Source organism: Limnovirga soli, from assembly GCF_013106755.1.
In the GTDB taxonomy this organism is placed as follows: Bacteria; Bacteroidota; Bacteroidia; order Chitinophagales; family Chitinophagaceae; genus Limnovirga; species Limnovirga soli.
In genome coordinates this window covers 115,344-173,014 of sequence record NZ_WHPF01000005.1, presented here as the reverse complement: position 1 = coordinate 173,014, position 57,671 = coordinate 115,344, and the positions used below count along the sequence as shown (strand labels likewise).

Annotated in this window: 55 protein-coding genes and 1 tRNA gene (2 of these 56 cut by a window edge); 24 read left to right on the top strand and 32 right to left on the bottom strand. The window is 38.5% G+C overall.

Translation table 11 applies throughout. From position 1 onward, the window contains the following. The 3 genes from GD597_RS08025 to GD597_RS08015 all read left to right on the top strand — a co-directional run. A protein-coding gene (locus GD597_RS08025; RefSeq protein WP_171607318.1) for a hypothetical protein crosses the window boundary here: on the top strand, positions 1-367 show its 3' portion. Its footprint begins 353 nt before the window's first position; 367 of the gene's 720 nt are visible here — the last part of the coding sequence; its start codon lies off the left edge, out of view; its stop codon occupies positions 365-367. A 6-nt stretch (positions 368-373) separates the two neighbouring features. After that, positions 374-1,492, top strand: a complete 1,119-nt coding sequence (locus GD597_RS08020) for a hypothetical protein (protein WP_171607317.1) — start codon at positions 374-376, stop codon at positions 1,490-1,492. 82 nt (positions 1,493-1,574) lie between these two features. Then, positions 1,575-2,228 carry a hypothetical protein gene (locus GD597_RS08015; RefSeq protein ID WP_171607316.1) on the top strand — a complete coding sequence of 218 codons (654 nt, stop codon included), beginning with the start codon at positions 1,575-1,577 and terminating at the stop codon, positions 2,226-2,228. 97 nt (positions 2,229-2,325) lie between these two features. On the opposite strand, the gene GD597_RS08010 is transcribed toward GD597_RS08015, so the two are convergent. Both GD597_RS08010 and GD597_RS08005 read right to left on the bottom strand, forming a co-directional pair. Beyond that, entirely contained in the window at positions 2,326-4,047 is a 1,722-nt protein-coding gene (locus tag GD597_RS08010; protein ID WP_235954221.1) for an ArnT family glycosyltransferase, read from the bottom strand. Beyond that, entirely contained in the window at positions 3,995-4,606 is a 612-nt protein-coding gene (locus GD597_RS08005; RefSeq protein ID WP_171607314.1) for a phosphatase PAP2 family protein, read from the bottom strand. The genes GD597_RS08010 and GD597_RS08005 overlap by 53 nt, the downstream gene beginning before the upstream one ends. Positions 4,607-4,869: 263 nt before the next feature. On the opposite strand from GD597_RS08005, the gene GD597_RS08000 reads away from it, so the two are divergent. Then, a complete protein-coding gene (locus tag GD597_RS08000; RefSeq protein ID WP_171607312.1) occupies positions 4,870-5,169 on the top strand; it encodes a hypothetical protein in 300 nt (99 codons plus the stop codon). A gap of 149 nt (positions 5,170-5,318) precedes the next feature. Here the strand turns inward: GD597_RS08000 and GD597_RS07995 are convergent, their stop codons facing one another. Next, complete coding sequence (locus tag GD597_RS07995) at positions 5,319-7,691, bottom strand: TonB-dependent siderophore receptor (protein ID WP_171607310.1); 2,373 nt, start codon at positions 7,689-7,691, stop codon at positions 5,319-5,321. Positions 7,692-7,989: 298 nt separating this feature from the next. Beyond that, positions 7,990-9,123, bottom strand: a complete 1,134-nt coding sequence (locus GD597_RS07990) for a glycoside hydrolase family 18 protein (protein WP_171607308.1) — start codon at positions 9,121-9,123, stop codon at positions 7,990-7,992. 100 nt (positions 9,124-9,223) lie between these two features. On the opposite strand from GD597_RS07990, the gene GD597_RS07985 reads away from it, so the two are divergent. Further along, positions 9,224-10,417 (top strand): DUF5009 domain-containing protein, encoded by a 1,194-nt coding sequence (locus GD597_RS07985; protein ID WP_171607306.1) that lies wholly within the window; start codon positions 9,224-9,226, stop codon positions 10,415-10,417. Between the two features lie 230 nt (positions 10,418-10,647). Here the strand turns inward: GD597_RS07985 and GD597_RS07980 are convergent, their stop codons facing one another. The 7 genes from GD597_RS07980 to GD597_RS07950 all read right to left on the bottom strand — a co-directional run bounded on the left by GD597_RS07980 (position 10,648) and on the right by GD597_RS07950 (position 21,441). Then, positions 10,648-11,160: a 2'-5' RNA ligase family protein gene (locus GD597_RS07980; protein WP_171607304.1), complete on the bottom strand. Its 513-nt coding sequence runs from the start codon at positions 11,158-11,160 to the stop codon at positions 10,648-10,650. Positions 11,161-11,267: 107 nt separating this feature from the next. Further along, the gene (locus GD597_RS07975; protein WP_171607303.1) at positions 11,268-12,518 is read right to left on the bottom strand and encodes an amidohydrolase family protein; all 1,251 of its coding nucleotides are present in this window, start codon (positions 12,516-12,518) and stop codon (positions 11,268-11,270) included. Between the two features lie 445 nt (positions 12,519-12,963). Then, positions 12,964-13,473: a GNAT family N-acetyltransferase gene (locus tag GD597_RS07970; protein WP_171607302.1), complete on the bottom strand. Its 510-nt coding sequence runs from the start codon at positions 13,471-13,473 to the stop codon at positions 12,964-12,966. A 318-nt stretch (positions 13,474-13,791) separates the two neighbouring features. After that, the gene (locus GD597_RS07965) at positions 13,792-15,057 is read right to left on the bottom strand and encodes an amidohydrolase family protein (RefSeq protein ID WP_171607301.1); all 1,266 of its coding nucleotides are present in this window, start codon (positions 15,055-15,057) and stop codon (positions 13,792-13,794) included. A gap of 18 nt (positions 15,058-15,075) precedes the next feature. Then, complete coding sequence (locus GD597_RS07960) at positions 15,076-18,069, bottom strand: amidohydrolase family protein (protein ID WP_171607300.1); 2,994 nt, start codon at positions 18,067-18,069, stop codon at positions 15,076-15,078. Positions 18,070-18,387: 318 nt separating this feature from the next. Continuing rightward, positions 18,388-19,137, bottom strand: a complete 750-nt coding sequence (locus tag GD597_RS07955; RefSeq protein WP_171607299.1) for a LytR/AlgR family response regulator transcription factor — start codon at positions 19,135-19,137, stop codon at positions 18,388-18,390. 537 nt (positions 19,138-19,674) lie between these two features. Continuing rightward, positions 19,675-21,441, bottom strand: coding sequence for a tetratricopeptide repeat-containing sensor histidine kinase (locus GD597_RS07950; RefSeq protein WP_171607298.1), 1,767 nt, complete (start codon positions 21,439-21,441; stop codon positions 19,675-19,677). A 316-nt stretch (positions 21,442-21,757) separates the two neighbouring features. On the opposite strand from GD597_RS07950, the gene GD597_RS07945 reads away from it, so the two are divergent. The 8 genes from GD597_RS07945 to GD597_RS07910 all read left to right on the top strand — a co-directional run bounded on the left by GD597_RS07945 (position 21,758) and on the right by GD597_RS07910 (position 29,697). Beyond that, positions 21,758-22,300, top strand: a complete 543-nt coding sequence (locus GD597_RS07945; protein WP_171607297.1) for a hypothetical protein — start codon at positions 21,758-21,760, stop codon at positions 22,298-22,300. A 39-nt stretch (positions 22,301-22,339) separates the two neighbouring features. After that, positions 22,340-23,134 carry a hypothetical protein gene (locus GD597_RS07940; protein ID WP_171607296.1) on the top strand — a complete coding sequence of 265 codons (795 nt, stop codon included), beginning with the start codon at positions 22,340-22,342 and terminating at the stop codon, positions 23,132-23,134. A gap of 201 nt (positions 23,135-23,335) precedes the next feature. Further along, positions 23,336-23,836 carry a hypothetical protein gene (locus GD597_RS07935; protein ID WP_171607295.1) on the top strand — a complete coding sequence of 167 codons (501 nt, stop codon included), beginning with the start codon at positions 23,336-23,338 and terminating at the stop codon, positions 23,834-23,836. A 365-nt stretch (positions 23,837-24,201) separates the two neighbouring features. Further along, entirely contained in the window at positions 24,202-24,846 is a 645-nt protein-coding gene (locus GD597_RS07930; RefSeq protein ID WP_171607294.1) for a porin family protein, read from the top strand. Positions 24,847-25,119: 273 nt separating this feature from the next. Continuing rightward, positions 25,120-25,623, top strand: coding sequence for a hypothetical protein (locus GD597_RS07925; protein WP_171607293.1), 504 nt, complete (start codon positions 25,120-25,122; stop codon positions 25,621-25,623). A gap of 512 nt (positions 25,624-26,135) precedes the next feature. Continuing rightward, complete coding sequence (locus GD597_RS07920; protein ID WP_171607292.1) at positions 26,136-27,803, top strand: hypothetical protein; 1,668 nt, start codon at positions 26,136-26,138, stop codon at positions 27,801-27,803. Between the two features lie 114 nt (positions 27,804-27,917). Next, complete coding sequence (locus GD597_RS07915; RefSeq protein WP_171607291.1) at positions 27,918-29,141, top strand: radical SAM/SPASM domain-containing protein; 1,224 nt, start codon at positions 27,918-27,920, stop codon at positions 29,139-29,141. A gap of 16 nt (positions 29,142-29,157) precedes the next feature. Further along, on the top strand, positions 29,158-29,697 hold the full coding sequence (locus GD597_RS07910; protein WP_171607290.1) for a hypothetical protein: 540 nt from the start codon (positions 29,158-29,160) through the stop codon (positions 29,695-29,697). A gap of 390 nt (positions 29,698-30,087) precedes the next feature. Here GD597_RS07910 and GD597_RS07905 read toward each other — a convergent pair whose 3' ends face one another. Further along, positions 30,088-31,089, bottom strand: coding sequence for a helix-turn-helix domain-containing protein (locus GD597_RS07905; RefSeq protein ID WP_171607289.1), 1,002 nt, complete (start codon positions 31,087-31,089; stop codon positions 30,088-30,090). Positions 31,090-31,533: 444 nt separating this feature from the next. Here GD597_RS07905 and GD597_RS07900 point away from each other — a divergent pair, with 444 nt between their 5' ends. The 4 genes from GD597_RS07900 (at position 31,534) to GD597_RS07885 (ending at position 35,642) form a co-directional block, all read left to right on the top strand. After that, positions 31,534-32,304, top strand: a complete 771-nt coding sequence (locus GD597_RS07900) for a hypothetical protein (protein ID WP_171607288.1) — start codon at positions 31,534-31,536, stop codon at positions 32,302-32,304. 62 nt (positions 32,305-32,366) lie between these two features. After that, the gene (locus GD597_RS07895; protein ID WP_171607287.1) at positions 32,367-33,203 is read left to right on the top strand and encodes a DUF6268 family outer membrane beta-barrel protein; all 837 of its coding nucleotides are present in this window, start codon (positions 32,367-32,369) and stop codon (positions 33,201-33,203) included. 270 nt (positions 33,204-33,473) lie between these two features. Then, complete coding sequence (locus GD597_RS07890) at positions 33,474-34,628, top strand: hypothetical protein (RefSeq protein ID WP_171607286.1); 1,155 nt, start codon at positions 33,474-33,476, stop codon at positions 34,626-34,628. Between the two features lie 129 nt (positions 34,629-34,757). Further along, positions 34,758-35,642, top strand: coding sequence for a cupin-like domain-containing protein (locus GD597_RS07885; protein WP_171607285.1), 885 nt, complete (start codon positions 34,758-34,760; stop codon positions 35,640-35,642). A gap of 236 nt (positions 35,643-35,878) precedes the next feature. On the opposite strand, the gene GD597_RS07880 is transcribed toward GD597_RS07885, so the two are convergent. Further along, positions 35,879-37,927 (bottom strand): DUF3857 domain-containing transglutaminase family protein, encoded by a 2,049-nt coding sequence (locus tag GD597_RS07880; protein ID WP_171607284.1) that lies wholly within the window; start codon positions 37,925-37,927, stop codon positions 35,879-35,881. 157 nt (positions 37,928-38,084) lie between these two features. Between GD597_RS07880 and GD597_RS07875 the strand changes: the two genes are divergently transcribed. Further along, complete coding sequence (locus GD597_RS07875; protein ID WP_171607283.1) at positions 38,085-38,768, top strand: 3-keto-disaccharide hydrolase; 684 nt, start codon at positions 38,085-38,087, stop codon at positions 38,766-38,768. A 129-nt stretch (positions 38,769-38,897) separates the two neighbouring features. Here GD597_RS07875 and GD597_RS07870 read toward each other — a convergent pair whose 3' ends face one another. From GD597_RS07870 to prfA, 6 genes are all read right to left on the bottom strand, one after another. After that, complete coding sequence (locus GD597_RS07870) at positions 38,898-39,284, bottom strand: DUF4406 domain-containing protein (RefSeq protein WP_171607282.1); 387 nt, start codon at positions 39,282-39,284, stop codon at positions 38,898-38,900. 270 nt (positions 39,285-39,554) lie between these two features. Further along, entirely contained in the window at positions 39,555-40,091 is a 537-nt protein-coding gene (locus GD597_RS07865; RefSeq protein WP_171607281.1) for a CvpA family protein, read from the bottom strand. Then, positions 40,091-40,543, bottom strand: a complete 453-nt coding sequence (locus tag GD597_RS07860; protein ID WP_171607280.1) for a GatB/YqeY domain-containing protein — start codon at positions 40,541-40,543, stop codon at positions 40,091-40,093. The genes GD597_RS07865 and GD597_RS07860 overlap by 1 nt, the downstream gene beginning before the upstream one ends. A 28-nt stretch (positions 40,544-40,571) precedes the next feature. Then, positions 40,572-40,916 (bottom strand): gliding motility protein GldC, encoded by a 345-nt coding sequence (gene gldC, locus GD597_RS07855; protein ID WP_171607279.1) that lies wholly within the window; start codon positions 40,914-40,916, stop codon positions 40,572-40,574. Between the two features lie 50 nt (positions 40,917-40,966). Continuing rightward, positions 40,967-42,061, bottom strand: a complete 1,095-nt coding sequence (locus tag GD597_RS07850; RefSeq protein ID WP_171607278.1) for a glycosyltransferase family protein — start codon at positions 42,059-42,061, stop codon at positions 40,967-40,969. 149 nt (positions 42,062-42,210) lie between these two features. Continuing rightward, positions 42,211-43,275, bottom strand: coding sequence for a peptide chain release factor 1 (gene prfA / locus GD597_RS07845; protein WP_171607277.1), 1,065 nt, complete (start codon positions 43,273-43,275; stop codon positions 42,211-42,213). A gap of 281 nt (positions 43,276-43,556) precedes the next feature. Between prfA and GD597_RS07840 the strand changes: the two genes are divergently transcribed. Both GD597_RS07840 and GD597_RS07835 read left to right on the top strand, forming a co-directional pair. After that, the gene (locus tag GD597_RS07840; RefSeq protein WP_171607276.1) at positions 43,557-44,744 is read left to right on the top strand and encodes an amidohydrolase family protein; all 1,188 of its coding nucleotides are present in this window, start codon (positions 43,557-43,559) and stop codon (positions 44,742-44,744) included. Between the two features lie 10 nt (positions 44,745-44,754). Then, on the top strand, positions 44,755-45,186 hold the full coding sequence (locus GD597_RS07835) for a YybH family protein (protein WP_171607275.1): 432 nt from the start codon (positions 44,755-44,757) through the stop codon (positions 45,184-45,186). Here GD597_RS07835 and GD597_RS07830 read toward each other — a convergent pair. From GD597_RS07830 to GD597_RS07815, 4 genes are all read right to left on the bottom strand, one after another. Continuing rightward, complete coding sequence (locus GD597_RS07830; protein ID WP_171607274.1) at positions 45,183-45,581, bottom strand: hypothetical protein; 399 nt, start codon at positions 45,579-45,581, stop codon at positions 45,183-45,185. The genes GD597_RS07835 and GD597_RS07830 overlap by 4 nt on opposite strands. Positions 45,582-45,669: 88 nt before the next feature. After that, on the bottom strand, positions 45,670-45,897 hold the full coding sequence (locus GD597_RS07825; protein ID WP_171607273.1) for a hypothetical protein: 228 nt from the start codon (positions 45,895-45,897) through the stop codon (positions 45,670-45,672). A gap of 196 nt (positions 45,898-46,093) precedes the next feature. Further along, positions 46,094-46,651 carry a DUF2911 domain-containing protein gene (locus tag GD597_RS07820; protein WP_171607272.1) on the bottom strand — a complete coding sequence of 186 codons (558 nt, stop codon included), beginning with the start codon at positions 46,649-46,651 and terminating at the stop codon, positions 46,094-46,096. 88 nt (positions 46,652-46,739) lie between these two features. Next, positions 46,740-47,336: an acyl carrier protein phosphodiesterase gene (locus tag GD597_RS07815; protein WP_171607271.1), complete on the bottom strand. Its 597-nt coding sequence runs from the start codon at positions 47,334-47,336 to the stop codon at positions 46,740-46,742. 335 nt (positions 47,337-47,671) lie between these two features. Here GD597_RS07815 and GD597_RS07810 point away from each other — a divergent pair, with 335 nt between their 5' ends. Continuing rightward, a complete protein-coding gene (locus tag GD597_RS07810) occupies positions 47,672-48,148 on the top strand; it encodes a hypothetical protein (RefSeq protein ID WP_171607270.1) in 477 nt (158 codons plus the stop codon). 73 nt (positions 48,149-48,221) lie between these two features. On the opposite strand, the gene GD597_RS07805 is transcribed toward GD597_RS07810, so the two are convergent. From GD597_RS07805 to apaG, 4 genes are all read right to left on the bottom strand, one after another. Further along, complete coding sequence (locus tag GD597_RS07805; RefSeq protein WP_235954219.1) at positions 48,222-49,007, bottom strand: DUF4290 domain-containing protein; 786 nt, start codon at positions 49,005-49,007, stop codon at positions 48,222-48,224. A gap of 148 nt (positions 49,008-49,155) precedes the next feature. Further along, the gene (locus tag GD597_RS07800; protein ID WP_171607269.1) at positions 49,156-49,689 is read right to left on the bottom strand and encodes a thioredoxin family protein; all 534 of its coding nucleotides are present in this window, start codon (positions 49,687-49,689) and stop codon (positions 49,156-49,158) included. Then, on the bottom strand, positions 49,689-50,273 hold the full coding sequence (locus GD597_RS21880) for a MerR family transcriptional regulator (protein WP_216368539.1): 585 nt from the start codon (positions 50,271-50,273) through the stop codon (positions 49,689-49,691). The genes GD597_RS07800 and GD597_RS21880 overlap by 1 nt, the downstream gene beginning before the upstream one ends. Before the next feature lie 279 nt (positions 50,274-50,552). Beyond that, complete coding sequence (apaG, locus tag GD597_RS07790) at positions 50,553-50,939, bottom strand: Co2+/Mg2+ efflux protein ApaG (RefSeq protein ID WP_171607268.1); 387 nt, start codon at positions 50,937-50,939, stop codon at positions 50,553-50,555. Between the two features lie 192 nt (positions 50,940-51,131). Between apaG and GD597_RS07785 the strand changes: the two genes are divergently transcribed. Continuing rightward, positions 51,132-51,854, top strand: coding sequence for a 2-phosphosulfolactate phosphatase (locus tag GD597_RS07785; RefSeq protein WP_171607267.1), 723 nt, complete (start codon positions 51,132-51,134; stop codon positions 51,852-51,854). A gap of 42 nt (positions 51,855-51,896) precedes the next feature. On the opposite strand, the gene GD597_RS07780 is transcribed toward GD597_RS07785, so the two are convergent. After that, a tRNA-Arg gene (locus tag GD597_RS07780) sits at positions 51,897-51,968 on the bottom strand. 259 nt (positions 51,969-52,227) lie between these two features. Between GD597_RS07780 and GD597_RS07775 the strand changes: the two genes are divergently transcribed. Next, positions 52,228-52,881, top strand: a complete 654-nt coding sequence (locus tag GD597_RS07775) for a tetratricopeptide repeat protein (protein ID WP_171607266.1) — start codon at positions 52,228-52,230, stop codon at positions 52,879-52,881. 262 nt (positions 52,882-53,143) lie between these two features. Next, positions 53,144-53,485 (top strand): Dabb family protein, encoded by a 342-nt coding sequence (locus GD597_RS07770; protein ID WP_171607265.1) that lies wholly within the window; start codon positions 53,144-53,146, stop codon positions 53,483-53,485. Between the two features lie 153 nt (positions 53,486-53,638). On the opposite strand, the gene GD597_RS07765 is transcribed toward GD597_RS07770, so the two are convergent. The 4 genes from GD597_RS07765 to GD597_RS07750 all read right to left on the bottom strand — a co-directional run. After that, complete coding sequence (locus tag GD597_RS07765) at positions 53,639-55,114, bottom strand: glycoside hydrolase family 30 protein (RefSeq protein ID WP_171607264.1); 1,476 nt, start codon at positions 55,112-55,114, stop codon at positions 53,639-53,641. 210 nt (positions 55,115-55,324) lie between these two features. After that, positions 55,325-56,296: an MBL fold metallo-hydrolase gene (locus GD597_RS07760; RefSeq protein ID WP_216368538.1), complete on the bottom strand. Its 972-nt coding sequence runs from the start codon at positions 56,294-56,296 to the stop codon at positions 55,325-55,327. A gap of 142 nt (positions 56,297-56,438) precedes the next feature. Then, entirely contained in the window at positions 56,439-57,512 is a 1,074-nt protein-coding gene (locus GD597_RS07755) for an SO2930 family diheme c-type cytochrome (protein ID WP_216368537.1), read from the bottom strand. Continuing rightward, positions 57,509-57,671 carry the end of a parallel beta-helix domain-containing protein gene (locus GD597_RS07750; protein WP_171607263.1) on the bottom strand. Its footprint extends 1,022 nt past the window's final position, so 163 of the gene's 1,185 nt are visible here — the last part of the coding sequence; the start codon falls outside the window, past its right edge; its stop codon occupies positions 57,509-57,511. The genes GD597_RS07755 and GD597_RS07750 overlap by 4 nt, the downstream gene beginning before the upstream one ends.

The window sequence follows — 57,671 nt, the reverse complement described above, 5'->3', positions numbered from 1 at the left end:
GCAACAGGTTCATTTACAGGCACAAAAAATGGTAACAAATGTAGAAAATGAACCAATTAGTAAAGCGGAGGCCAATAACACCACAGCTGAAAATATTGTTACAGTGCCACCCGTTTTACAGCTATTGCCAGTTGCCGATACCCCCACCAATATACTTGCGATGGCACCAGTAAAGAAAAAATTAAAAGTGGTACATATTAATGAATTGGGCGATCCACTGCCCCAGCAACCAGCTATGGCAAAGGCTGCCGACTATCATACATTTCAATTAAAAATTATGAGCCAGGAAATGTATGGCAGCCAAATAATAACTTCTGATAACTCGACCTTAAATATTTTCAAAAGCAAGAACACTCCCACAAACTAAAATAACATGAAAAAATTATTCGCATTATTAATGCTTGTAACAAGCATTACAGTAAATCTTTGTGCACAAAGCAACAGCAAAGCAGATAATACTTTTGAAGTGCCGGCCAATATTATTATTAACCGCCGCTTTATGGTAGCGCTTGATAATGGCAACAAAGTAAAAATAGAAATAACAGATATTACAGATCTGGAAAGGCTAAGTAATATAGACTCCTTATTACAGGTGTTTATGAAGGATATGGCTGAATTAAAAGATTCACTTGCCAACCCTTTAACCAGCAAACGTATAGATTATATTACAGATGCAAATGGCCGTAAAAAAATACGCTTTCAGCAATTTCAACCAACGGGGGCCAGCTTTCTTATAAAGGATGGCGAATTAGCTTCGTTAAGAACTGAGCAGGATACTATCCATATTATTGGTATATTGGCAAACCCGCCTGCTCCACAGCAAAAAATAAGTTTACATAATCCGCGCTATTATCACCTTACTTTTTACCTGAACGATGCTGCAGAATTGTCCAACTATATGCATGGCACCTTACAACAAAAAATAGCCACCCTGCAGCAAAACATAAATGGTAAATGGCCGCTAATACTTGGTGGCAGCGACCATTCACTTAAAGCCGATAGCACCATTTCTGCAGGCGCATCAAAAGGATTTACACCCAATGGCATTGGCGATTATATAAATGGATATATCACTGTAAATATGCAGAATTATAAAAATTATTTTGTGCCATCATTTAGCCTTGGATTAAAATTAGTTTTAACCAACCGAGACAGAACTTATAAATGGGAACCAGGCATACTATGGGAGCCGCATTATTTGTTTGCTAAAGACAATACGGGCAAACTTAAAACGTATAGAAATGATTTTCTTACACTTACTTATGGGCAGGGTGGTACCAAGGATTTTAACCCCAGAAAAGATTATTCATTTAATACCGTATTTTCACTCGGCTATCTTATACGGCAGCAGGGCGATTTTATGGAGAAAAATACGTTTCGCCTTGGTGCTGGTAAACTACAATTATATAAAACCACCATTGAACCTTCTATCTATTTCGATAAGTTTTTTCATGGTGTAACACCTGGCATTAGAATAAGCCAATATTTTTAAACAACATTTTTTTATCCGGGCTAAAAACAATTGGCAGCTTTACTTGCGTCGCACTCTTGTACATCATAACCATAAGCAGCAAATGAAAAAAATACTATTATTTCTTATCGTTAGTATGGTGTTTACACAGTTACAGGCACAACTGCAAAATACCATTTGGAGATCTACATTGATGATAGGCGGCCCCGTTAATGTATTGTTTAGTTTTAAAAACGATACAGCCAGTATGTATACTATTAGCGATAGTAGTTTAATAGAATTAATGACTTGTCAAATAAAAGATAGCAGCATAACCCTGCAAAAAATTGACGGACAAAGCGATTGTAATTCCAGTACGGCAGCTATTTACCATTATACTATCCAGGATAAAGTATTGCATATAAATGCTATTACTGATAATTGTTTCGATAGGTCTTCAGTTTTAGATGCAACGGAATGGCAGCCCTGGCAAATACCGGTTGCTGTATTGCTTGGTGCTGATGCATTGCAACCATATGCAGGTATATATCAGATGGATGCAGCACACCCAATTACAGTTGAAATAAAGAATGGCATTTTATACGCAACGGGCCCCAATAATGCCTTACCTACATCGCCATTAATGCCAATGGGGAATAATAAATTCTTTTTACGCATAGCCGGTGTGGAATGGGAATTTATTCAAGATGCTGCAGGTAAAGTAATTAGACTTATTTCTCATGAGCAGAAGGATTATACGCTTTTGAAAGTAAAATAGCCCTGCAATTCCTTCTTGTTAAAAGCTGCACCCTGATCCGAACGTACAAGTGTGCGACGCAAATAGGCTGCTATTGAATAATCTGCCGGGTACCCAATTATTGCTTTACACAGTTTGCAAGTACATAAGTTTCCAGCGCAGTATTTCTGGTATTTTGGTTTAAAAACTGCATGTTTAACTGTGTTATGTGAAAGTAACTAAACCTTTGTAGGATTTGAATTTTATAACCTGCATTTTTAAGCGGCGCTATTTCTTTAATTGGAGTAAATAGAGTGATGGTTTTATTCTTATGCAGCGCATTTAAACTTTCTAAGCTAGTTGCCCTGTCAACCAAACTATTGTTATAAAATTCAAAAGAGTATGAATTGCACTTGTACATAATTGGCTTAACTACCGTCATTGATTTGTTAAGCCAATTACCTGCCTGCATACCTGCCTGATATTGCAATAATGATGGATAGAATTGTGTGTTTAAAAAAAGAAAAAGCATTATTGCTGTACAGCTACTTTTTGCTGCAAGATGAGTGATAAAATTTCCCTTAAAAACAAATAAAGATGTCAGTGTTCCTGCCATTATAAAAAATAGTGAAATATACCAGCTACTTACGCCATACATAAACACCAGAAATAGCATGGAAAAAGCAACTACTACATGCAAGCCCCACTGCAATATATTTAGTCTTTGTAATGTTTTTGTAGTGCGTATGGATAAAAGATAATCTGCTGTTATTATTGCAAAATGTGGTAGCAGGATCACAATATAATGGGGTAATTGAAATTTGGATAAGGAGAATAATACAAAGCCTGTAATTAGGCTGCCTGCTACAATTAACCAGGTTTTGTTATTGTCTTTTTTCCATTTTACAGGTAGCCTGCTAATTGCTATACAGGTTATAAATGACCACGGTAAAAATGCCCACAAAAAAGTATGCAGAAAAAAGAAAATATCTCCATTACCTTGTATTGGCCCGTTATTAAAGAACCTTCCAAACTGGCTATCCCAAAAAAAGAACGATAAGCCAGATACATTATTTCTACCAAATACTATTTTTTCTGGGTGCAGATCAAACTGCATATACAAACAATATAGTTCTGGTAACATGCCAATTACAATAAGCAATAATAGCAACCACCATTTAGGTTGCAAAAACTGTTTGTATTGTTTTGTAAAAAGCCAATAAATAATAAAACCTGCTGCAATGGGTACCAGCACAAAGATGCCTTTTGTCATAATAGCCAATGCGCAATAAAAAGCAGCATATAATAAATGCCAACTCCATTTATAAAAAGTGGCTTGGTAAATATGAAAAATGGCTGCCAGTATAAAGGCGGTCAAATAGGCTTCGGCACGTATGTCATTGTTGGAAAGTAACACATGCAAGGCCGTTATATAAATAATTACACCAAGCCTTGCAGTATTAGTACTAAATATTGTAGCCGTTAGTTTGTATAAATAAAATACACCCAGCAACCAACATAAAAAGGCAGGTAATTTATATGCAAAAGGGCTAATTCCAAAACATTTAAAACTGATAGCGCTTAGCCAAAAGGGTAAATGTGGTTTGTCAAGCCAGTCGTGGCCATCACCTATTAGGTTCACCCAGTCGTTTGTAATAGCTATATGTTTGGCAATAGCGGCATACAAAGCACTATCAGGTTCAATAATATCTACAAATAAACCGGTAGCATTTAGCAAAATGCCTGCCAACAGTAGGTAAGGAAACCAGTTTTTTAGCGATACTTTCATGCAACAGACAGTAAAGAGGTTAACTATACTGCCTTGGTGAAAATAGCCTAAATTTCTTTTTCCTGTTTTCATGCCAAAATTCAAATACTTTGGCCATACAGGTACCAGTAATAATCCCCAGTAAAGCACCTGCAAGAATATCAAAAGGAAAATGCTTACCAGTATATATTTGAGCATAGCAAATAATGCCGGCCCATAACCAAACCCAGTTCCATCTTTTGCCTTTCAAATACCAGATGATCCAAAACCAAAGCATCGCCAGCCCAAAGTGATTGGATGCATGAGAAGAGGGCATAGAGTATTGTCCGCCACAATCTTCCAGATTATACATATGGCCCGCCAATGAAGCATCGTGGCAGGGTCTTAATCTTTCAAAAAATGGTTTTAAAATGGAGGCGCTTGTATAATCGGTAATAGCAAATGTTGCAATGCTGATGATAAGGAATGGGATTACCATGCTTTTGTCCTGCCGGTACATCCAGTAAATTAAAAAAATATACAAAGGTGCCCAGGTAGGCGGGTTGCGCATTAGCAACATAAAACCATCCAGCCAACCCATATGTAAAGTATAATTGATAAAAACAAAAATTGCTTTATCAATACCATCCAGCCATTGTAATATATCTGCCAAAGCCAAGTGATTTAAGTTGCAAATTAAACTGCCAGTATTGCCAAAATATTACCCGAATATTAATTTTTTGTGTAATTATTATTTGTTTGTTTGGTGCCCTGCTTTTTAATATAATATAGCTTATTTGCGTCGCACACTTGTACGTCCATTACTTGTTTCGGCAAAAAAGGTACTTACCATTTCATAATAATTTTATAACAAAGGAGCATAATAACACACGGCAACAAATTTTAGATTTACTACTCACTACCAATCTCCATTATATGCAAATCCAAAACGAGGCCTACGCAACAGTTACCAATATTGTATGGGATTTTATGTTTGTACAAATTATAAGTGATGTATTACAAAATAAAACACTCGAGTATAAAATATTTTCTCTGGATGATAAGCTTATCAGAAAAGGCCATTTTGAAGGGCCAATTATTCAACTAAGATTAAGCCATATACAGGAAGGCAATTATATTTTTCAATTGTATTTAAACAATATACAACTGCAGCAGGTGCCATTTGAAAAGCGTGCCGGTTTTACCAATCAAGTGCATTATTTGAATGAGGAGTAAATTAAAAGCTGCACCCTAATCCGAACGTACAAGTGTGCGACGCAAGTGGGCCGATAGCATTGCTTTTGCCCGGCTACAAATTGAAGTTTAAACTAATTGCAGTACTTACATGAAAACATTAAATAATATTATAAGAACGATTATGGTTTTTAAAAATGGTATCCTACCCGCAACATAAAATTGCGCGGAGCTCCGGGCCATTTACTTATATTGTTATAAGCTGCAGTAAAATAGGTGGTATTGGCAATATTATTTAAGTTGCAAGCCACAATAAAACGGCTGAAACTATATTGTACTCCGGCATTTAAAATGCAATAGCCGGGCAATTGCAAATTGGCATCGAATGTATTGCGCCTGCCAACCTGTGTATGTCCGGCAGAAATACCAAACCCTTTTAAAATGCCCTTGGTAAAATTGTATTTAAAACGACTGCTGCTCATATGCAATGGAGCATTTTCTTTTATAATACCAATTTCTTCGGGTTTTACACTTTCAATAATTTTTGCGTTGTTATAAGCATAAGATAGCGACATGGCAAGGTTGGGTAAGATATTGCCATTGGCCTCGGCTTCAAAGCCCTTGGCTCGTTCCCTGCCACGCTGTGTATATAAATCTGGGTTAGAAGGATCGTTTGCATTTACTACCACATTATCTAAAGTAACCTGATACACTGCAAATGTGGCGGAGAGTTTTTTATTAAATAAATCGGCCTTTACCCCGGTTTCAAACATTTCACTTAATACGGGTTTAAAGGGCTCGTTAAACACCTGCAACCTTGCCGAAGGTTCAAAGGGATCGAACCCACGATTATAAGTACTATACACATTTACATTGGGCGCCAAGGCATAAACGATTCCCACCCTTGGCATTAGTACATTATCGGCAATCTTATCATCACCGGTGGAGCGGAAAATTTCCTGTCTTAAAGAAGCCAGTATTTTCCATTTATCAATACTTAATTGTTCCTGTATATAAATGCCATGTGTATAGTACTGCTCTGCTTCAAAGCCACCTTCCTCTTCATCTTCTTCTTCCTCCTCGCGTTCATATTCATCAACGGGTCTTTTAAAATATACCGGATTTTTTAAGCTAAATGTGCCCACAATGCCAGTTTCTTCACCAAAGTCTTCGTCCTCTCCGTTCCATTGTGTAAAATCAACCTTGTTTTTTATGTAATCGTATCCCGCCAGCAACTGATGATTTATTTTACCTGTATTAAATGTAAAATTGAAATATTTGGTAAATGTATTGGTGGTGGTATTTGCCGTTCTGTTGGTATAATACAGGTATACAGAATCATCGGTTATAAAATCTTCAATACCATGTTCAGATAATTGCTGCCGGGTAATATAATTAAGATAAGCACTATTAAAACTAATGTGCTTATTTAGTTTATACGAAAAGGAAAGAATAGAAGCCACATTGGTTTCTTTTAAATAATCGCCGGGTTGGGTAACCATTAACTGTATGGGTGTGGAAAGCAGGTTATTGTCGTCTTCAAAACCCGGCTGGCCTCTGTCTGCAACAGTATTGGTATGCGTTACCGAAATGTCCAGATTTAGCTGAATCCTGTCGTTGGGTACAAAAGAAAAAGAAGGCGCCACCTGAAAAGATTTGGCAAAATATTGGTTGCGGAATGATTCCTTGTTTTCATAACCTGCATTTAAGCGGTAAAGAAGGTTTTTAGAGGTATTGAGTGCCCCGGTAACATCGCCCTGTGCACGAAAATTATTCCAGCTGCCGGTTAATATGTCAATAGCATGTTCATGTTGTTGTAGAGGTTTTTTGGTAACCAGGTTTACAGTGCCACCGGGGTCGGTATTACCATATAAAACTGATGTGGGGCCTTTTAATATTTCTATACGTTCCAGGTTTACCAGCATGGGGTTGGTAAGCTGCGAATTATAGGCCCTTAACCCATTAATCAGCGGCGGATTTTCGGCATGCAACCCACGCAGCGAATACTCGTTAAAGCCCGAATAACGGCAAACACCCGGCACATCATCCAGCACTTCTACCAAATGCATGGCCATTTTATCTTTCATTAATTCTTTGGTTACGGTAGATACCGACTGCGGCATATCTTTTACCGCAGATTGGGTTTTTGTAAGCGCAAAACTATAATCGCTTTTGTACGACTGTGCAATGCGCCCCGTAATTTCCACATCCTGTAGCTGGGCTGTGTAGTATTGCAGTTGTATCACTCCCAGGTTTATAGCGGTACCTGCAGCTATTTGCAAGCCTTGTTTATAGGGGATAAAGCCAATACCTGAAATGTATAAAGTATCTTCTATTGCAGTAATCTGTTCTAATACAAAGCTGCCGTTTTTATCTGCTACTGTTTTTATTCCCAGTTTTTGTAAACCAATGGTTACAAAGGGTGCCGGCCTGCCATCAGCTGTAACAACAACGCCTTTAATGCTACTGGTGTTGGTTTGTGCAATAACGGGCACATACATAAACAACAATAAGAAGCTAAATAATAACGCAGCGGTTTTTGTGGCGGAAGAAAAAATTATCATAAGATAGCTTTGGTAGTAAAGAGTAAACAAATATATAAGAAAACACTTTGCAGCCCGTTTCTAAACCTCATTTGCAGGTAATGAAATTATTAAATGTGTTAGCCCGGCAATTAATATAATTATATAGCATCCGTTGCGTCGCACTCTTGTACTACAGTAATCTGTGGCAGCAGGGCTGTTGGTTACTTTTAATTGCTATAATGGTTTTTGGCTGTATTGCTGCCACAAAGGGCGAACCCTGAACCGAGCGTGGCAAGTAAAGCCAAATTATTGTACAAAAGCCGGCTAACAAAAATGGCTATTTAGTATAGCCAAAACTGCGGGCAATGGTTTGCAGCAGATAGGCTTTTTTGTCCTCCCCATATTCCCAAAACATGGCGCCTGCCAACTGGTGCTGCAATACATAATTGCATTTTTTCTCAACAGATGCTTCATCATCGTAAGAAATAAATATGCGCTGTGCTGCATTAAAAAGATAAGGTGCATTGGCAACCGTATCCCAATAACGCGTATACCCATTTTTATTAATAAGGCTATCTTTTAAATAAGTAAAACCACCACCACGGGCAGGCTGTTGCGCCCTTTGGTATAAGCCATTGTTGGCAGTTGTTTGCATTTGCCAACCCTTGCCATAAAAAGCAATGCCAATTACAATTTTGGCAGCAGGCACTCCGGCCGCCATAAAGGCACGAATGCTTTTATCGGCCGAGTATTGACTAGTATCAGCAGATGAATTAAATAAATTGGTATGATGGCCGGATAAGCTATCGGTGCCATCAGCATAATCATAACTCATGATGTTGATATAGTCGGTGTATTGTTGCACCTTATCCATTTCGGTATGGTTTATATACTCCTTTGAGCCGCCAACAGCTGTGGTAAGCAGGTATTGTTTTTGTGTGATGCTCTGCAGGCTATCCAGGCCTTGACGCAGGTATTTAAACAATAGGGTATAATGCTCCTTATCTTCGGGGCGGTATACATTGCTATCGCCTTGCATGCCAGGGTATTCCCAGTCAATATCTACGCCATCTATATTAAATTTGCTCACCATATTTACTGCACTTTGCGCAAAATTTCTGGTAGCGGTATCGGTTAAAGTAGCATCAGAGAAATGCTTGCTCCACGACCATCCGCCTACAGAGATCAATATTTTTAAAGCCGGGTTTTGTTGCTTTAAGTCGTTAAGCTTTCTAAGGTTTATGGTATCGGTAGCTTCGTTATGTAACCAGGCGCGGTTATCTTTTATATCAACAAACGCATAGTTAATGTGCGACAGGTTTTTGGCTTCAATGGTTTCTGTTTCTGCTATTCCGCGGTATCCGCCCACATAGGCAATAATTACAGGATTATTTCTGGAGGGTGTGCAGGTTGAAAATATCAGGGCCAAACCTGCAACAAAGCAAAAAAGGTAAGTAGCATTAAATCTCATAACGCGGGTGGTTAATTATAGTATTTGAATCAATACATCAATGTACGGAAACAATCAGTTACTTTAGAATCCTCATTCCTTTTATCAGAAAATTACCAGCATGCGGTATAATACACTAAGTACAAACCGGATTTTATCTATCGATGCATTACGTGGCATTACCATTCTTGTTATGATTTTTGTAAATGAACTGGCCGGCATACGGGATATTCCCATTTGGATGAAACATATGCCTGCAGATGCCGATGCCATGAGTTTTGTAGATATGGTATTTCCTTCTTTTCTTTTTATTGTGGGCATGTCTATTCCCTTTGCCATTAACAGCAGGCTGGCAAAAGGGGATAGTTTTATTCAATTGCAGCAACATATTATTTTCCGCACACTGGGTTTACTGATACTGGGATTTTTTATAGTAAATGCCGAGGATGGCTATAACGAAGATGCAATGGGCATGTCGATAAACTTATGGGCTTTATTATTTTTTGCAGCCGTAATTGCCATATGGAAAGTATATTATACCAGTAGTAAAATGGTTGTAAATAGTATACGTGCAATAAGCTTTCTATTGTTGGTTGTATTGGCCTTTGTGTATAAGGATAATAATGGCCATGCTATTACCCCGCAGTGGTGGGGCATTTTGGGTTTAATTGGTTGGGCCTATTTGTTTGCCTGTATTTTTTACCAGTTATGCAAGGGCAATGTTTACCTGTTAATAGTGGCAATTGTTCTTTGTACAGGTTGGTATATTGTTGGCAGTATAACACATACACAGGATGCATCCATCTGGCATTTTATCAGTAGCCAGAAAGGCAATGCGGCACATACTTCCATTGTACTGTGTGGTATGGTGGTTTCCTTGCTTTTTTTTGAGGAAAATAAATGGGCAACTAACCAACGGCGTTACATACATGCCCTGTTATTTATGGTGCTGTTATTGGTGGCGGGTTATTTGTTAAGTCCCTATTTTGGCATTTCTAAAATATATGCCACCCCTACATGGTGTTTGTACAGTGCTGCTGCGTGCACGGCTATATATGCTTTTTTATACTGGTTAATTGACAGGCAACAAATACAGGGTTGGACAAGTTTTTTTAAACCTGCTGCTGCCAATCCATTACTCACTTATATTATTCCTGACATCATTTATTATCTTACCGCCTTGCTGGGCATTTCATTATTTCCTGATAGTTTACGGTATGGTTTGCCCGGCCTGTTATGGAGTGCATTTTATGCTGTTGCCGTTATGGGAATTGTAATGCTGCTAAACAAGTATAAAATTAAATTGCAATTATAATTATAATGAGGAATAATCAGCCACTAGTTTAACCTGATTTTAGATATCCAAAGGTGTTGGGCTTTATATTAGGCTCTCAAAATCATCCTTACACAGGAATTCACTAATAAAAAATTTCCTTACTAACCACGCAATTGTAAAAAATTATAATGAGGTTTATTGTAAATAGCAAGGCCAATTTTGGTATTGCTAAAAATGCCAGCCAATAGTAATATTTTTTTACCGATGGTCTATTCCATTTCTTTTAACTCAAAATTGTTCAAGGTTTTCCATCTTCCCGCTTGGTGTTGTTCAATTAGGCTGATGCGGTTAAATTTTAATTTTGCAGGAAAGTTCAACTGCGATATCTGTTCAAATAGCTCATTGGTACAAGTGGAGTTTCTGGGGTGCATTAGTGTAATATGTGGTTCCTGTTTTCCCGGGTTAATGGCCATCCCCGATAATACCTTACTGCGTAATGTTTCAAACACTGTATTGTTAGGTAAAGCAGGTAAAAAAAGTCCTTTCCCATTGTCAAATCTGGCAGGTTTCCCAAATTCAATCTCAATAGCCGGGTGAAGTAAATTAACTAAGTTTAATAACACCTGCTCAAGATCCTGCATCTCCTCATCCCGGCATAAAGTAACATGCGATTTTATCAGTTCAAATTGTATAGGGTTATAGGTTTGTCTTACCTGCTCAATTATTGCAGCATCTTTTTCCGCTACAAATAAAGTTAGTTGTCTGCGTAAGGTAAATGTCACTTTTTGTAATTTGTTTATAGCAACAATTATCTGATTTAATTTTTGGCAACTAAGTTCATTGCCAAATAATGTGATTAATTACCATTCAAATATTTGCCAGGTTATTTTCAATCCTTCCTTATCACTTTACCTTCTTTCATCACAAAATCAACTGTTTTTATGGCTTCAATATCTTCCAGCGGATTATTCTTTAGTGCAATAATATCTGCATAAAACAAAGGTGCTAAAAGCCCCCTGCTTTTTTCAATACCCAATAACTCTGCTGCATTAATGGTCATGGTTTGTAAAATATATGCCGGTGGAATTCCTGCAGCCTTCCAGCTATTTAATACTTTAAGGTTGGTTTGTACCCGGTTTAATTTGGGCAGATTCACAATAATATCAGTGCCAAAAGCCATTTTTGTGCCAATAGTATAAGCTCGTTTTAGTCGGTCTGTAACGGTATTTGTTAATGCGGTAGCTGTTGCAGAATCCATTCCATAAGCATACCAATTATCAAACGAAAAGTCTGTACCCACTAAAAAAGTGCCTTTCTCTTTCATTAATTGTAACTGCGTAATATCCAGTTCAAAACCATGTTCTATGCCTGCTGCGCCGCCTAATATTACATTCGTTCCGGCGGCTGCATCGTTTCTTACGTGCACGGTAACTTTTATGCCATATTTTTTTGCTTCATCAACGGCGGCTTTAATTTCTTCCACACCATAAATACCATTATCGCCGGTAACCAATTTAATTACTGTGGCGCCATTGTAAATATTTTGTCTTACTGCTTTTCTTATTTCATCAGGAGCGTCTGCATCAATATATTCAAAATTCCACAGGTGCTCATGTTCGGGGTTTACGTCATGCGACTGACCGCCATAGGGCGCAATAATTTTACCTGCATAAAATATAGTGGGGCCTTCTATCCAGCCTTTCTGAATGGCTTTAATAATATCGGCCGTGGCATAATTGGCATCATTGCCAATTTCTTTAATGGTGGTAAAGCCATTGTATAAAAATTGTTTTGCAATAACGGTACCCCTAATTGCCCGCAGCGATGTACTTTCCGTTGCATACATCTGTTCAATGCCAATATTTCTATAGGGCAGGTTAGCCGTAATATGCACATGGCAATCCATTAATCCAGGTAATACCCATTCATTGGAAAGATCGATGATATTATCTGATTTACTAAATTTTACATTACTGCCAACAGCTTTTATTATACCGTTTTCTACCAGTATAATTTGATTTTCCAGCATCTTACCGCTGACGGCATCAAACATATGTCCTGCTTTAATTACAGTTATTTGTGCCTGCGCAACCAGACTTATACAAAGCAGTAGCGATAAAATTTTTAAGTGTAAACGCATAAAATATTTTTTGAAAGCCTCCTGAAATTCAAGCAATCGAATCCTAATTTATTTACTAAGATAAACCATACAGCATCATTTAGCGCAAAACACAAAAACGGTCATCTTGAACCAAATTCTACAAACAACCGCAATCTGTAAACTACAAAAGCAATGCTATTTTATTGAGCCAAACTGCAGAGCTACTATGAAGCATCCGTTGCGTCGCACACTTGTGCGTTTATAACCTTTTTCAACAAAAACATGAAATTATACTATTGACTATTCAGGCAACCAAAACAATAACTTGAAAAAAGTTGGCAGTTAAGCAATCAATATCAATTAGTGGAGATGCTTTTACATTGTTAACCTGAAACAGAAAGAAAAATGGCAATCAGAATTTGAAAGAGACTTTGAAAATAAAGAATATCATCAAGCCAATATTGCCTGCAATTTTCAGTATATGTTATTGTATGGTGATTTGAAACAAACTAACAGTTGCATTGTCATAGTGAGCAGGCAAACCTGCTGTATGGGTAAGTTTTAATAATCCTAAAAAATCAAAGCCGCATTTTGAATAGTAATTGATGAGACCGGGGTTATCGCCCACCGTATCCATTCTGATAAACATTTTATTGTTCGCAAGGGCATATTGTTTGGCCCATGATACTATATGTGCAACCAGTTTTTGCCCTCTAAACTGTGGATTTGTTGCAATTCTGTGAATATATATTGCCGGGTCATTATTTCTTTCTTCCCAAATTTGCGGGTCGTTAAATGTTGTTGCCCAAACACATGCAATTGTATGATCAATTATTAATTTCCATTGTCTGTTTTCTGCTATTTCTGTTTCAATCAGCGTTCTGTCAAATTCAGGCCAATGCACAATAAATTTGGTCTTTTGAAAGTCTGTGGCAATTGTATATAACCGAAATATTTCGGTAATGTCTGCTATTGTGCTGTTTTTTATTTCCATAACTATCTTTCAATTTGTGCTGTATTTTAAATACCTCGCTCTGTTCTAAAATACTCGCTATCTCAAAAATAAACTAACCAAATCCGCTTGCCAAAAATAGCATCTATTTATACCCGATATTTGGTCGTATTAGTTGTGTTTTTATGGGCCAGACTCACAGGTGATATCGCTTCAATGTTGGTAATAATAAAAGCTCCATACAGTATCCAACCGTACAAGTGTGCGACGCAAGTAAAGTTGCATTTTGTTGTATAGCCCGGTACATAAAAAAGCCTCGTACCTATGATACGAAGCCTTTTTATTTTATGACTTGGCAGCTTATTTTAAGTTGTACTTGTATTTATATTTTTCGTACAACTGCTTTTGTTTGTTATCTAAATTTATTTGGCGGCCCTGTATAAAGGCATACACAATATTGTTGGTGCGTATATCCAGTATATCGCCATCGCTTACAACTATATTGGCATCCTTGCCTTTTTCGAGCGAACCGGTGGTGGCAGATATGCCCAGTATATTGGCGGTATTTAAGGTAATGGCCTGTAATGCCTGCTCTTTGGTTAAACCATAGGCACTGGCCAGGCCGGCCATAAAGGGCAGGTTGCGAAACCGGGTCATTTGATTTTGATCGGCAATGCAATATTGTACACCGGCCTGTTGTAACAGGTAAGGTGTTTTAAACGGCATGTCTACATCATCATCCTGCATTAGCGGCAGGGTGTTTGTTTCGTTGAGTATAACGGCAATATTGTTTTGTTTTAGGTAGTCGGTAATTTTCCAGCTTTCGGTGCCGCCAACTATCACAGTTTTAAACCCAAACTCTTTGGCAAATTCTATGGCAATCATCATTTCGTTTACCATTTCGCAATGCACATAGAAAATGTTGGATTGGTTAAAAAGGCCTTTTACTGCCTCAAATTTTAAATTGGTATGGGCATGGCTGGTTTCCTGTAAATAAGCTTTAGCCTGGCGCATAAAATTGCGCACATTTTCAATCTTTTCCTGGGCATCTTTTACCGGGTTGCCATCGGCAGAGTAACGAATAAGTGAGGGCATATTAAAATGAATACCACCATCTGCCTGATATACTGCATCCTGCCAGTTCCAGGCATCTAACTGTACAATACTGGATGAGCCGCTGATGATACCGCCATCGGGTATTACATTGGCCAGCAATATGCCATTTGCCCGTAGGTTATTGATGACTTTAGAATCGGTATTATAAGCAATTAATGAGCGGATATTGGGATTTATTTCGCCTATTTCGCTATTATCCCGAGATGCCCGGATAGCATTGATTTCTACCAGTCCCAAATTGGTTGCAGGGGCAATTAAGCCGGGATAAATATGTTTGCCGCTGCAGTCTATCACCTTAATATCAGCAATGGGTGCATACCTGCCCACATTAATTATTTTGCCGTTAGAAAATACAATCATGCCATCGGTAATTACTTCGCCGGTGCCGGTATGTATGGTGGCATGTGTAAGCGCTATGGTGGCTGTTTGAGAGGGCGCTGGGTACACGGTTTCCTGTGCGCCGGCCTGTATGGTAATGAGTATGGCTATACCCAATAATATTTTTTTCATGTTATACTTTTTAAAGTGTTATTGGTTAATACGGTTATTGCTAATGGCCCTGTCCAGCTCGCATTCGTTAATTACATCAAAACTGGCGGTAGCAGGTTTGGTGGCGGCGCCTTCTTTTTTGGCGGCAATCATTTTTTGTATTAACCGGTTTCTTTCGACAGCCATTTGTATGCGCATGGCAGCATCTTTGGCGGCATCAAAATATACAATACCGTCTACCATAGTTTTTTCGGGGTGCGCATAAATGCTAAGCGGATTATCGGTCCATAACACCAGATCGGCATCCTTACCTGTTTTAATACTGCCCACCCTGTCTGCCACATGCAACATTATAGCCGGGTTAAGGGTACACATTTTAAAAGCCTCTGTTTCTGATACATTGCCGTATTTAACGGTTTTGGCGGCCTCCTGGTTAAGGTGGCGGGCCATTTCTGCATCATCACTGTTTATGGCCACGGTAAGACCTTCTTTTTGCATGATAGCTGCATTGTAGGCAATGGCATCAACCACTTCGTTTTTGTAGTTGTACCAATCACTAAAGGTAGAAGCGGCAATACCACGTTGTTTCATACCATCGGCTACTTTGTACCCTTCGAGTATATGCGTAAATGTGTTTACTTTAAAGCCCATGGTATCTGCCACATGCATCAGCATATTAATTTCTGATTGTACATAGGAGTGGCAGGTAATAAAACGTTTTTGATTAAATATTTCAGCCAGGGCATCCAGCTCCAGGTCTCTTCTTTTGCCTGGCCCTTCAGCCATATAATCTTTGGCACGGGTAAATGCATCCTTTAATACCTGTTCTACTCCCATGCGGCTATCAGGGAAGCGGTTATTGGAATTGCCATAAGAACGTTTTACATTTTCGCCCAAGGCAAATTTGATAAAGCCATCCCAATTGGCAAATTTTAGCTCTTCCGCACTGCGGCCCCATCGTAGTTTAATTAATTGTGTTTGACCGCCAATGGTATTACAGCTGCCATGCAAAATATGAGCACTGGTAACACCACCGGCCAGCTGGCGGTAAATTTGAATATCTTCCGGATTAAGTACATCGGCAATTCTAACTTCTGCAGTTACTGATTGGGAGCATTCGTTTATACCACCATCAGCAGCAATATGTGAGTGTTCATCAATAATGCCGGCGGTAAGGTATTTACCGCTACCATCAATTACTGTGGCATTAGCACCGTTCAGGTTTTTACCAATAGCTGCTATTTTTCCATTCTTTATCAGTACATCTGTATTGGCTAGTATACCATCCTGTTCATTGGTCCAAACCGTGGTATTTTTAATCAGCAGGTCCTGTTGTTTGGGTGATTCGCTCCAGCCATAACCCATAAAGGGATAAATAACAGTAGCATTGAGGGTGGCTTTGTTTGCGGCTTTTTTTGTGGTATCAGGTTTTTCAATATAGGCACTATTGTATTGCATGTTCCAGCTTACAAGATTGCCGGTGCTGTTATAGCCATTGCCCATCCATTGTTTATCGGCTATAATACCGGTTAGGCTGTTTAGCTTGCTGCTGTCGGCACTGGTGCTCCAGGTAAGTTTTACCATTTTACCTGAAACTGATAAATTGATATCGGTTTTGGTGGTATCGCCTGCCGGCAAAAGGGTAGCTGTAGGTTTGGCGGTGCTGCCTTTAACTTCTATGCTAAAAGTTTGGGTGCTGTTTTTGTCTTTAATCAATAAGCTATAATTGCCCCTGATATCATTCCATCCGTTCTCAGTAATAATGTATTTTTTGCCTTGTACCCAGTTTTGAAAAAAAGTAGTTTTCTCTTTAAATACCGGTCCGCTGGTAATAATAAAATTGGCCAGTTTGCCATTTTCCAAACTGCCCACTTTATCGTAAATGCCAATGGTGGTAGCGGGTGCCTTTGTAAGGCTTTCCAGGGCTTTTGATTCGCTTAAACCATTCTCAATGGCTTTGCGCAGGTTGGCCAGAAAATCATCTGTATTTTTTAAGCCTGCTGCGGTAAGGGAAAAATTGATACCGGCTTTTTCAAACATGGCTGGCTGCAGGGGTGCCATTTCCCAATGCTTCATATTACCCAGCGATACCATTCTGGCATCGTTGGCATCTTCTACATCCATGGCCAGGGGAAAATTGAGGGGTACGATATAAAAGGCTTTGGTGGCTTTAATATCGTCTATTCGCTGGTATTCATTTTGGCCGGCTTTAATAATGTATTGTACTCCAAATTCATTGGCAATTTTAACTGCACGCAAATCGTTCCATTTATCGTTGGCTTCAAAAATTTGTGGCAGGTTTTGGTTATCGTTCCAGGCTGCCAGACTTAAATTTGTGCCTTCGGCAGCAGGTTTTGTTTTATACCATTGAGCGTCTAAATAGGTTTGGCGCAGCAAGGCAATTTCGCCCATTAATGAGTTGGGGTAATCCTGGGTAGAGCTGCCCTTATCAAACGAATAAAAGGCAGCGGCTTTTTCTTTAACCATTTCCAGATTTTCTTTGTCGCTGCCCAGCGTAACTACGGTACCGGTGCCACGGGCCAGGCCATCCTGTGCATGGGTAAGTACGGTACCAAAGCCAATGGTACGCAGTTCTTTGGCCTTATCTTTATTGGTGTTGAATAAGCGAAAAGCATCTGTTTCTGGCTTAAGCGCCTGGTTCCAACCAAAGGCGCCCTTGGTATTGCTAATATTTTGAAACCGGAAATTATCTTCACCGCCGTTATCAGCGGGTTTTACGCCATAATCGCTAAAAAGGTCAATAAAAGAAGGGTAAATAAATTTGCCCTTACAATCTATTACCACTGCTTCTTTGGGAATAGCAACACTGGTGCCTATGGCCATAATTTTACCCTGTTTAATTACCATGGTGGCATTGGTAAGGGTAGTTTGTGCATCTTTTACAATGGTGGCATTGGTAAATGCATAATAGTTTAACCGGGTATCTGTTACCCCGTTTACAGGAAATGTTTCCTGTGCCATTGCCAGCAGGCTTATACAGCAGCAAAGCAATAACAGCTTAACATGTTTCATAGTAACACTGTGTTTAAATGTGTAGTAATAAATAGCTTTAAAACTAAGGGTTTAATTTTAGTTTTTACAGCTAAATAGATAAACGGTTTTAACCGGTTGCATTTCTAATTGAAATATCTTTTTTGGGCTCGGCAGTAGTACTGCTATATAGCTCGGTTGCGTCGCACACATGTGCGGTTGGATTGTTTATGCAGCATAATACAGTTGTTATTAAATGGCTTTTAATTGCTGCCATTACTTGTTGCCGTACAAGAGTGCGACGCAAGTAGAGCTGCTGTAGGTTTACTTGCCCGGCTAATAAAAGTGAAAGATGTATAACTAGGGTTTTAGACCAAGTCTTTGCAAAAGCACCTCTTTACGTGCTTTGGAAACCATTAGTTTTTCGTTTGTGTTCATTACTACATACCCACCATCGGTGCGTATATAGTGGGTAACGGCATTGAGGTTTACAATGGTGGAGTGATGGATGCGTATAAAGATTTCGGGGGGCAGCATTTCTTCAATATCGCCCAGGGTTTTAGAAATAAGAAGCGAATGTTTATCGGTAAAAACCACTTTGGTATAAGCACCTTCGGCGGTACAATATAAAATGGAGTTTACCTGTGCAAACTCGTATCCATCGCGGTTGGGCAGGGCAATTTTTTGTTGTGCTATGGGTTGTTTTATATTGTGTAACAGATTTTGAATATTTACCACGCCGGCGCTGGAAAGTATTTTTTCTTCAGCTTTACCTACGGCGGCTTTAAGGTCTTCGGCATCAACAGGTTTTAATAAATAATCTACCGCGCTGGTACGAAATGCTTTGGCAGCAAACTTATCGTAAGCGGTGGTAAAGATGATGCAGAAATCTATATTGTCTAACATTTCCAGCATTTCAAATCCGTTCATCCAGGGCATTTCCACATCCAGAAAAATAAGTCTTGGTTTATGCTTTTTGATGGCCATAATACCCTCCTTACCCGAAGCACATTTTGCAGCTACTTCTACATTGGGGCAGTTTTTTTCCAAATCGGCCATCAGGGCGTTAATGCAATGCTGCTCATCGTCGATAATAATTGCTTTTATCATCCTGTTACGCTTTAAAAGTTAGTACAAGCTTGCTTGCAATTGGTTCGAGTATTAAAGGTGCGGTATAACACCATTCAGTTGTTTGCCTTTGGTAACATCCATTCAACCATTAAATATAAAATTTTCTTTTAGTTTTTTGATGCACCAAATTTCAACCATAAATTATGAGTTCATATCTCTCTGGTATGATTTAGCAACTGGTTATTGCCTTGCAACCGATTATGCGGGTAAAGTTGTAAACTATATTACGAAAACATATTATTGCCAAATGCTATTGGTAAAATAATTAATAGCATAGTAATTTTAAAATAAATTAATCACCATGAGAACAAAACTAATTGTAAAATGGCTAAAACCTTTTATAAAGGCAGCATGTTTATTGGTTAATTGTAAAAAGGGCCGGAGAAGGGCAACTGACGGTTTACAAAGCCATTTAAAGTATAAATTATGAGAAAAAATAACTCTTCATCACCTGTTTTTTAATTGCATTTATTACAAATGCACATAATATTAATACAGCATCACGCTCTTGTCACTTTACATTTCCATAAAAAATAAAATAATACGAGTGCCGCAGGGATTTCCTAAAGCATCTTTTTTATCAATTATTTCCAATGATCCGTTTCTTTGGTTTAAAGCATTATCCAGATCGATACGGCTCTGAGTAAGGTGAACACCTTTTGATTGGTGTGTAGCACCCTCGCCCTTAAATTTATTTTGTGCAGATATTTCCCTTCCAATACCATCATCATCTATCATACAGCGAATATAGGTTTCAGCTTTCTCTACACTAACTGTTACGGTACCACCATCAGCTTTGGGCATGATCCCATGCCAAATGGCATTTTCAATAAATGGCTGAATAATTAGTGCCGGTACGGTAATCGATTTTAAATCAATGGCTGCATCCACGGTAAAATGATAATTGAATTTATTGCCAAAGCGCATGCTTTCCAATTGGGTATACAGCTTACAGGTTTCTATTTCATCGTATAGAGAAATTTCCCGCTGGTCGGCATTTTGCAAAATGGTTCTTAACAGTTTGGAGAAAGTGGTAAGATAAATCACTGCCTTATCTTCTTCTTTAATTTGAATCAGCGATTTAATAGAGTTCATACAATTGAAAATAAAATGCGGGTTCATTTGTGCACGTAGAGCTTTGGCTTCCAGTTCCAGCAACATTTTCTCATATTTGGCAGTTAGTTCCTCTGCTTCTTTCTGTTCAAGTATGGTTTTGTATTTTAATCTTAGTTGCCTTATGCGGTACCAGATTAAAGTGCTTATAATGGCAATAAGTATAGCTATACCTATTGCGATCATTCTATCTCTTGCTGCTTCTTTTGCATCAGCCATTGCCTGTTCTTTTTCACGCACCTGTTCATTAAATGAAAGTATTTGCGCCTGTCTTATTTTTTCAGTGCTTCTCATACTGTCCTTGGCAGCAACAGCAATTTTTAAATAGGTAAATGCCTCATGTTCATTGGTGGTATTATAATACTCATATAAAAGATTGGCAGCAGTATACAGGTTTTCCTCATCTCTAAACAGCTGGGCATTTGCAAATGCCTTTTTTGCATAGTATGCCATCGAATCCAACTGGTTTCTTTTTTGGAAAATCTGTGCCATATTATTTAACACAAATCCAAGATCTCTATTTCGCTCTTTATATTTTACATAGTCAGGAATATATTGCCTGTAATATTGCAAGGCGGACTCTTCATTACCTTTTGCAAGATTAATATCACCCAATATTCGTGTTGATAAAAGTATATATGAACCGTTTGATTCCGCCAAACCAATTTTGTAAGCCATATTGGTAAAAATCAATGCCGAGTCATAGTTTTTCATTCTCAGGTAAGTTTGCGCTATGCATAGCATGGTATAGGTATTGTCTTCTGGTTTGTTTCTGGACACCCAATACAATTTAAAAAATTCTTTTCCTTTAAAATAATGATTCAAGGAAGCTCTATAATCACCTAATTCACGATAATCATTGCCAAAATTCAAATGGGCCATACCTCTTTGCCCGGTATCATTCAATTGTTCACCCAGGCTTAAATGCTGCTCTGCATAATATAGGGATTCTGTATAATTCCCCATTTCGTAAAGGATATAATCTATACTTGCAATATCCCAACATTGTTTCTGTGGCCAATAATTTCCCTTTTTATTTATCTCCAGCGCTTGTTTGTAACTAGCTACTGAAGAATCCATTTTTTTCTCATCACGGTATGCCTGGCCAAGGTCCTCATACAACAATATTTTTACAGTATCCTCTTTGGTTTTGCTAATGATATTTCTCAAACTATCAATCCTGCTTTGCTGACTAAATACACAATGGGATATCAATACAAGTATTGGTAAGAGTACTTGTTTACAAGAAAATAGTATATATTTATTATATATGTTTATCCTCATATCTTAAATGTACTTATCTTTTCTTTACTCTAATCGCAGGTATCATAATTAGCTCAATTCATTAGATAATTCTTCTGTTTCAGTTGATAAATGAAAATAGTATCTATCCTCTTTAGTTACTTACCAAGTGAAACAAGTAGTTTACCAATTTAAATGCTCCCATGAATAAACATGTTTTATTTTACACCTAAACATGATCGGCATGAAATCAATTTTTCTTATATGCTTTTGTTTTGTCATGTGTTACAATGCAAGCGCACAGGATAGTACTACAACCTATCCTTATAAATTTATACCGTCTGCTACATTAAAAGCCTGGCTTACCTTGTATGATGGGCATACTATAAAAGGCTATGTTGTTCATATTACTGATAGCTTTGTGGCGTTATCTAAATACCCAATCAAAACAACCGATACATTTTTATACAGTAATATCTGCATTACAGATATACAATCCATTAAACTTAAAAGGAATTCATTATTAAGGGGCATGGTAATAGGAGGAGTCTCAGCAATAGTGCTTCCCTATGCCATAGCTACCTGTATCTTAAATGGCCCTGTTACAATTGAAGAGCTGGATAGTGAAACAAAACAAAAATTTGCAATTGTTTATTCCGTATTAGGGTTGTCAGGTGCATTGGTAGGTGGTGTTGTATATGATTTGAAGACACAGAAAAAATTTGAAATTAATGGTAACTTTAATAATATACAAAACATGATAGACAACTATTATGCGGCTAAATAAATACACTACCTTTTAATTAACGATAAAGCTACTCCTGCCATGAAACTATATTTATCAGCCATATTAATTATGTTCTGTTGTTCAACAACAAGCCATCTAATAGCGCAGTCTAATCAGGACAGCCTTTTGCAAGCCAAAAGCGAAAAGTGGACTGTAAAAATGCATCAGGGAATGACGGGTATGGCAAAACCGGTATTTGGGCCCTATACTACATTAGACATTGATAAAGCAGATTCTGCAGTAATTAGAAGCCGGTCAAAAGATGCCCCCTATTTCGGTATGGAACTTTCTGATAAGGGCGGTGATTTCGACATCAGCAGGGTAAAAACAGTTACCAAAAGAAAATATTATATCCTCTCATTAGCTGATGCTACCGATACCATCAGCGCCACTTTTGCTATTGCTTCTGAATCACACGAAAAAAAGGAAACTTTTTTTGGGAAAATGATCAGTAAAAATAATGATAACCAAAATGAGGTACTTGATTATAACCGTAATATATCCGGCATCCTCTCCACCAATATCGATACCGCATCCTGGCATTTTTTTATTGGCAATTTTACCAGTGGTGGCAGGCAAACTGCAGCAGCTATTATGCCCATGGCATCCATTTCTGATGGTTATCTTATGCAATCCAACGATTCAATTTATATGCAAATGTTTTCTTCATTCTCTGCCCAAATTGTGTTGATTGATAAGAACGGAGAAAACCTGGCAGCCATATCCTACCAAAAACAAAAACCCGATATCTGGATACGTAACGATATCGATAAAAACCGCCGTCAGGCTATTGCCCTGCTATTTGCAGTTATACTCGGTATTCGCAATATGTAAATACATTTCTATTAGCCAGGCAATATATACCCACTTCAACTTTACTTGCGTCGCACACTTGTACACTATAACTGTGGGCAGTCAAAATACAATTGTTTAAACAACTATCAATTCAAACCATACAAATACCAAATACATATTCATTGGGTGATTGTTAAAAAATAGTTTAGTGTAATAAACAAACCTTTTAACCTCCCCATTATGAAACCAATTGTACTTTTCATTTTTGTTTCAATTGCCATAAATGCCCAGGCTCAGCAGGTGGATACACCTGCCCACGAACCCAGAAAAATCTTTTTAAGATTATATGATGACAATGATAATAAAATTGGCGATGGTGATTTTGTTTCGGCTACCGATAGTACACTGCTACTTAAAAAGGGTCGCAAAACAAAAACAGTGCCGGTAACCACCATTTATGCCATTAAAACCAAGCATGGATATGGATATTCTGTTTTGGTTGGTACCACATCAGGTCTTTTTGCAGGGAGTTTAGTCTATTTAATTTCAGCCATGGCTATAATGGGTCAAACTAATATAGCAAGTGATACCGAATACAATCTGGGATTAGTAGCAATTATGGCCCCAGTAGCTGGTGCCGCTGTGGGCATCGGTGCAGAACAATTCCGTAAATCAGATACATTTATTATTCACGGTAATACAGCAGAATGGCTTGTGGTAAAGGGTCAATTAGGGCTTTAGCCGCGTTATTGCAAAAAGTTCAATCCTATATCCTTTAAAATACTATTGGCATATATATCCATTTATGCAAATTGCCATCTTCCGCTATCCACGCTTATTTACTCTTACTGTAACAAGCGAAAGAGCATCAGGTTTAAAACAAATTATTTTTTGTGCTCCTTATTCATACTGCACAACCAAATTAAAATAATCAATCAATCGAATAGGTAAATAATAAAACAGTTTATGCAACCGCCTTATACTGGTATCAGGAAAGATATTTACACAGGTCGGGCGGCGAATGCTTGAAGGTATTAACGCATCAATGCTTTACTAATTGCCACCATAAAAACAGTTTCTCATTTTAAACAATAAAACCCCTCATTATGAAAAAGACAATTTGTACAATTTTTAGTATCTGTATGCTTTTACAGTTTGCCAAAGCGCAGCAAGCTACTGTAGGTTTTACGGCAGGTGCCAGTTTTGCATCTTATAAAGTAACTGCCAGCAGTGTATCAATTACTGCAAAAACAAAAGTTGGTTTTACACTGGGTATGATTACTTCCTTTCCTTTGGGTAACGATTTTTCTCTGGATCCCGCCCTTCATTTTACCCAAAAGGGCGGTAATTTAAAAGAAGGTAGCGCATCTGATAAAACTTCTTTAAACTATATAGAAATACCTGTAAACCTGGTTTATAATACCGGTTCTGCCAACGGTAAGTTTTTTGTTGGCGGTGGTCCATCACTAAGCATGGGTATATCGGGAAAGGACAAATTCAATGATGGTCCATTTTCCGATGAAAGTAAAATCAAATTTGGCAATAGCGAAACCGATGATTTGAAAGGATTAGATCTGGGATTTAATTTTCTTGCAGGTTATCAGTTTAAAGGTGGTTTTCTTATTGCCGCTAACTACAATATGGGCTTAAGTAATGTTGCCATTACTACTGCCGGTGACGATAGTAAAATGCACAATCGCTATTTTGGCTTAAGACTTGGCTATATGAGCATGAGTAAAAAGAAAAAATAATTTAAATCAATAATTATTGGCGCACAGGGTATATAGAAATTAGTTAACTTAACAGGAGCTTATTCCAAATATCCCCATTGAAATAATTCATTTTAACTATCCTGTTAATACCCTGTGTGCCATAGCCGGAGCCATTTTTTTTAATTAAATGTTCAACTGAATGCATTAGTTATACAATTATCAACTCATATTATGCAAATACCAAATACAGCATTACCAGATATTTATTTAAAAATAGTTTAGTGAAACAAGCAACACTTTTAACCACCCAATATGAAACAATTTTTACTCCTCTTTTTTTTGGCATTAGCATTTAATGCACAGGCAAACCATAAAGATACCGTTGCCCCTAAAAAAAATCGAATCTTCCTTAGACTTTACGATGCCAATGGAAAAAAAATTGCTGATGGCAAATTTGTTGCAAGTACCGATAGCACCCTGCAGCTGGTAAAAAATCGTAAAAATAATACCATTCCCATCATGGTTATTAATGCCATAAAACCAAAACATGGAGGTGGCTATTCTATTTTGGTGGGTGTGGCTTCCGGTATGGCGGTTGGCACTGTAGCATTAGTTATAGGTGGCGTTGGGCAAGCAAAAGCACCCGATGGTCAAAGTGAAATAGCTTTAGATATGGGTATTGTTTCAGTGATTGCCCCAATTGTAGGCGGTATCGGGGGCAGCGTTGCAGAGATATTTCGTAATGCTAATAACACTTATTTTATTCATGGTAATACGGCAGAATGGCAGGTATTAAAAAAGCAATTGGCACTTTAATGCCATATTCTTTCAGTTGCTCATTGGCGGTTACAAGCTATACCAACACATATAATTATTATAAAATGTATACGCAATATTTCATGATAATAAATATTGATATGTGTTGGCAGTTAATATAAAAATTATTGTGGCCAATAATTGTGTTAACAAGTCAAACAAAATTTACTTATCTTAACAGAGCCTAATCCGGATATCCCAATTGAATAAGCAAATTTTGTAACCCTCCTTTCAAAGCCTTGTGCAACAGTACTTGCGTCGCACTCTTGTACACCAATAATCCTATGCAGCAAAACCTTTCGAACAATATTGGCTTGTGTATAAAATGATTACACCATTATTTCCTGTATGTGATGAATGCATTACTGCGTTAATGTAATAGCTGGTAATGCACAAAAAGCAATACAACTATTTTGTTGAGTAATGATTTGAACCCTGCAGTGTGCGACGCAAGAGGCGATGCCATTTTAATCTATTGACTGGTACCATATTCTAAACATAAAACAACCACCATGCACATTTCTACCAAACAACTACGTATAGTTTTTGGCATTACTGCCATTCCCCTTTTTTGTATGCTTACTGGCTGTAGGAGTTATTATAAGGCTACCAATACCGATAAAAATGCTGTTGTTCAAAACATTAGCTCGGCTCAATACAATAACCGTTTTTTTATTTTGCGTAATGGCGCCAGCGCCTATTATATGAGCAATGTTTTGGTAAGTGAAGATAGAACCACCATGCACTGTCACCTGGAAGCATTGCCGCCTGAACATTACCTGCATCTTATCAATGGCGTAAGTAGCAACAGACGCTATAAAAAAAGCATTAACGAACAAAGTGTTTTAAACGAAGTACATTTTTATATTCCTACTGATACTTCTGCCAGAACGGGAGGAGATTATACCCTGGCGCTTAATAAGGTAGAAAAAGTAGAAGTAATAGAAAAAGATAATGGCAGAACTACCTCCAGTTATGTATTGGGTGGCCTGGGTATTGCCGTGGGTGCTTTAGCTGTTGGTAGTTTAATTGCGTTGGCACTTAAAAGCTCCTGCCCTTTTGTAAGCGCCTATAACGATAACCAGCTGCAATTACAGGGCGAAATTTATGGTGGCGCCATATATCCACAATTATGCCGCAACGATTATATTGGTCTGCGCATGAGCCCCACACCGGCAGGTAAATTGCAATTACAAATTAGTAATGAGTTAAAGGAAAATCAGTTTACTGATGTGGCCGAATTGCTGGTAATTACCCACGATAAAAATATAAAAGTAGTTGCCGATGAAAAAGGTAACCTACATTCTGTTGCATTACCTGTATTACCCAATACGGCAATAGCCGCAGGCAAAAATATTATGCCATTATTGCAAAACCCCAACGACGATCTTACCTATAAATTTGATGATACTATTGCTGCAGCACAAAACAATAATCATGTTGTGCTGTCATTTACTAAACCGATTAATTCCACTACCGCCAAACTGGTGCTTCGTTTAAAAAATTCTTATTGGCTGGATATGGTATATGGTAAATTTACCCTTGGTTTTGGTAACCAGTACGATGCTTTTATGCAAAGCCAGCGCAAAGCCCCTGTAGAAAAATTAAACAACTGGAAACAGGAGCAACAGCTACCATTAACCATTGCTGTACAAACGGGCAATGGCTGGCAAACACAACAAACACTTACCACATTTGGTCCGCTGGCAAATAGGGAAACTGCCATCCCAATTGATATAAGCCAGGTACCTAACGGCAAAATAAACGTACAGCTTAGCTGCGGGTTTATGTTTTGGGAAATAGATTATGCCGCCATAGATTTTTCTAACGATGCCACTACTTTGCAGGTAGCCAAATTATTGCCACAAAAGGCAACTGACGAAACGGGTAAAAATGTGTTGCCCCTGCTGTTAAAAGAAGATAATATTTTTCTTGAGCAGCCCTTACCCGGTAATGCGGCTATTATTGAGTATGCCTATACACCTTTACAGGATACGGCTAAAACCCAAACCTATATACTGCATGCCAAAGGATATTACGAGCATATAAGGGAGTATACCAATGCGCCTGATATGACTTTTTTGCAACAGTTTAAACAGCCGGCAGCTTTATCCAATTATAGTATGGCACTTTATAAAAAAGCAATGCAAACCGATTTAAATGCACTTGTAAAACAATAGCCATTTTCGGTACCCGGCTAGGTGCAAGCAAGCATCTTTACTTGCGTCGCACTCTTTTACATCCGGTGCTTTGGGCAGCAGCCAACAACTAATACATATCATTAAATTTTTTTTATGCAAACAACCATTGCTATTCCACTTCAAAAATCCAGCTGGAGAAAAACTATTGTAAAGAATATTGTTGCACCATCAGCTGCGCATCAGCCAGGCCAAGTAGAAAAATATATGGTCAATATCGGTAAGCAAATTAACCTGTTTTTTATAGCCTGTATTACAATCAAAAAGCCATCCCTTATCATCAAATTATTTAAACAGTTAATCCAACTGCGTAAAAATACCTGGGGTACCCCTGTAAATAAAATGTATAAAGTAGATCGGCTATATTTTGATAATCTATATACCCCAGGCTGGCCATCAATTGCCTATAACAATTATATAAAAGATGAATTATTGCGTCATGCATTTCCATTGGATTATGACGGCAAATTAAGTGTGGTATTTTTTGCCATTACCCGTAAATGTCCCATGCGCTGCGATCATTGCTTTGAATGGGATAACCTAAATAAAAAGGAAACCTTTAGTAAAGATGAACTACTTCAGATTGTAGATATTTATCAATCTCAGGGCGCACTGCAAATGCATTTTAGTGGTGGTGAACCCATGACCCGCATACACGATCTTGTTGATGCAATCAGCCATGCCAAAAATAAAAGTGAATGTTTTGTGGTTACCTCTGGCTTTAATGTAACAGCTATAAATGCCCAACGTTTAAAACAAGCGGGCTGTAAGGGTATTGTAGTAAGTATCGATCATTATATTCCCGAACTGCATAATAGTTTTCGCCATCACGAAAACATATTTCAGCAGGCAGTAGATGCTGTACAGGCAGCCTTAAATGCTGGGCTAGTTACTACCATTAGCGTATGTGTAACCAAAACTTTTCTCGATGGTGGTCATCTGCTCCCTTACCTGCAATTTGCAAAAAGTTTAGGTGTTCACTTTGTACAATTATTAGAGCCAAAAAGTATTGGACATTATGCTGATAAAGATGTTTTGCTGGAAGAAAAACATATGCAGTTACTGGAAACATTTTTTAAAACCATCAATCACAGTGCTGAATACAAAGATTATCCATTTGTATTGTATCATGGCTACCATCAGCGCCGGGTAGGTTGTTATGCCGGCAGCCGCAGTATTTATATTGATAGTGCCGGATATGTAAATGCCTGTCCGTTTTGTCACACCAAATCTTATAATGTGGGGGATATATTAAAATCTAAAAACAAACAGGCGCCAGTAAAAGAAAATCTTTGCCCCAGGTATGGCAAGATTGCATAACGCTTAAATCATTCATATGAAACAGTTATCACTATTTATTTTTGGGGCAATACTACTGGCCACAAATGCCACTGCCCAAAATGAACAAAAGCCAGCGGTTAGCTTAATTGCAGGTGCCGATATGGTAATAATTGCACAGTCAGTTGGTATCAATGGTACATTGTTATTGCCCATATCAAGGGTAGTAAGTGTGGCAGGCAATATTAGTTATGATTATTTTTTTAAAAATGAGAATACTGGCAATAATACTAATATGAAGCAATCCAACATCGCGGCAGGTTTGCGGCTTGGAGTACCCAATGATGTATTCACCCAGGTAACAATAGGGTATGCGTCAGTGTCTTCACCCAACTTTAATTATTATGATCCAACTATTGACCCTAAACAAAAATTTGGTGGCACTTCTTTTGCCCTAGATGGCGGCATTCAACTACAAAACAATATAGAATTAAGCGGTGAATTGATGTATGCTACTTACAAGGAAGCTGTAGGCGATTATTTGTTTTTAAAAGTAAAAATTGCCTATGCATTTCGTTTAAAAAAACAAAAGCAATAAGCAGGTATAATATATGAGCCAGGCTGTAGTACTTTTATTAAACCTATTTGCGTCGCACTCTTGTACTGCATAACTATTTGCAGCAAATTGCAAATTTTTTAAAACTTTCAGTTTAAACGATTTTAGCGCCAAATATATTCATAGTTGATAGCTACCATGTTTGTGATAACAAATAAACCTAATTAAATATCCCTATTTAGAAACAATGTTTATGCCTTTTATCAATACTAAGGACAGGAACTCAAAATTAAACACATGATAAAACAATTTCTACTAATTGTGGCTGATTTTGAATTGGTTGTTTGTTGTATTTTTTATATATAAATATTTAAAGAAGCAAGATAAATACAAATAAAAATCAAATAGGGCTAATAGCCTATTCCACTGTAATTATTTTAAAATTAGTGCTTTGGAAGCTGCAATTTTTGCTCTTATGCGATTAAAGAAAAGAAGCCTTTCCTTTTCATTTGTTACGCTTATTGGGGTAGATTTTTGTGCAAGATTGCTAATGGTTTTTTTCATATAATCATTAAACATCTCGTCTGTAGTAGAAATAAAGTTTAAAATGCTGTGATTGATAAATGTAACAAGATTTTTCCCCAACAAAAGTTGTTGCATATTGTCACCCATTATTATTTCATTTGAATACATATTATAGCTGGCAAGACCCTCAGATGGCTTCTGGCCATATTTTAGTTTTACACCATATTCTGCCTGCTTTTCAAGATGTGTAAGAAGTTCTTCAAATTTCTCAAGTAAAACAAGTGCATCCTCGTTTGATTTTAAAGCTCCGGTTACTCTGTAGAATTCAATTTGGTGTAATGTGCTGGTAATATTTTCAATACTCCATATCTCTGTACAGGGTATGTTGGCATAATAATCACTAATCTTATTCCAGGTTTCATAATATCGGCTGTAATCATCTTTTACTGAAAAACGAGCAGTTTTCCAGTCTGCATAGTAAAGAATCGATTTCATGAAAAAGAAAGATTTGAAAGCTGCGATTTCAGGAATTAGGTAATAGTAAAAAAATGGTATTTCCTTGGCTACATAATAGTGGTGCCGGGGTGTGTGCATGCAAAAAAAAGCCAGCTGCTGAACAACCTCGTTAAGCCAATTATCGTAGTTAAAATCTGAATCATTTGTTATATAACCATTGAATAGAAAGCTGTTACTTTTTAAATGTAGGAACTGATCAAGTGAAATAGAAAACTTTACACTTAGCTTCTGTATTTCCTCAAAAGAAATTTGCTTTTCTCCCCTTATCCGCCTATAAGCACTGTCAGAACTTACATCTAAAATATCTGCTATTTCGTCAACAAGCGAAAGATGGGGTGGTAACTGCTTTTTTATCTGGTTGAAAAAACTACTTTGTATTTGGCCTGCTTCCATAGCGGTACTAATTCTTTAATAGCACCAATATACAATTTTGAATTGGCTTAATTACTTTTATCGTCTTTATTTTTTCCTTCCTGCTGCACTTATTATAACAAAGACATTACAAGCCAAACTTTTCATATTTTCTTTCTAAATCCTATGTTGTCTTTTGTAACAATTTAGGCCCACTTTACATTCTTTCCATTTATGAATCTATGCTCGTTGGTATATTCTTTATTATTTCTTGCAAAAGGAAAAAATACTATTTGCGAAAATTACTTATTAAGAGAAATAAGCATAATCAAGTTGCATAATATGCGTTTCTAAGCTCAACGTGAACAATTAAAAATAATTACCTGCTATTTAAAAAATGTACTTAGTATTTATCAATTATGGTTCGCCATTAAAACGTTTTAGGTTTGTTAAGCAATTATTTCAACATTTTAAATCTTAAAAGATATGAAAAAGAATCACATCAACACAGTGTTGGCATCAATCATTTTTTTGTTTTTTCTGCCCCTTTTAGTGGTTGCTCAAAAAAATTATGTTAGTATTGAAGGAGGGCTTTTTCTTGGGGGGCCAGTTAATCAATTTAAGTCGGAGATGACAGCCTCAGGATTTGGTGATAGGTTAAGTTACTCATTGGCAGACCTTAGTTTTATTTTTGCTATTTTCCCGGATTTGGGTGCTACACAAATTAATACCCAATACCCAAAAAGCACTTTGAATCCTGGTAAGTACTGGGTACGATTTGGGCATGAATTAAAAAACAAAAACTATCTGGAATTAAGTTATGGAAAAATTCATAGTAGTGTAGTGGAAGGTTTTGATCAATTGCAAACCAGTGATGTTTTCGCCGGCAACAGGTTAAACTATGCCAGTAATATAAATGCATTAACGGCGCATTATATTTTTTCGGGTAAAAATGCCACTACCGGAATTGGTATTGGCCCTGCACTAGCATTTAATACCATTACCAGAGAAGCAAATTATTTTGCTGAAAAGGAAAGCCACTTGCAACCAGGTATATCTGGTACAGCCAACTGGCGTTTTGTAAATGGTAAGGTATTTTTTATGTCGTTACGGGGCGATGTTTTATTGTTTACTCCTGTATCTGTAAATGCTGTTACCGTTACATCTTATGATGGTCTTAAACAATCTACTTTTAACGGAACAAAAGTTAATTCCTTTATTTATGATATGACCATGTCCGTAGGGTTTAAATTTTAAGGACATTAGTTTTAATGTTATCGCCACTCAGATTGACAAATTGAATTTTAAATAATCGTTTCATGTTAAAATTCCTAATCATCTTTTTTATCAGTTTTGGTTTTGCTCAAGTGTATACCCAACCATATGTTGACCCATTCAATATCAGGTACACTAATGCATTTGAAAATAAGCATAGAAATGCAACCCCTTTCACGCATACTTATATTGGATCGGATTTACCTTTACAATTAAAGAACAAGGGACTTATTGTAATTAGCCCTTTTTATGAAAACTGGAATATTGATTCAGCAAATAATACAAATTATCTGCCTGCTGTAAGTAGTATTGCATTGCCAATAAGTGTAGTCATTCCCTTAGGTAAAAATAACTGGTCGCTAATGGCTACTGCTATTCCCCGATTTAACAGCGAAGGGTTACAACAGCAGAATAGTTTTCAAATGGGTGGAGTAATGCTGGCCAACTATAAGAAGAAAACTAACCTTACCTATAAATTTGGGTTTTATGTGAATAATGAATTTTTTGGTGTGTTTGTTATGCCGCTGGCTGGAATTGATTGGCGCATTAATGAGCGTAATAATTTATTTGGCTTATTACCCGGCAGGTTAACCTATGAATATAAACTCAATAATCATTTTTATACAGGTGGCACTTTTCGTGCCATTACAAATTCATATAAACTAAGCAATGGCAATTATTTAAGAATTGACGATAACCAGCTATCTGCCTATCTGGATTATTATCCCGCAAAACATGTTGTTTGTACATTGGAACCAGGTTATGGTATTATGCGCAAACTACGCTCTGGATATGGGCATAATAAAAATACCCAGCAGAACCTTGATTGGGGAGATGGATTTTTTATTAAGCTTTCTGCCTCCTACCGTATACGGCTTTGAGTAACGATACATTTTTGTTGTAATTGCCGATATGGGTTATGTAAGTACAAGTGTGCGACGCAAGTAAAGTTGCAATGGAGCTTAGAGCCCGGTCAATAAAAATGGTCTACTGCATTTTGCTGTAATAAATTTTATTGATAGATTATTTATAAAACAGTATTAACTTTAAAAACAGCTTATACGTACATGTTTTATGGTATAAGCTGCCAGTGCTATATCAATTTTATGTAGCATCCATATTTATTGTTAAGTACAAAATCCCCCAGCCGTATGAAGCGTTTTTTTCAAAAATTGGTTGATTATTTTGCTATACCAAAAGCAGAACAAAGAAGTAACAGGATTGAAAGCAATTCAATTCGCCCCATGTTGAACAAGGTATTGGTAAGCTCTTTGATTGTTACCTTATTATTGTTTGTTGCCCTGTTTTTTTTCTTTGGCAATAACAAGACCTTTGCCTTGTTTACAGTAGCATCGGTAATTGGAGCCTATTATATTTCGGGTTGTGCATTGGGTTTTATTTTTGCTATTCCCAAAAGTTTTCAAAATAACCAATCTGCACAGGTAGTATCAAAAGATGGTAAACCAGATAGCCGCAGTGCCACCGGCTACAAGGATAATACCAGCATTGAAGAAATTTCTGACTGGATTACCAAGATTATCATTGGTTTAACCTTAACGCAGTTTGGCGAAATAAAAATTATGCTGGCAGATGCATCGGCGCATATAGCCAAAAGTCTGCAAAGTGCTGTACCCCAGGTGCAGGGCGGTGCCCAGATTGATTTATACACTTTTAGTTATGCCTTGATTATTTTATACGCCATTGCCGGTACTATGAGCGGTTATTTATGGACAAGGATTGAATTTCCTAAAATACTTACCCAAAAAGAAAATGATATTGAAACCCTTAAGTATAAGGAGTTAAGTGAAGGCCTGATTAGAAGTATGAACGACCCGGGAAATACTACCATAGATACTGCCAGCCTGCTTAAAAAGAGTAGTGAATTGGTACAGGAAGATCTGGTACAGGTGATGCAAAAAATTATTGATGCTACACCCAATGGACCAGATCCTGATGATCCTCAAAAAGGAAGATGGGGTGGCATTGCAGTACTTAATAATACCAGGCTAAGTGCAGAAGTAACCAGCGCCAGCATACCTGGCCTGTATAAGGTTAAACTAATTGCTTCTACTATTGATGGCACCCCATTGCTAACACCGGTAGGCATTGTGTTACACGATTCCTTTGAACCCATGTTGCGTGTGTTGGATCCTAAAGGAGATAAGGAGGTATTTTTAGAAGTGGTAGCATATGAGGCCTTTACTGTGGGTGCATTGTGTAATGTAAACTCAGCCAAAGAGTATGCCCGACTGGAATTAGATTTAAACCAACTGCCCAATTTGCCAAATGGCTTTTATTGGTCTTGATAAGTTGTGGCGGGAATATGTATAAAAAAATGATATGCTTAACTTTTGCTAAATAGTGCTATAGTGTATACAAGTACTGTTGTGTTAACAATTACTTCATATTAACTTTACAGCCTAATCTATTTTATAATGCAGTTACGCCCTGTTGATGTGGTGGATCATATAAGTGCCGCCGATTTTAAAAAACATTATTTTGAGCCTCAAATTCCGCTTATTATAAAAGACCTGGCCAAAAGCTGGCCCGCATATCAAAAATGGAACTGGGCGTATTTTAAAGAAATACTGGGCGATAAAAAAGTAGGTATTTATAACAATATAAAAAGCGATGCTTATACCCCCATAAATACGGCAGATGAGTACACTACTTTTGGTGCCTATATTGATACAATTAGTCAGGGCCCTGCCGCCTGGCGTATATTCCTGTTTAATATTTTTAACCATGCCCCTCAATTAACACATGATTTTACGTGGCCCGATGAATTGGCCAATGGCTTTGTAAAGAGGGTGCCCATGTTATTTACCGGTGGGCAAGGTTCAATCACCCATATGCATTTTGATATAGACCTTAGCCATATTTTTCATACACAATTTGCAGGGCGTAAAAGGGTATTGTTGTTCCCTCACAACGAGCAACATAAGCTATACCGTAAACCATTTGAAGTATTAAGCCTGGCCGATTTTAGTTATTACTACGACCAAGAAAAATCAAAAATTGATTACGATAAATTTCCTGCCATTAAAGAAGCACGTGGCTACAATATGGTGCTAAACCATGGCGATACTTTATTTATGCCCGGCGGCTATTGGCACCATATGGAATATATTGACAGTGGTTTTGCCATGAGCCTGCGAGCACTAAACAGTAAGCTAAGCGGTAAATTGCAGGGTGTATGGAACCTGGCAGGCATGCGCACCATTGATACACTCATGAAAAAAACTGCCCCCATACCCTGGTATAACTGGAAAGAAAAAAAATTATTTGCAGCTGCTGCCAAACAAATAAGTGCAGTTTAATGCAATACAGTTCATTGCTTTATCTGCCATATATTGTATTAAACCCAACTATTGCAGTGGCAATTTTTTAGCCAGACTACCTGTTATCATGGCATCTTTACTTGCGTCGCACACTTGTGCACCATTACATTGCTGGGCTTTTAACAGCCAATACTACTTATTGCAACATCAGGGATAAACCGTACAAGAGTGCGACGCAACGGATGCTACATTTGCTATCTGCTGCCGGGCCCAAACTATTCATTTCTTTTTTGGGTGCGGTATATGATAAACAATACAAATACGGTGATAAATAAAATGGTGTAAATAATATTACCACTTGAGGCAGCATTATCTTTTGTATCCTCATCGCCAACCATTTCACTGTCCTTATAAGTTAAGCCATAGCCCATTTCATCTTCAAATTTGGTAATGGCTTCCAATGCAGCTGCCGCTTCTTCAGTATCGGCATAGTCTTTTAAAGCCTCATAATCAAAATCCAGGTATACCACTTTTTTACCCTTGGTAAAATTGGCTTTTAAATTAAAGGCCGCACAGTTGGCAAAAGTGGTACTTTCTTCTATGTCCCAGGCTTCGGGCAGGTTAATGGTAATTTCTTCTTTATACCTGGCTGGGTAAGTAATGCGGAATGGCATAGTGCGTGGCGCATCCTTTGGCTTTTGTATAATACTCGAAATAAGATATGCATAAAACGATGCTTTTTTTACCCCGTTTTTTAGTTGCCATATTTTATCAACATTGTAATACTCTTTGGTAACAAGAATGCCATTTACTTCATCGTCATCAATTTGCATACTATCGGCTACGCTTATATTATCGTAAAAATTGGCATAGAAATTCAAAAAGTTTTTTTGTATTTCGTAGTGGCTGTTATTGCGCAGGCTGCTTCTTACATCATCAGCATAAGAGCCGCTATATTCTGTATTTACTACCAGTTTGGCCTTACCACTCATATCAGGTATAGTAAATACTTCTTTGGCCTTAACCTGTCCACTTTCCTGCAGTGCTATGGGCGTTAATGCTGTTGTGGTATCGGTTAATACAAAACCCACCTGATAATCGGGAAATGCAATGTATTGAAGATAACCCCGCTGGTAAGAAATTGTAGCATCCAGGTAATAGGCTTTATTATTTAATATTACCCGGGCGGTGCAATGGTCAAAATTATAATAAGATGGCAGCCAGTCAAAAATAGCTTTTTTGTAGGCGGTATTAATCAGCACAGGGTCGGCGCTAATACCCATACTGTTTAGCATTACACAAAGCAGGTAAGCTTTATCCTTACAATCGCCAAAGCGCTGGTCAAATATTTTATTGGGGTTATTGGGCAGGTGAGAATGTTCGCCCATTTCTATACCCATATAGCGCACATCATCCTGTACAAAACGCAGGGTAGCTAAGACCCTTGTTTCATCGGTGGGGTTGTTATCATGTATCTCAGTAATCTTTTTTTGCAGGCCCGCAGAAATGGCCGGGTTTTTAGGGAATAGTGCTACTGCCCATTGGTTTAATGCCGCCCAGCTGCTAAACTCGCTCACCATAATCATAGAATATGGGTCAAACCAGGCGGGGGTTCTATCCTGTATATGCAGGGCATGCACTTCATTCAGTTTCCATTCAACACTGTTGGTATTGCCATTGGTAGTGGTGATAGGCTTAATTTGCTCTCCAATATTTTTTATATGTATTGTACGGGTTTTGGCATACACCATTTTATAATAAATCCAGTACAATGGTACAGAGTAACTGGTGCTGAAATTCTCAGCAAACTTGCCTTTAAAAATGGGGTTAAATCCTTTAAGCGAATAACTGTATTCAATAATATCGCCTTTGCGTACATCGTCTAAAATTAATAAAGCGGTAAGGGCACCATTATACAGGCTGCGGCTTAACTCTGTTTCTTGCTGAATAACTTCAAACTTATTTATGGCCAGCTTATTAATGGTTTTGCCATCGCGTATTATAACAAGGCTATGTACATACAGTTGCTGGAAAGTAGGGTCGAAACCAAGCGAAATTTCAGAAGTATTTTCAATGCCTGCTTCTGATATAATTTTTATGGCTTTGCGGTAATAGGTGGTTTGTAATTCAACTGCCACCTGCTCTTCAAAAGCCACATCAATATAGCCATCTTCCGCTTCTGCATCCAGGGTTGTTTTGCTATAATCATAGGTATTTACGGTAACCCAGGCAGGTGTTTTTTCACTAATAGGTTTTTTATGTTGGGCAATGGCGGTAAGGGTTACAGCCAATAAAATAGCAATAAACAAACTCTTGCAATACATAAGCCAGTGTTTAGCGTTGATGAATAATAGGGTACAAGTTATTCCCTAAGCATTTTACCAATTTAGTTGAAATTATTACCCGGCACAATTTTTTGCCGGTTTTTTTATGGGGTACCATTAAATAAGTTGGCTAACTTTAAAAACAAGTAATAAGCATATGAAAAAATTAATGGTAATACTGGGCCTGTTGGGCTGTAGTAATTGGGTAATGGCACAGCCGGCCATAAATAAACACCCCAATACCAGCGAGGCAGGTTGGACAGATATGTTTACCCCCAACTTAAGCAATGCCCTTGCGCCGAAAAATGTGTGGACTGTATCCGAAGGCGTTATTACTGCCTCCAGCGACGAAGCCCTGTGGAGCGAAAAGCAATACAACGATTTTATGTTAGACCTGGAATTTAAAAATGCACCCGGTACCAATAGCGGTATTATTGTGCATGCCACCGAAACCGAAGAATGGATACCCCACTCAGTAGAAATACAAATTGCCGATGATTATTCCGAACAATGGGGTAAAGCCCCGGCCTACTGGCAATGTGGAGCCGTATTTGGCCACCAGCCCGTAACCAAACGTACGGTAAAACCAGCCGGCGAGTGGAACCATATCACCATTACCTGTATAGGCCGCAACATTTATATTGTATTAAATGGAGAGTTGGTTAACGAGTGTAATATGAGCCTTTTTACCTCAGGCGAAATCAACCCCGACGGCTCCAAAGTACCCGCCTGGCTGCCCAATCCCATGGCCACGCTGCCGCTGTATGGCCGTATTGGTTTTCAGGGCAAGCATGCCGGTGCACCTATTTATTTCCGCAACATAAAAATTAAAGAATTATAGCAGCCTTATTAGCCCGGCTGCACAGCTCTATGGATGCTTTACTTGCGTCGCACTCTTGTACGTTCGGAATTTTGTGGAGCAGAAAATGAGGAAATGTATTTAATCATTTCAGCAAGTTATACCAGGCATTTACAATGCATTCCCCATACTTGGAATACTGGCTTTATCCAGAAATATCATCTTCCCTTTTTCTTGTGCCGTTTTTACCATTTCATCAGCACCGGCAGATGGACCTCCAATTCTTAATACAGCATCGCAATGGTCAATCAATTGCACAGCAATGGGATGAAAGATGCTATTAAATACCTCATCTCCAATGGCTTTTGAACCTGCTGCCTCAATCAAAGGCAAGGCAAACCATTCGCCCAGCACAGGCGTATGCCCCATACGGTAAACTGCTAAAGCGGTATCTGTCATCGCTTTTACATTGGCTTCTATCAATGCCGGAATATCGTTGGTGCCCGAACGGTAGGGGCCTGCTACAAGAATTAATAATGGCTTGTTGGCTGGTGTCATAAAAAATAGTTTAGCTGCAATTGTTGAATTAGCTAAAATAGCTACAGTTTGATTGTGAAGGAGCGTAAGGGTGCTAGTTTTTGCTAAAGATTATATAAGTGGTTATTTTTTGATGTATGCCGTTATGGCTGTTTACTATGCCATCAGTTTTTTAAACCTGAATTTAAGAAGCCCAATAGTATTCCCAACCGCACAAGAGTGCGACGCAAGTAAAGCTGCATGGCGTGTAAAAGCCCGGTAAATAATACACTAAGGAAAGAGTGGAAATAATTAGACGGCCTGCGAAGACACGTTGCCAAAAAATTGCTCCAGTTGTTGAAACATATCTTTAAACACAGGAATAATGCTGCCCAGCAAGTTAATAACGGTGGGCCCCCACGGTTCTATAAAACCATAAATTGTTGAAGCGCCAATAGTAGTTTGGCTAATAATACCCATTTGGGTACCATAGAATAATACAATGCTGTACACCATAGAATACAGCAAAACATAAAGAATAATACCGGCCAGCTTGTTTATCCAGCTTAGCAGGGCCATATCTATAGCAGCTTCTATGAGGTTGGCAACGGAACGTACTATAATAACAATGAGGATGAATATGGCAATAAAAGCAATAAAAGGTAACCACTGTGTACCAATATGGGTATTTAAGGCTAGCCATCCGGTTACCAGTACCGAAAATTTCATGGCTGCGGCCAACCCTATAATAATGGCCAGCAAAGAAAAAATGGCAACAATTAAACCACGGCTATACCCTTTTAGTACAGCCATGGCTATCAGTATTATATAGATAATATCAATTGACATTATTTGCTAAGCAATTCTTTTACTACTGCAGAAATGGCTTTACCATCTGCCTTACCAGCTAATTGTTTGGTGGCGGCACCCATTACCTTGCCCATATCGGCCGCTGATGTTGCACCAACTGCAGCTATTATGGCGGCAACAGCTTCTTTTAGCTCGGCCTCGCCCATTTGGCTGGGAAGAAATTTTTCTATAATGGCTATTTCTTCCTCTTCTTTTAATGCAAGATCGGCGCGGTTTTGCTGTTTGTAAATATCAAGAGAATCTTTACGTTGCTTCATCATTTTCTGCAACATTTTTAATTCTGTTTCTGCATTTATTTCGCCGTTGGCGCCGGGTTCTGTTTTTGCTTTTATTATTTCTGCCTTTATTGCCCTCAGGCCACGTAGTGTTCCTTCGGCTTTTGCTTTCATGGCCTCCTTCATCTCGGCCATTACCTGTTGTTCTAAACTCATGATAAATGTATATAGGTGAATAGTATGGTTATTTGTTTTCCTTTTCCTGCATTTCCCTGAACTTCTTATAAAAATCTTTGGCCGATTTTTTCATATCGCTTACCAGCTCTGTATGGTGAGTGGCGCGGTCATAGGTGTCGGCCATAGACATCATGGTTTGGTAAAAGAAATCGGCCATTTCATCTACCATCATGTCTTTTGTCCATAAATCTATACGAAGTGCACTTTTATCGGCGCCATCCCAAAATGCCAGCATCATGGCTTTAGCTCTTTGTGTTTCTTCGGCACTGCTGCTATCGGCTTTCCAGTTTATCTGATCAGGAATTTTATCTTTATCTAAATGTACATCAATGGTAATGGTAGAAGTTTGCATATTATTTATAATGAATGTAATAAAACATTGTTGATTTTCTGTACTGGATTTTAACTTTTAAGCTGATGCCATAAAGCGGTGGCAATATGGTTTTGTGTATAATTGGCGGCCCTGTTTACGGCCGCATCGCACATTGCTGCTTTTAGTGTTTCATTTTTAAATACCTGTATCAGCTCGTCGCCCAAGGGTTCAAAACCAGGTTCTGGTATTAGTTTGGCTGCAGCACCGCAATATTCCTGTATGCTGGGGGTATAATAGGCAATAACCGGTGTACCACATTGTATGGCTGCAGCTATGGGTAATAAATCCGCATCTGTTGTGGCCATATGCATCATAGCATAGGCCGTAGCAATAATTTCAGCAGTTTCTTTTCTTTCCGGCTCATATAACAGCTTTACATCTTCGCGAAACTTATAGCTATCCAGTTTATCATCTATAGCACGGGTAAATGTTTCTTCTTTTGGCATTAGCAATAATTGCATATTGCTTTGCTGCCATTTTTTAAAGCGGGAAAAGGCCTTTAATATATCTGTAAACTGTTCTACATTACTACCTGGTATTAATGCAACAAAATATTCCTTGTTTTCGGCAAAGCGGCTTTTAATATAGAGTTTATCATGCCATTCTTTAGGCGTAAAAATTTCGTTAACAGTATATGGAACTACAGTAGCATTTTGTGCGGCTGCATACACTTTACCATAAGTTTCTTTAGCATGATTGGAATATGTAATACAGCCTTTTGCTGTTGCAATGCTTTTACCCAATTTTTTGGCAGCATAATTTTGCCATACCGGCATTTTTTTATGTGGTTTTAGCAAACCTGTATCTGGTAAAACCAGTAGCTGTGGAATGGGTGTGGCTGCACAAATACCAAATAGCGATATAACCTTATCAATGCCATATTTTTTAAAAATAGCAGGCAGTTTTACATTGTACCAATAGGTTAAGGCAAAATTGCTTTCGGCAGGTATTACAATATGCATTAACAAAGAAGCTGCTGGCAGCGGGTCTTTTGTAAGACGCAGGTAGTGATAGTCTTTTACCACAAAATCATTGGCAGCAGCAGTTTCATCCAGCAGGCCGGAAAGATAGGCTGCATAATCGTTTGAAAAATCGTTGCCGTGGTGTAAAACTGCTATGCGCATATTGGGTAATCTGTTTTACTGTATCTGTGATATGATTGTTATTACCCGCTGTTTAGCTGCCATAATAACCGAACGATTAACGTAGTGCGACGCAACTGCAGCTTCATAAAGCCTCTGCAGCCAGCCACCTAAATGTCAATACCAAAAGCTTAATTTTTATTGGCCATTTTTTCTTTGTTCTCTTCCATTTGCAGTGCATCAATAAACTCATCTATTTCGCCGCTTACAACCGATGGCAGGTTGTAGGAAGTTAAACCAATTCGATGATCTGTAACCCTGCCCTGTGGCCAGTTGTAAGTGCGTATTTTGGCGCTGCGGTCGCCGGTACTAACCAGTGTTTTACGCTGGCGTGCAATTTCATCTTCGTGTTTACGCACCTGTTCTTCGTATAATTTGGTACGCAGCATGGTCATTGCTTTTTCGCGGTTACCCAGCTGGCTGCGCTCTGTTTGGCAAACCACCACCACGCCGGTTGGTATATGGGTTAAAAATACTTTTGTTTCTACTTTATTTACGTTCTGTCCGCCTGCACCTCCACTACGTGCAGTTTCCATTTTAACATCGGCGGGGTTTAGTTCAAAATCTATTTCTTCGGCTTCTGGCATAACGGCAACCGTAGCTGCCGAAGTATGTACGCGGCCCTGTGTTTCGGTATTGGGTACACGTTGTACGCGGTGTACACCACTTTCAAATTTAAGGGTGCCATACACATCTTCGCCCTGTACTTCTACCACCACCTCTTTATATCCACCAACCGTGCCTTCACTTTCGCTAACAATAGCGGTTTTCCAACCTTTTTTATTGCAATAGCGCAGGTACATATTTAGTAAATCGCCGGCAAAAAGACTGGCTTCATCGCCGCCGGTTCCGGCCCTGATTTCCAATACGGCATTTTTATCATCCTGCGGGTCTTTTGGAATCAGCAGTTTGGTAAGTTCTTTTTCCAGCGCTTCTTTTTTCTCTTCCAGTTCGGGCAATTCCATTTTAGCCAGTTCACGCATTTCTTCATCGTTACCATTAAGGGCTTCTTTGGCAAATGCATGGTCTTCCAATACCTTACGGTAATCCTCGTAGGGCAGTACAATTTTTTCCAGCTGTTTATATTCTTTACTGTACTGCTGGTATTCTTTCTGGTTGTTAATAATTTCAGGGTTGGTTAAGGCTAAACCAACCTGCTGAAACCTGGCCTTAATACCATCTAACTGATCGATCATTTTTTTTATTTTTATTGAGCCCGGCAAGGCAAGCTTTATGCAGCTTTACTTGCGTCGCACTCTTGTACGCTATAACAATATGCAGCAAAATACGGTTGTGTATTGTTTTTCTTCATTTTTACCACCAATTGGGGTAGAATGATTAGCCAAATAGTACTTTTTAAGCGCAATTCAACCATTCCAGATAGTTTTTGATGGTGAACTGTTCTGTTTCACAACCGCTTTGGGCGGCAAATTTAAGTGATTTCGGTCTCATGCAACATCTCTATTAACTTTACAGCATGGCATATAGAAAATTTACAGCAGATTATATTTTTACCGGCACCAATATGCTATACCGCAATCAGGTGCTAATTACAAGTGAACAAGGTGTAATTGAAGCCATTGTACCCCTTGCCGAAGCCGGCGAAGACGTGGAGAAACTGGAGGGCATTCTGTCGCCCGGCTTTATTAATTGCCATTGCCATTTAGAGTTAAGCCATATGAAAGGGGTAATACCCAACCGTACTGGTTTGGTTAGCTTTTTAATTGCGGTAACACAACAACGCCAGGCCAGCGAAGAGGAAATTTTAAAAGCCATCAGATTGGCCGAGCAGGAATTGTACCAATCCGGCACCATGGCTGTAGGCGATATCTGCAATACTACCCATGCCGCCCCAATAAAGCACAAAAGTGCCATGGCTTATTACAATTTTATTGAATCGCTGGGTTTTGCAGCCGGCAAATCTAAAGGACGTTTTTTGCTGGCACAACAGGTTTTTAACCAGTATAATAGTTTATTGCCACAATATACAGCTGCCATAGTACCACATGCACCCTATAGTGTTAGAGAAGAAATGTTTGCATTAATTAATGCACAGGCCGCAGGCAAAACCATTGCCATTCATAACCAGGAGTCGCCGGATGAAAATATGCTATACCAAAACGGCAATGGCGATTTTAACCGTTTATATCAGTCGTTACATACAGATAGCAGCGGCTTTACACCCAGTGGCAAAACTTCTTTACAAACCTATTTACCCTGGTTAGAGCAGGCAGCAGCCATTATGCTGGTGCACAATACTTTTATTCAACAGGAAGATATTGACCATACCAAGCTACCGCAATATCAGCATCAGGATATTTATTTTTGTTTATGCCCCAATGCCAACCTGTATATAGAAGGTACTATGCCGCCATTTAATTTGTTGCGTAAGAATAATTGCACTATTGTGCTGGGAACAGACAGCTATAGCAGCAACTGGAGCCTGAATATGCTGGATGAAATAAAACGGGTACAACACGAATCTGCCTTCAGTATTCCAACTGCAGAAATATTGCAATGGGCTACCATTAATGGAGCAAAAGCATTGCAATTAGACGATCAATTAGGTAGTTTTGAAAAAGGTAAAACACCTGGCGTGGTGTTAATTGATAATTTGGTAAATCAAAGCATTACTACCAAATCGGCTGCTAAAAGAATTATTTAATTTAACTGATATGTATAAGAAAAGCTTGTTATTAATTGGAGTTTTTTTGGTAGCTGTAGTAACTACCTATGCACAATCTGCCGATGAAAAAGCTATCAGGTATTTAATGCATCAGCAAATAGCTACCTGGAACAGTGGTAATATAGATGCCTTTATGGAAACCTATTGGAAAAGTGACAGCCTTTTATTTGTAGGATCTAAAGGCCCAACTTATGGCTGGGAAAATACATTGAATAACTATAAAAAAAATTACCCTGATACGGCAGCAATGGGTAAACTAAGATTTGACATTCTTAGTATAAAACCTCTTTCACCCGAATATATTTTTGTGCTGGGTAAATGGCATTTAACAAGAACTATTGGCAATGTAGGCGGCACATTTACGCTTTTGTTTAAAAAAATAGAGGGTAAATGGTTAATTGTGGCAGACCATAGCAGTTAAATACTTGCCGGCTTTCTTAGTTGGGCTGTTACCAATAGGCGGGCAAAAACCACATAGCCCAGCAGTATACCCACAAAGGAGAATAGTATATCCAAATAATCAAAAGTTCTTCGAAAAACGGGAATGAGTTGCAGGTACTCGTTTATAATAAGCAGTATTAAACCCAACAAACAAATGGTTTGCAGGTCTTTAATGGTGCGGGGTATAAATAATTTTTTTAAAAACCAGCAAGCGCCAAAAGGCATTAAGAATGATCCAATTAAATTTGGCAATACATCAACTACGGGTTGAAAAAATGGAGAAATAGCCACATAGGGCCTTACAATATATTTTACCATCACAATAATTATTGCTCCGGTAATAACCAGCCATTTAGAATAATCATGTAGTCGCATAAAACCAGCATTTTCTGTTGCAGATAAAAATATGGAAATTATGCGTGCCGTTTATACCTCTTAGTGGGTATTTTAAAGATGCCCGATTTTATTCTTCTGACGGAGTATTTTTCCATAATCTTTTGTAAAACCAGATCATTAGCGGAATACTTGCCAGCAACCAGATATAGAAAAGAATATTGCCAAGGGAAATGGATTCGTGTATAAAGGCGTTATCAAACATAATACCTGCGGTGGAATTGATCATCATCCATAATATGCCGGTAAAAATAGAGGTGGCCAAACGGCGTAAAAAAAGTGCTATTTCTGGTTCCATTTGGTTTTTATTTAAAATTAGGCATTGCGTTTTGTAATGAACCGGGTTGGGACTGGTTTTTTTGCTGATGATTGTACCGTAAGCTGCAGCCGCCACAGGGGAGGAACCCTGAACCGAGCGTGGCAAGTAAAGCTGCTTGTTGTTTATTAGCTGGTAACATAAAAAAACCTCTATAACAGAGGTTTTTGATAATTGTTTACTGAAAGCTGATGGGCATGACGACCTTTACACTATCCCACAATATATTTAGGTTGGTACCCCCTTTTTTGTCTTCGAAATACATGGTAAAAAACTCGTTTTGTGTACCTGCATTTTGAACGTTTTCTTCAACACGCAATACATCTTTTTTCTGGTTGTAGGCAAGGCCCCAAATATCTTTATCGTTATTTAGAATGAGGGTCCATTTTTCCGGATTACAAATGGCATATAACGAATAACGGCCTTTTGGAACAGATTTATTATTGATTTTTACGTTGCGGAAAAACTCTATTTCGGTAGACTCATTGGCACCCAGCCTCCATACCTGATTATAAGATATGATTCCGCCAAAAAGGGTTCTGCCACTTTTTTGTGGCCTGCTATAAATAACCCGGCTGGCTGGCTGTTCTGTTGTTTTACCATTCATTTTTAATATGGGATAGTTTTGAGGGGAATAGCTCATATCCAGCGGACTTTTATCCAAATCGGTTGGCTTTTGTTGTGCAAAACTGCCATAACAAATAAGGCAAAAAATGAAAGGAAGCATTTTTCTCATACAGGTTTTTTAACGTGGTTATTATTGTACTTATTGCGAATAGAAATGCATTTACAAAAATCTTACCATAAAAAAGTATAAAATTAAATTATTCGTTAATTAGTAGGGTATATTGTTTTTGGGTAAAATCTAATAGCTGTGGAAAGAATTGATTATACAACTGTGCCAAAGCATAATGTTCATCAATAAAGCATTGGTATACGGTCTCTGTTTTTTCCAGGTATTTGGCCCGCCTGAAGATATTGCCAAAACTGTTTTCAATTCCTTTTAGTGTTCTGTAATTATACAGCCAGTTTTGGCTGCTCATATAAGGTAATAATTGGGCAAATTTTTCGGGCAACAGCAATTGGTTGGCCTGTAACTGTGTGTAGGTTTGTTGCGCAAAAGCGTTTAGGTCTTTTTCCTGGGGGAACTGTTTTTCATCCCTGGCAAGAAAATGATCGTATACAATATCTACAAATACGGCGGCATAGGGCCCGGCAAAAGGTTTGAAAATGTTGGCTGCTTGTTTGGTTAGTATATGGCTATCGGTAAAACTATCAATCTGGCGGTGTAAATAAATACCTTTTTGTATTGTAAGGGGATAATCGAATTTGGTTTTCCCTTTTACAAAATCGCTAATCATATTGCCTGTTAGTATATCCTGGTTACCAAACGACAGGTATGCATGTGCCAAATAATTCATGGCACAATTTAGAACACATATAATAAAAGCAATGCAGAAATGAATAATAGCAGCTGCCTATAACTTAATAAGCTATACAAGCTTACCACTTTTCATTGTTACAAATAAATTAACCCTGCTTTTACATGTTTTAATATTTTCTTATGAAATAGAGTGTAATGCAATGTGGATGAGGGTTTTGGCAAATTGCCCCATTAAAAAATTCTACTTTTTCTGCCGCTCATGTCTTTAATGTACGAAATTTTTCATATTTGTCATATTTCATCCGGTCGGAAACGAACTGAGTATACTTTTGACTTGTCAACACAAATAAAACACAACACAACAATTAATTTATGAAAAAGAACATTTTTTCACCGTCAAAAGCCGGAAGGGCATTTTTAAGCAAAAAAGTATTACCCATTTTTTTAGCAGTTGGCTTACTTGCAACTAGCGCATTTGCATCGGACGAAAATAAAAGTCATGCAGCCACCTCATTAAAAAAGAATTTTAGTACAGCAGAAAATATTAAATGGAAGGTTACCGATAATTATACAAAAGCATCTTTTAGCTGGAACGGTCAGCAAATGGAGGTTTTTTATAATGAAAAAGGCGAAACAATTGCTATTTCACGCATTATTGGTAAAGAAACTTTGCCTATAAAAGCACAGCAAACAATACAAAAGAAATATGCTGAGTATACTATAGCAGAAGCCATTGAATACAATAGCGAAGAAAATGGGGTTACTTATTATGTAACCGTTACAAAAGACAATAAAAAGGAAGTTTTGAATATCAGCTTTGATGGGGATGTTTCGGTCTACAGGCCTTAATTTTGGCGAGTGAATTATAAAAAATGGGCGGTAAACCGCCCATTTTTTATAAAAATATGTCTGTTAAGAAAGATTAGAATCTTTTCTTGAAATTTGGATTTCTACCGGAAGCATTGCCGCCATTTCTGTTATCGCGGTTATTATTATTGTTGCTACGTCCGTTATTATTATTGCGGCCATTATTGTCTCTTCCGCCACGTGCATCTCTATCCCTGTTATCCCGTGGGCTTCTATTTGAGAAATTTTGACGCCTTGCACCAGAGCCACCATTATTGGTTCTAAAATCATCCCTTTCAAAACCTGGGTTACGGTGTTTAATATAAGGTGTATTGCTAAACTCTAATGCGCCACCGGTTATACGGTTCAACTCACCACGAATGGCGTCATCATGCACCAATTCTTTATGCCAGTTGCTGTATGCCAGTTTCATGTAATAGGCTATGGCATTGGCAAAACCATTTCTTTTTTCAGGATCTTCTTCCCGCATACCTTTTTCAATTACCAGTTCCAGATTTTTACCCAGGTGATTAAACTTAGGGTTTCTTCTTGGGTAAGCAAGCGGGGCTGGTTTTGATTTATAAGTTGCTTTTTCCGGAATTGGATATGGGCTTTCAACTTTTAATTTAAAGTCGCTTATATAAAATAAATGATCCCATAATTTATGTCTGAAATCTTCTACATTCCTGAGGTGGGGGTTTAAAAAACCCATTAGTTCAATCGCCACATGTGCCTGCTGCTGCCGCCTAACCGGATCTTCAATGGTTAAAACATGATCAACCATTTTTTGAATATGTCTTCCATATTCACGCATTACAAGATGATTTCTGGTGGTATTATACTCCATATTCATATCTATCATATAAGCAAATGTAACAAAGGTTTTGTACAAAAAATTTTTGAGTGGAGGCTTACATCTCAATAATATGCTAAAAAGGGGGTTTTTGGTATTTCATGGCCTTTTGGTAAACCTTTTCAGCAAGTTGTAGATCTAGGTTTTGCAAATTGTATTAAGGTATAGCCGCTACAATTTCCCCAATTTCCTTGTCAATTACGCCATATTTCCCATATTCTACAATGCGGCCTATTTCTTTTCCATTGTGTAAAATAATAAAAGTGGGCACATTGGTAACGGAATAGGTTATATGCAAATTTTGTAAGGTGGTTTTCTCCCGGTCTGTACCAACAAGCATACAATCTTTTTCGGGTATACCAGCTTTATCCATTAATCTGCAAAAAACAGGTAACAGGTTATGTGAGTCTTCGCACCAGGTACCAAAAAAAACCACGGCGGTAAATTTACCTGCCTGTTTGGTGCAGCTTTCAATTGCTGCCGCATTGGCACTGCCTAATGCATAGTTTTGTTTAAACCAGCTAAAACTGGTGTCTTTTTCAATATCTGCACGGGTAACTATACCTTTTAATACTTTGGCGCCATTTTCTTTATCCGTACTCACCTCGTATAATTTTTGCTGTGCCTGGGTGGTTAAAGGGTATAAAATGAAAGCAACCCCTGCAAACAATAAAAAAACTGTGTATTTCATTAGCCTAAATTAGCTTTCCATTCCAAAAGAAATGCCCGAAACTTTGTTAATGTTTGTATTAGCTGCATATGGGTATCAGCTTTTTGTTTGTTTTCTTTCAGGTATTGTTTAGCACCTTCAATAGAAAATTTTCGGTTACGCAACAAAAAGTAAATCAATTGCAGGTTTTTTACATCTTCTGGTCTAAACAAGCGGTCGCCCTTTCTGGTTTTGCGTGGTTTTAAAATATCAAATTCGTTTTCCCAAAAACGCAGTAGGGATGGGTTAACATGAAACCATTTTGCTACCTCGCTAATGGCGTAATACTGTTTGGCAAACAGCATATCATCATCAGGAATATCCACCATTACCAAACCTGCATCCATTTCTTTAAAAGACATTCTACCCCTTTTTCCAGGCTTCTTTGGGGCTTTTTCCTTTTTTATCCTGGTGCCAACCACCGCTTCTTCAAAAATGATATTTAAGGGTTTTGTAATAAATGCAGGCAAAGCAGTCGCCTCCTTCAAAGGTATTGGCTCCGGTTTTGGAGGAATTATTTTTGGTGGCGGTGGTTCAAATGCCGCGAAAAGGTCTAATTGCTGCATGCTGTAAAAATAGATGGATATCTGCACTTAAAAAGCCGGCTATAGCGCATGTGAAAAAATTGTGCAGAGAGTTACCAGGGCTAAAGGAAATTTCTACTATGTATCAAAACGAAAAATTGGGGCTCCCGGCAGGGGGATATTTATGCAGCAATTGTCCGGGCTTTCCGTTACTAGTCCTCACTCGCTGCGCTCGTTGCGGGCTATCCACTGCAATCCCGCAGCCTTTCAGTTGCAGTAATTTATATCAGCTAACACCACAACCATAAAGCGGCAATTATTTTAGTTATTCTTAAAAGGTACTACCATTTCAAAGGCCGGAATTTTAACCTTAAAGGTAGTTTTGCTATTTTCATTCTCCATAATATAATAGCCATACATCCGCCCAATTTCCGATTTTAAATTGCAACCACTTACATATTGAAACTGTTTCTGCGGTAAAATTACAGGCTGTACACCCACCACTCCTTCACCTTCTACCTCCCTGTGTTCGCTATTACTGTCAAAAATAAACCAGTGGCGTTGTAATAGCTTCACTGTAAAACTGTTATGATTTTCAATGGTAATTCGGTAGGCAAACATAAATTCATTGTTTATAGGATTGCTGTAGTCGGCCTGGTAATAGGTCTCTACATTTATCTCAATGCCCTCTGAAATAATAGATGCCATGTTAAGGAGTTTATGGTTATAAAATTAAGCTTATTGTTTTTTGCCGGCCTATTAAATAAAACTAAAGTATTTATTATATAACGGTTATAATGCCGTTTAGTTATATCTGTGTCAAATAAAATCTGGTATTAATTATGGCACCCTTTAACCCAAATTACAGCAGTTTAACAACTTCTGTATATTTGCGCCCGTATGAATACAAAACCTTTATTACATACCATACTATCTCCCGGTTTATTAAACCTGTATGATGTAAATAACAGTATAGTAGTTATTATCGATGTTTTCAGGGCTACCTCTACCATTACCACCGCCTTATTTAATGGTGCCGCCAAAATTATTCCGGTAGCTAATGTAGACGATTGTAAAGCAATAGGCGCTCAATTAAATGCCATTACCGCCGGCGAAAGAGATGGCAAAATAATTGAAGGTCTGCAACACGGCAATTCCCCGGCAGAATATCCCCGCTCCTTTATAGATGGCAAAACCATGGTGCTAACCACCACCAATGGTACCAAACTCTTACATATGGCTTTAGAAAATGGTGCAGCGGAAGTAGTCACCGGCTCCTTCCCCAATCTTAGCGCTGTTTGCGATTTTCTGGCTAACACTAATAAACATGTTATTTTGGGTTGCTCGGCCTGGAAAAACCGCTTTAATCTCGAAGACACACTGTTTGCCGGCGCTGTTATCAACCGCATTAAAGATAATTTTACCATCCATTGCGATAGTAGTATGATGGCAGAAGACATGTATAACCTGCATAAAGATCATATGTACAACTTCATCCGCAAAACCACCCATTGGCACAGGCTTTCTAAATTTGGACTTGAAAAAGACCTGGAATATTGTGTAACACCCGATGTAGCCAATGTATTACCAATATATAAAGACGGTGCTTTAACGGTAAGTTAACCCCATAAAAAAGCACAACCATCCGTTGTGCTTTTTTATGTGTAGTCCCGACAGGAATCGAACCTGTATCTAAAGTTTAGGAAACTTCTATTCTATCCATTGAACTACGGGACCATTTTATTGGGAGCGCAAAAATAATGGTTTTCAAATACCAATACCTGCTAAACCCTGCCAAATATCAGCAGTTTTTATATTTTATGCCTAAAACAGGGGGCTACATGCCTTAAGTTCAATAACATTTGGCCAAAAACCTGACTTTGGTTTATTGCGTTGAGCCATCCAACCTTCATCCTTTCAAACCAAAACAGCTAAAAACCTTAATTCTGTTGGCTTAAATTTTCATTCTCCTATCTTTGCGCTCCAAAATAAGTGTATGAAGTTTTATAATCTTTTAATTAAGTATCGTTTCGTGTTGAGTTTGGTGGCCATTGCCATAGCGGTAATACTTAATGTAACTGGCACCAGTTTCTGGCCCGCATTTCCATTATATTTTATAGGTGTTATAGGCCTGTTTAGTCATTTTTTTATTGGTCCAATGCGTTTAATTCAGGAGCCAATGGAAGAAGGTAATGTAGAAGAAGTGGAAAGAATACTTAATACCATTTGGTTTCCTCAATTGCTGTATAAACCTATACGTTCTACCTATTATACCGTAAAAGGAAATATGGCCATGATGAACCAGGATTTTGATACTGCCGAAAAGCATTTGAAAAGAAGTTCAGAACTGGGTTCACCCATGCCCGAAGCCGAAGGCGCCAATAAACTGCAATTAGGTATGATGAGTTTGCAAAAAGGCGATTTTAAAGCTGGCGAAAGCTATATACGTGCCGCCATCCGCTTAGGTATACCCGATAAAGAAAGTGAGGCAGTAGCTTATTTAAGCATGTGCCAGATATTTATGAACAAAAGAGAATTCAGGGCGGCTAAAGATTATTTCCGTAAAGCCAAAGCCTGCAAACCTAAAACCAAACAGGTTATAGATCAGGTTAAAGAAATTGAGAAATACATTTCAAGAATACCAGGTTAATCAACCATGTAAATTTTATAAAGTGTCCGGGTACCAGCAATGGATACCTGGATTTTTTTTATGAGCCCAGCCACAGTGCTAATGGCGGCTTTACTTGCGTCGCACACTTTTACTGTGGTAATACTGCGCAACAAAACCGGTATTTTCCGGGCGGTATCATTTTATCTAAAACAGGTTAATAGCGTATCAAATCCAATCTCAATGCATTTGTTTTGTATTTTCATGGGCCAAAACATATTTTAATAAAATCAAATTAATCAATATGACTGCAAATGCTTCTTTACCGGTTAATCAACAGCAATTGGTACATCATGTATTTTTTTGGCTTAATAATCCCGACTCAGCAGAAGACCGCGATAAACTGGTAGAAGGTTTAAAAACACTGGCAGGTATAGAAACCATCCGCTTTTTACATATTGGCTTGCTGGCCAGTACCGAAAAAAGAGAAGTGGTAGACACTAGCTGGCAGGTTTCAGAAATTATGTTTTTCGACGATGCAGAAGGACAGGCCGTATATCAAACACATCCTTTACACCAGGCATTTGTAGCAAATTATAGCCATTTATGGCGTAAAGTAGTGGTGTACGATGCGCAAGGCTTTTAATATTATTGTTGCATAAAACAAAAAAGCAGTGTACTAAAACATAATTAGTATACTGCTTTTTTATTTGCCGGGCCCGGGTATAACCCCTGAAGTGTGCGACGCAAGTAAAGCCAAATGCATTGGCAATAGCCAGGCTCAAAATAATAAACTACATTATTGAATTACAACAGTTTGTATAGAATGTGGTAAGCTTGTTACAGCTACTGCTTTACCTTCTATCCAAACATTATATGGTATTTTATCGTTGCTTTGGTTCATTATCACCACCGCCAAAGAGCCATCGGTATTTTTAAATGCGGTAGTGAGCAATTGGCCGCGGCTAGTACTACTAATAATACGCTTTGCCCCCGGCCGTATAAATTTTGAAAAATGTCCAATATAGTAGAACGAGTTAAGGTAAATTAATTCTCCTGTACGCGTATCGGCATGTACGGGTGCAAAACAAAAATTGCCCACATGGTTGGGCCCACCTTTTTCGTCCAGCAAAATATTCCAGTCTGTCCAGGCCACAGTTCCATTATTAAAGTCGTTAATCATAGACCGGCCATAGGTTTCGCCCCATTTCCAGGAGCTTATCTGGTTAAAATTAAAGCTCTCCGCACAGCCTTCAGTAAATATCAGGTGGGTATTTGGGTAGGCTTCCTGTACCCGTTTAACATTATCAAAAAGTTTACCGCCGCCGGTCCAGTCTTCGTACCAGTGAAAGCCAATACCCCATACATATTTGGCAGCAGCGGGGTCGTTTAAAATGGTGCTGGCACGTTGGTACATCAGGTCGCGGTTATGATCCCATGCAATTAGTTTTTTATTAGCCATGCCTGCTTTTTGTAAAGTGGGGCCCAGGTAGTTTTTTATAAAATCTCTTTCCTCCTCAGCACTAAAAATGCAAGACTCCCATTTTTGTTTGGCCATGGGCTCGTTTTGTACGCTAAGCCCCCAAACAGGAATACCGGTTTGTTGATAGGCTTTAATAAACTTAATATAATAATTGGCCCAGCTTTGATAAAATGCCGGCTGCAGTTTACCGCCCTGTAACATTGAATTATTGGTTTTCATAAAGGCGGGTGGGCTCCACGGACTAACAAATAAAGGTAATGTACCACCGGCGGCAGCTATAGCAGTTTTAATAAAAGGTATACGGTATTGCTCGTCGTGCTGTATGCTAAATGTTTTTAGTGCAGTATCGTTTTCGGCTATATAGGTATAGCTTCCGCTCGAAAAATCGCAGCTGTGAATATTGGTGCGGGCCAAACTAAAGCCAATGCCTTTAACTGGGTCAAAATAGCTTTGCATAAACTCCTTTTGTTTGGCTGCGGGTAGTTTGGCATAGGTTTCTGCCGATGCATCGGTAAGTGCCGCACCAATGCCTACAAAGGTTTGAAAGGTTTTGCCGGCATCTACAAAAATGCAGGGCTGGGTTTCAAATGGCTGCCCAAAAGCGGCAAAATGCAAAGTATCTGTGGGTGTAATTCTAAGGCCGGTGCTATCGGCTGTAGTATATACAATTACTTTTTTGCCGGCAGTAGCAAAACTATCTCTACCGGCTGCTTTTTGTTTTAAAGCATTGGTTTGTGCAAAAGAAATACCCGCCCATAGCAGGCAGCAAATGGCAATGCGCAATCTTTTCATACAGAAATTTTTTGTGTGGGTAAAGCTAAACCTTCCTGTAAAATACGGACATGATATTAAGCAGGTATATGCTGTTTTTTTGATACCGGCTAATTAATGCTATTTGGCTTTACTTGCGTCGCAGTACGTTCATCGTTCGGGGCAATGCGCAGCTATTGGTTGCGGTATAAAATGCATAATAAATGTTGCGCCGCGCAATAATGCAGGTTTTTAAAACTCCAAAGGCACGGCCTGTTGCGGAAATACCAGTTGCAATGCTAATGTATTTGATTGCAGTAATTGTTCCTGTATACGTTGTTCGGCATTGCCCACGGGTTTCATATGGGTAATTACAATGGGGAAATTGTTTAATGCCGCCTTACCTGTAATAGTAGAAAGTGATTGCATTTCCTGCATAAGTAATGCTGGGGTAAGATGCCCGAATAATTTATTGGTGGGTTGCTCATTTGCAAATGATACTTCTATAAAAATGGCTTTTAACTGGTGGCTGATAATTAAAGGAGCCACTTTTTGCCAGAGCAAAGAAAGGTTGGGAGCTTTTTCAATGCTATCTGCACCGGTATCGCCCAGATAAAGTATGGCATTGTGCTGGTATTGCAACAAAAAAGCGGTGCTTTGGTATGGATTGCCATGGCTAAGCGGAAAAGCAGTAACATTCATATTGGTACCGGATACAGCAATGGTACTATCGGCCGCCATGGGCACATAGTGGTATTTTTTCAGGGCGGGTTTATCGCCATCATCGGTAAAGTTGGCCCAGTTTTTCCAGGTAAAATAATGGCTTTTTAAAATATCAAGACAATAGGGCATGCCATAGATATTCTTGCTGCTGTCATCCGGCGAGTTAATAATAAGCCCAGCTACATGATCTAAATGGGCATGCGATATACAAAAGCCCTTTATTTGTTGTTTTAAAACATCGGCCGCATTGCCGGTGAATACACCATTGGATATGCCTTTTGCAATACCTGCGTATACCGTACCTCCATCCATACAAACATAATTGTTGGTGCCGTTTACACCAATCATATAGCAGGATAAATTGCTTTCATCTGCACCCCCAAGCACCCCTAGTGGTATTACTTTAAATGGATTGCCGGTATTATTTTGTGCCTGTGCGCCTGTTGCTAAAAACAGTACAAACAACACCATCCTAAATAAGTTCTTTATAATTTGTTGCATAACCTAACTATATAAGTTGGGCGAAGTTAATATTTATGGGGTTGTTCAACAGTTAAGGCTGCCAGCCGCATAGTATTGTTACCGTACAAGTGAGTGACACAACAGGTGTTGCAATATATGCTGCTGCTGGTACCCTATTATTTTAATTGCCATTGGCAGGCATATTTTTAATCCATTCGGTTATAAGTGCTATGGCTTCTTTGTGTACTTGCTCACGGCCTAATTCGGGCATGGCCTGGCCGGGGTCGGTGGTTTGCATACGGTACAATAAAATGGAAGCTTCGGGTTTGCCGGGTACAATATCAAAAAGCCTGCCGGCAGAACCTTTGCCGGTGGCAACCGGGGCTTTATTGATACCACTGCTGGTGGAATTATTTTCGCTATAGGTAAGCAACAGGCCCGATGTTTCTGCTGGTCCGCCGGTACGGTGGCAATGGGCACAGTTGGCATCCAGATAAGCCCTTGCCCGCTGGTTAAGGGTACCCGAAGCGGCATCGTTCCAAACCGGCATTTTGGGTATTTTTTCCAAGGTTGGCACACCTTGCAGCCAACCTAGTGTTTGCCAGTTAAGCAATTGATTTTGCTGGGTGCCGGTATTATCTGCAGTTCTGTTTAATTGCGCTGCGGTAGGGCCAATGGGTATCATTTGCTGGTTATAACTGTGGCAGCCCTTGCACTCGTTTTTATTAGGCACATAATAGGGTGCTTTTATTTTTTTACCGTTCTCGTTGATATAACTTATTTCGGTGGTTTCGCCGGCTACATCGTAATAGGCTTCTGTTTGTTCGTTATTCCAGTAATAGGGCCATGCTTCCCAGCCGTTGGCAGTATGTGCCAGTAAGCGGGTTTCTATAATGCGCCGGCCTTTTTCGGGATGGCGTACATCATTGGAATAGTAGAAATTTTTTATGAGTATGCTGCCTTCCGGAAACTGAAGCACACCGGAATCGGTATAATTTACTGTTACACCATTGGGGATATATACAAACCGCAGTTTCTCAGCATAACTTGAAAAGAGCGTGGAATTTAATGTGTAAGGAAACACCTGACTGGCTGGAGAAAGATCTTTGATATTACCAGTAAAAAAACCGTAATCAGAAAGCTTTTCTTTTGGCTTTATTGCGGCGGGTGTATCGGCCACTGCAAATGAAAACAAACCAATTATAACAGTTAGCCCAATAATAACAGGCAGTTGCTTAGTGTACTTCATTTTCATTGCCATTCCAGTTTTACAGGATCGTAGGATTTGCCTTTGCATTCATATGCAGCTGTTTCTCTGCTTTTGTTTTTAAAATTATTGCCTGCATCAATATTGGCAAAGGTTTGTTGCTTGTTATTGTACAGGCAAATAACAGATTGTTTGTTATGTTCATCA

Excerpts from the sequence above, each read along its gene's own strand:
- GD597_RS07910 (WP_171607290.1), top strand. The coding sequence starts at position 29,158 with ATGAAACAGTTATCACTATTTATTTTTGGGGCAATACTACTGGCCACA.
- GD597_RS07970 (WP_171607302.1), bottom strand. The coding sequence starts at position 13,473 with ATGGAAATAAAAAACAGCACAATAGCAGACATTACCGAAATATTTCGG.
- GD597_RS07965 (WP_171607301.1), bottom strand. The coding sequence starts at position 15,057 with ATGAAAAAAATATTATTGGGTATAGCCATACTCATTACCATACAGGCC.
- GD597_RS07945 (WP_171607297.1), top strand. The coding sequence starts at position 21,758 with ATGAAATCAATTTTTCTTATATGCTTTTGTTTTGTCATGTGTTACAAT.
- GD597_RS08010 (WP_235954221.1), bottom strand. The coding sequence starts at position 4,047 with ATGAAAACAGGAAAAAGAAATTTAGGCTATTTTCACCAAGGCAGTATA.
- GD597_RS08000 (WP_171607312.1), top strand. The coding sequence starts at position 4,870 with ATGCAAATCCAAAACGAGGCCTACGCAACAGTTACCAATATTGTATGG.
- GD597_RS07900 (WP_171607288.1), top strand. The coding sequence starts at position 31,534 with ATGAAAAAGAATCACATCAACACAGTGTTGGCATCAATCATTTTTTTG.
- GD597_RS08020 (WP_171607317.1), top strand. The coding sequence starts at position 374 with ATGAAAAAATTATTCGCATTATTAATGCTTGTAACAAGCATTACAGTA.
- GD597_RS07840 (WP_171607276.1), top strand. The coding sequence starts at position 43,557 with ATGGCATATAGAAAATTTACAGCAGATTATATTTTTACCGGCACCAAT.
- GD597_RS21880 (WP_216368539.1), bottom strand. The coding sequence starts at position 50,273 with ATGCAGCAATTAGACCTTTTCGCGGCATTTGAACCACCGCCACCAAAA.
- GD597_RS07925 (WP_171607293.1), top strand. The coding sequence starts at position 25,120 with ATGAAACAATTTTTACTCCTCTTTTTTTTGGCATTAGCATTTAATGCA.
- GD597_RS07995 (WP_171607310.1), bottom strand. The coding sequence starts at position 7,691 with ATGATAATTTTTTCTTCCGCCACAAAAACCGCTGCGTTATTATTTAGC.
- GD597_RS07865 (WP_171607281.1), bottom strand. The coding sequence starts at position 40,091 with ATGTCAATTGATATTATCTATATAATACTGATAGCCATGGCTGTACTA.
- GD597_RS07835 (WP_171607275.1), top strand. The coding sequence starts at position 44,755 with ATGTATAAGAAAAGCTTGTTATTAATTGGAGTTTTTTTGGTAGCTGTA.
- GD597_RS07890 (WP_171607286.1), top strand. The coding sequence starts at position 33,474 with ATGAAGCGTTTTTTTCAAAAATTGGTTGATTATTTTGCTATACCAAAA.
- GD597_RS07755 (WP_216368537.1), bottom strand. The coding sequence starts at position 57,512 with ATGAAAATGAAGTACACTAAGCAACTGCCTGTTATTATTGGGCTAACT.
- GD597_RS07940 (WP_171607296.1), top strand. The coding sequence starts at position 22,340 with ATGAAACTATATTTATCAGCCATATTAATTATGTTCTGTTGTTCAACA.
- GD597_RS07930 (WP_171607294.1), top strand. The coding sequence starts at position 24,202 with ATGAAAAAGACAATTTGTACAATTTTTAGTATCTGTATGCTTTTACAG.
- apaG (WP_171607268.1), bottom strand. The coding sequence starts at position 50,939 with ATGGCATCTATTATTTCAGAGGGCATTGAGATAAATGTAGAGACCTAT.
- GD597_RS07825 (WP_171607273.1), bottom strand. The coding sequence starts at position 45,897 with ATGGAACCAGAAATAGCACTTTTTTTACGCCGTTTGGCCACCTCTATT.
- GD597_RS07760 (WP_216368538.1), bottom strand. The coding sequence starts at position 56,296 with ATGCAACAAATTATAAAGAACTTATTTAGGATGGTGTTGTTTGTACTG.
- GD597_RS07810 (WP_171607270.1), top strand. The coding sequence starts at position 47,672 with ATGAAAAAGAACATTTTTTCACCGTCAAAAGCCGGAAGGGCATTTTTA.
- GD597_RS07955 (WP_171607299.1), bottom strand. The coding sequence starts at position 19,137 with ATGATAAAAGCAATTATTATCGACGATGAGCAGCATTGCATTAACGCC.
- GD597_RS07770 (WP_171607265.1), top strand. The coding sequence starts at position 53,144 with ATGACTGCAAATGCTTCTTTACCGGTTAATCAACAGCAATTGGTACAT.
- GD597_RS07785 (WP_171607267.1), top strand. The coding sequence starts at position 51,132 with ATGAATACAAAACCTTTATTACATACCATACTATCTCCCGGTTTATTA.
- GD597_RS07975 (WP_171607303.1), bottom strand. The coding sequence starts at position 12,518 with ATGCGTTTACACTTAAAAATTTTATCGCTACTGCTTTGTATAAGTCTG.
- GD597_RS07815 (WP_171607271.1), bottom strand. The coding sequence starts at position 47,336 with ATGAATTATTTGGCACATGCATACCTGTCGTTTGGTAACCAGGATATA.
- GD597_RS07775 (WP_171607266.1), top strand. The coding sequence starts at position 52,228 with ATGAAGTTTTATAATCTTTTAATTAAGTATCGTTTCGTGTTGAGTTTG.
- GD597_RS07905 (WP_171607289.1), bottom strand. The coding sequence starts at position 31,089 with ATGGAAGCAGGCCAAATACAAAGTAGTTTTTTCAACCAGATAAAAAAG.
- GD597_RS08015 (WP_171607316.1), top strand. The coding sequence starts at position 1,575 with ATGAAAAAAATACTATTATTTCTTATCGTTAGTATGGTGTTTACACAG.
- GD597_RS07805 (WP_235954219.1), bottom strand. The coding sequence starts at position 49,007 with ATGATAGATATGAATATGGAGTATAATACCACCAGAAATCATCTTGTA.
- GD597_RS07830 (WP_171607274.1), bottom strand. The coding sequence starts at position 45,581 with ATGCGACTACATGATTATTCTAAATGGCTGGTTATTACCGGAGCAATA.
- GD597_RS07850 (WP_171607278.1), bottom strand. The coding sequence starts at position 42,061 with ATGCGCATAGCAGTTTTACACCACGGCAACGATTTTTCAAACGATTAT.
- GD597_RS07870 (WP_171607282.1), bottom strand. The coding sequence starts at position 39,284 with ATGACACCAGCCAACAAGCCATTATTAATTCTTGTAGCAGGCCCCTAC.
- GD597_RS07875 (WP_171607283.1), top strand. The coding sequence starts at position 38,085 with ATGAAAAAATTAATGGTAATACTGGGCCTGTTGGGCTGTAGTAATTGG.
- prfA (WP_171607277.1), bottom strand. The coding sequence starts at position 43,275 with ATGATCGATCAGTTAGATGGTATTAAGGCCAGGTTTCAGCAGGTTGGT.
- GD597_RS07860 (WP_171607280.1), bottom strand. The coding sequence starts at position 40,543 with ATGAGTTTAGAACAACAGGTAATGGCCGAGATGAAGGAGGCCATGAAA.
- GD597_RS07960 (WP_171607300.1), bottom strand. The coding sequence starts at position 18,069 with ATGAAACATGTTAAGCTGTTATTGCTTTGCTGCTGTATAAGCCTGCTG.
- GD597_RS07765 (WP_171607264.1), bottom strand. The coding sequence starts at position 55,114 with ATGAAAAGATTGCGCATTGCCATTTGCTGCCTGCTATGGGCGGGTATT.
- GD597_RS07880 (WP_171607284.1), bottom strand. The coding sequence starts at position 37,927 with ATGTATTGCAAGAGTTTGTTTATTGCTATTTTATTGGCTGTAACCCTT.
- GD597_RS07895 (WP_171607287.1), top strand. The coding sequence starts at position 32,367 with ATGTTAAAATTCCTAATCATCTTTTTTATCAGTTTTGGTTTTGCTCAA.
- GD597_RS07985 (WP_171607306.1), top strand. The coding sequence starts at position 9,224 with ATGCGGTATAATACACTAAGTACAAACCGGATTTTATCTATCGATGCA.
- gldC (WP_171607279.1), bottom strand. The coding sequence starts at position 40,916 with ATGCAAACTTCTACCATTACCATTGATGTACATTTAGATAAAGATAAA.
- GD597_RS07935 (WP_171607295.1), top strand. The coding sequence starts at position 23,336 with ATGAAACCAATTGTACTTTTCATTTTTGTTTCAATTGCCATAAATGCC.
- GD597_RS07800 (WP_171607269.1), bottom strand. The coding sequence starts at position 49,689 with ATGAAATACACAGTTTTTTTATTGTTTGCAGGGGTTGCTTTCATTTTA.
- GD597_RS07990 (WP_171607308.1), bottom strand. The coding sequence starts at position 9,123 with ATGAGATTTAATGCTACTTACCTTTTTTGCTTTGTTGCAGGTTTGGCC.
- GD597_RS07885 (WP_171607285.1), top strand. The coding sequence starts at position 34,758 with ATGCAGTTACGCCCTGTTGATGTGGTGGATCATATAAGTGCCGCCGAT.
- GD597_RS07920 (WP_171607292.1), top strand. The coding sequence starts at position 26,136 with ATGCACATTTCTACCAAACAACTACGTATAGTTTTTGGCATTACTGCC.
- GD597_RS07915 (WP_171607291.1), top strand. The coding sequence starts at position 27,918 with ATGCAAACAACCATTGCTATTCCACTTCAAAAATCCAGCTGGAGAAAA.
- GD597_RS07820 (WP_171607272.1), bottom strand. The coding sequence starts at position 46,651 with ATGAGAAAAATGCTTCCTTTCATTTTTTGCCTTATTTGTTATGGCAGT.